The 55,719-nt window shown below is 68.9% G+C and carries 50 protein-coding genes (1 of these 50 only partly in view); 29 read left to right on the top strand and 21 right to left on the bottom strand.

Going from position 1 to position 55,719, the window contains the following annotated elements:
• A protein-coding gene (locus I4Q42_RS23515; RefSeq protein WP_198578532.1) for a DUF2171 domain-containing protein crosses the window boundary here: on the bottom strand, positions 1-178 show its 5' portion. Its footprint begins 59 nt before the window's first position; the window shows 178 of its 237 coding nt (coding positions 1-178); it begins with the start codon at positions 176-178; its stop codon lies off the left edge, out of view.
• A 164-nt stretch (positions 179-342) separates the two neighbouring features.
• On the opposite strand from I4Q42_RS23515, the gene I4Q42_RS23510 reads away from it, so the two are divergent.
• Genes I4Q42_RS23510 through I4Q42_RS23490 form a run of 5 tightly spaced genes read left to right on the top strand, consistent with a single transcriptional unit; the run spans position 343 to position 3,244 of the window.
• Positions 343-930 (top strand): glutathione S-transferase family protein, encoded by a 588-nt coding sequence (locus I4Q42_RS23510; RefSeq protein ID WP_198578531.1) that lies wholly within the window; start codon positions 343-345, stop codon positions 928-930.
• Entirely contained in the window at positions 930-1,856 is a 927-nt protein-coding gene (locus I4Q42_RS23505) for a DUF6807 family protein (RefSeq protein WP_198578530.1), read from the top strand. Before I4Q42_RS23510 ends, I4Q42_RS23505 begins: the two co-directional genes overlap by 1 nt.
• A 13-nt stretch (positions 1,857-1,869) precedes the next feature.
• Positions 1,870-2,046 (top strand): DUF4169 family protein, encoded by a 177-nt coding sequence (locus I4Q42_RS23500; protein ID WP_198578529.1) that lies wholly within the window; start codon positions 1,870-1,872, stop codon positions 2,044-2,046.
• Positions 2,043-2,684, top strand: a complete 642-nt coding sequence (locus I4Q42_RS23495) for a hypothetical protein (RefSeq protein ID WP_198578528.1) — start codon at positions 2,043-2,045, stop codon at positions 2,682-2,684. The genes I4Q42_RS23500 and I4Q42_RS23495 overlap by 4 nt, the downstream gene beginning before the upstream one ends.
• Positions 2,681-3,244: a hypothetical protein gene (locus I4Q42_RS23490; protein ID WP_198578527.1), complete on the top strand. Its 564-nt coding sequence runs from the start codon at positions 2,681-2,683 to the stop codon at positions 3,242-3,244. Before I4Q42_RS23495 ends, I4Q42_RS23490 begins: the two co-directional genes overlap by 4 nt.
• Here the strand turns inward: I4Q42_RS23490 and I4Q42_RS23485 are convergent.
• Complete coding sequence (locus I4Q42_RS23485) at positions 3,226-3,390, bottom strand: hypothetical protein (RefSeq protein WP_198578526.1); 165 nt, start codon at positions 3,388-3,390, stop codon at positions 3,226-3,228. The genes I4Q42_RS23490 and I4Q42_RS23485 overlap by 19 nt on opposite strands.
• Before the next feature lie 95 nt (positions 3,391-3,485).
• On the opposite strand from I4Q42_RS23485, the gene I4Q42_RS23480 reads away from it, so the two are divergent.
• The gene (locus I4Q42_RS23480) at positions 3,486-4,418 is read left to right on the top strand and encodes a LysR substrate-binding domain-containing protein (protein ID WP_198578525.1); all 933 of its coding nucleotides are present in this window, start codon (positions 3,486-3,488) and stop codon (positions 4,416-4,418) included.
• Positions 4,419-4,422: 4 nt separating this feature from the next.
• On the opposite strand, the gene I4Q42_RS23475 is transcribed toward I4Q42_RS23480, so the two are convergent.
• Both I4Q42_RS23475 and I4Q42_RS23470 read right to left on the bottom strand, forming a co-directional pair.
• Positions 4,423-6,231 (bottom strand): vWA domain-containing protein, encoded by a 1,809-nt coding sequence (locus I4Q42_RS23475; protein ID WP_198578524.1) that lies wholly within the window; start codon positions 6,229-6,231, stop codon positions 4,423-4,425.
• Positions 6,232-6,303: 72 nt separating this feature from the next.
• Positions 6,304-7,086 carry a Coq4 family protein gene (locus I4Q42_RS23470; protein WP_198578523.1) on the bottom strand — a complete coding sequence of 261 codons (783 nt, stop codon included), beginning with the start codon at positions 7,084-7,086 and terminating at the stop codon, positions 6,304-6,306.
• Positions 7,087-7,175: 89 nt separating this feature from the next.
• Here I4Q42_RS23470 and I4Q42_RS23465 point away from each other — a divergent pair, with 89 nt between their 5' ends.
• A complete protein-coding gene (locus I4Q42_RS23465; RefSeq protein ID WP_198578522.1) occupies positions 7,176-7,385 on the top strand; it encodes a ribbon-helix-helix domain-containing protein in 210 nt (69 codons plus the stop codon).
• Between the two features lie 152 nt (positions 7,386-7,537).
• On the opposite strand, the gene I4Q42_RS23460 is transcribed toward I4Q42_RS23465, so the two are convergent.
• Positions 7,538-7,762 carry a hypothetical protein gene (locus I4Q42_RS23460; protein ID WP_198578521.1) on the bottom strand — a complete coding sequence of 75 codons (225 nt, stop codon included), beginning with the start codon at positions 7,760-7,762 and terminating at the stop codon, positions 7,538-7,540.
• A gap of 31 nt (positions 7,763-7,793) precedes the next feature.
• Positions 7,794-8,000 carry a hypothetical protein gene (locus tag I4Q42_RS23455; protein WP_198578520.1) on the bottom strand — a complete coding sequence of 69 codons (207 nt, stop codon included), beginning with the start codon at positions 7,998-8,000 and terminating at the stop codon, positions 7,794-7,796.
• Between the two features lie 110 nt (positions 8,001-8,110).
• On the opposite strand from I4Q42_RS23455, the gene I4Q42_RS23450 reads away from it, so the two are divergent.
• Both I4Q42_RS23450 and I4Q42_RS23445 read left to right on the top strand, forming a co-directional pair.
• The gene (locus I4Q42_RS23450; RefSeq protein ID WP_198578519.1) at positions 8,111-10,534 is read left to right on the top strand and encodes a DUF3553 domain-containing protein; all 2,424 of its coding nucleotides are present in this window, start codon (positions 8,111-8,113) and stop codon (positions 10,532-10,534) included.
• Positions 10,534-11,067 (top strand): MOSC domain-containing protein, encoded by a 534-nt coding sequence (locus tag I4Q42_RS23445; protein WP_198578518.1) that lies wholly within the window; start codon positions 10,534-10,536, stop codon positions 11,065-11,067. Before I4Q42_RS23450 ends, I4Q42_RS23445 begins: the two co-directional genes overlap by 1 nt.
• A gap of 18 nt (positions 11,068-11,085) precedes the next feature.
• On the opposite strand, the gene I4Q42_RS23440 is transcribed toward I4Q42_RS23445, so the two are convergent.
• Together I4Q42_RS23440 and I4Q42_RS23435 are read right to left on the bottom strand one after the other, a co-directional pair.
• A complete protein-coding gene (locus tag I4Q42_RS23440; RefSeq protein WP_198578517.1) occupies positions 11,086-12,399 on the bottom strand; it encodes an MFS transporter in 1,314 nt (437 codons plus the stop codon).
• An 86-nt stretch (positions 12,400-12,485) separates the two neighbouring features.
• Positions 12,486-15,002, bottom strand: a complete 2,517-nt coding sequence (locus I4Q42_RS23435; RefSeq protein ID WP_198578516.1) for a TonB-dependent receptor — start codon at positions 15,000-15,002, stop codon at positions 12,486-12,488.
• Between the two features lie 270 nt (positions 15,003-15,272).
• On the opposite strand from I4Q42_RS23435, the gene I4Q42_RS23430 reads away from it, so the two are divergent.
• The 5 genes from I4Q42_RS23430 (at position 15,273) to I4Q42_RS23410 (ending at position 19,723) form a co-directional block, all read left to right on the top strand.
• Positions 15,273-15,947: a TetR/AcrR family transcriptional regulator gene (locus tag I4Q42_RS23430; RefSeq protein WP_198578515.1), complete on the top strand. Its 675-nt coding sequence runs from the start codon at positions 15,273-15,275 to the stop codon at positions 15,945-15,947.
• Between the two features lie 78 nt (positions 15,948-16,025).
• Positions 16,026-16,919 carry an SMP-30/gluconolactonase/LRE family protein gene (locus I4Q42_RS23425; protein ID WP_198578514.1) on the top strand — a complete coding sequence of 298 codons (894 nt, stop codon included), beginning with the start codon at positions 16,026-16,028 and terminating at the stop codon, positions 16,917-16,919.
• Between the two features lie 2 nt (positions 16,920-16,921).
• A complete protein-coding gene (locus I4Q42_RS23420; RefSeq protein ID WP_198578513.1) occupies positions 16,922-18,127 on the top strand; it encodes a serine hydrolase domain-containing protein in 1,206 nt (401 codons plus the stop codon).
• Positions 18,124-19,296, top strand: a complete 1,173-nt coding sequence (locus I4Q42_RS23415) for an aromatic ring-hydroxylating dioxygenase subunit alpha (RefSeq protein ID WP_198578512.1) — start codon at positions 18,124-18,126, stop codon at positions 19,294-19,296. The genes I4Q42_RS23420 and I4Q42_RS23415 overlap by 4 nt, the downstream gene beginning before the upstream one ends.
• 4 nt (positions 19,297-19,300) lie before the next feature.
• Positions 19,301-19,723: a DUF2141 domain-containing protein gene (locus I4Q42_RS23410; protein ID WP_198578511.1), complete on the top strand. Its 423-nt coding sequence runs from the start codon at positions 19,301-19,303 to the stop codon at positions 19,721-19,723.
• Positions 19,724-19,888: 165 nt separating this feature from the next.
• On the opposite strand, the gene I4Q42_RS23405 is transcribed toward I4Q42_RS23410, so the two are convergent.
• Positions 19,889-20,806: a hydroxymethylglutaryl-CoA lyase gene (locus tag I4Q42_RS23405; RefSeq protein WP_198578510.1), complete on the bottom strand. Its 918-nt coding sequence runs from the start codon at positions 20,804-20,806 to the stop codon at positions 19,889-19,891.
• Between the two features lie 221 nt (positions 20,807-21,027).
• On the opposite strand from I4Q42_RS23405, the gene I4Q42_RS23400 reads away from it, so the two are divergent.
• The 5 genes from I4Q42_RS23400 to I4Q42_RS23380 all read left to right on the top strand — a co-directional run bounded on the left by I4Q42_RS23400 (position 21,028) and on the right by I4Q42_RS23380 (position 29,639).
• Positions 21,028-23,472, top strand: a complete 2,445-nt coding sequence (locus I4Q42_RS23400; RefSeq protein WP_198578509.1) for a TonB-dependent receptor — start codon at positions 21,028-21,030, stop codon at positions 23,470-23,472.
• 142 nt (positions 23,473-23,614) lie between these two features.
• Positions 23,615-25,684: a hydantoinase/oxoprolinase family protein gene (locus I4Q42_RS23395; protein ID WP_198578508.1), complete on the top strand. Its 2,070-nt coding sequence runs from the start codon at positions 23,615-23,617 to the stop codon at positions 25,682-25,684.
• A 3-nt stretch (positions 25,685-25,687) separates the two neighbouring features.
• Positions 25,688-27,571 carry a hydantoinase B/oxoprolinase family protein gene (locus tag I4Q42_RS23390; protein ID WP_198578507.1) on the top strand — a complete coding sequence of 628 codons (1,884 nt, stop codon included), beginning with the start codon at positions 25,688-25,690 and terminating at the stop codon, positions 27,569-27,571.
• Between the two features lie 12 nt (positions 27,572-27,583).
• Positions 27,584-28,777, top strand: coding sequence for a CaiB/BaiF CoA transferase family protein (locus I4Q42_RS23385; RefSeq protein ID WP_198578506.1), 1,194 nt, complete (start codon positions 27,584-27,586; stop codon positions 28,775-28,777).
• Between the two features lie 223 nt (positions 28,778-29,000).
• Positions 29,001-29,639 (top strand): isochorismatase family protein, encoded by a 639-nt coding sequence (locus tag I4Q42_RS23380; RefSeq protein WP_198578505.1) that lies wholly within the window; start codon positions 29,001-29,003, stop codon positions 29,637-29,639.
• On the opposite strand, the gene I4Q42_RS23375 is transcribed toward I4Q42_RS23380, so the two are convergent.
• Both I4Q42_RS23375 and I4Q42_RS23370 read right to left on the bottom strand, forming a co-directional pair.
• Positions 29,636-30,076: a hypothetical protein gene (locus I4Q42_RS23375; protein ID WP_198578504.1), complete on the bottom strand. Its 441-nt coding sequence runs from the start codon at positions 30,074-30,076 to the stop codon at positions 29,636-29,638. The genes I4Q42_RS23380 and I4Q42_RS23375 overlap by 4 nt on opposite strands.
• 116 nt (positions 30,077-30,192) lie before the next feature.
• Positions 30,193-30,807, bottom strand: a complete 615-nt coding sequence (locus tag I4Q42_RS23370) for a TetR/AcrR family transcriptional regulator (protein WP_198578503.1) — start codon at positions 30,805-30,807, stop codon at positions 30,193-30,195.
• Positions 30,808-30,943: 136 nt separating this feature from the next.
• Between I4Q42_RS23370 and I4Q42_RS23365 the strand changes: the two genes are divergently transcribed.
• Genes I4Q42_RS23365 through I4Q42_RS23355 form a run of 3 tightly spaced genes read left to right on the top strand, consistent with a single transcriptional unit; the run spans position 30,944 to position 35,121 of the window.
• Complete coding sequence (locus tag I4Q42_RS23365) at positions 30,944-32,374, top strand: efflux transporter outer membrane subunit (RefSeq protein WP_198578502.1); 1,431 nt, start codon at positions 30,944-30,946, stop codon at positions 32,372-32,374.
• A 23-nt stretch (positions 32,375-32,397) separates the two neighbouring features.
• Positions 32,398-33,543: an HlyD family secretion protein gene (locus I4Q42_RS23360; protein ID WP_198578501.1), complete on the top strand. Its 1,146-nt coding sequence runs from the start codon at positions 32,398-32,400 to the stop codon at positions 33,541-33,543.
• Between the two features lie 30 nt (positions 33,544-33,573).
• Positions 33,574-35,121: a DHA2 family efflux MFS transporter permease subunit gene (locus tag I4Q42_RS23355; RefSeq protein WP_198578500.1), complete on the top strand. Its 1,548-nt coding sequence runs from the start codon at positions 33,574-33,576 to the stop codon at positions 35,119-35,121.
• 244 nt (positions 35,122-35,365) lie between these two features.
• Here I4Q42_RS23355 and I4Q42_RS23350 read toward each other — a convergent pair whose 3' ends face one another.
• The 4 genes from I4Q42_RS23350 to I4Q42_RS23335 all read right to left on the bottom strand — a co-directional run bounded on the left by I4Q42_RS23350 (position 35,366) and on the right by I4Q42_RS23335 (position 41,370).
• A complete protein-coding gene (locus tag I4Q42_RS23350; protein ID WP_198578499.1) occupies positions 35,366-36,625 on the bottom strand; it encodes a histidine-type phosphatase in 1,260 nt (419 codons plus the stop codon).
• Positions 36,626-36,921: 296 nt separating this feature from the next.
• Positions 36,922-39,819: a TonB-dependent receptor gene (locus I4Q42_RS23345; protein WP_198578498.1), complete on the bottom strand. Its 2,898-nt coding sequence runs from the start codon at positions 39,817-39,819 to the stop codon at positions 36,922-36,924.
• 103 nt (positions 39,820-39,922) lie between these two features.
• Complete coding sequence (locus I4Q42_RS23340; RefSeq protein ID WP_198578497.1) at positions 39,923-40,867, bottom strand: FecR family protein; 945 nt, start codon at positions 40,865-40,867, stop codon at positions 39,923-39,925.
• Positions 40,864-41,370 (bottom strand): RNA polymerase sigma factor, encoded by a 507-nt coding sequence (locus I4Q42_RS23335; protein ID WP_198578496.1) that lies wholly within the window; start codon positions 41,368-41,370, stop codon positions 40,864-40,866. Before I4Q42_RS23335 ends, I4Q42_RS23340 begins: the two co-directional genes overlap by 4 nt.
• Positions 41,371-41,618: 248 nt before the next feature.
• Between I4Q42_RS23335 and I4Q42_RS23330 the strand changes: the two genes are divergently transcribed.
• The gene (locus I4Q42_RS23330; RefSeq protein WP_198578495.1) at positions 41,619-42,260 is read left to right on the top strand and encodes a GntR family transcriptional regulator; all 642 of its coding nucleotides are present in this window, start codon (positions 41,619-41,621) and stop codon (positions 42,258-42,260) included.
• Positions 42,261-42,469: 209 nt separating this feature from the next.
• On the opposite strand, the gene I4Q42_RS23325 is transcribed toward I4Q42_RS23330, so the two are convergent.
• From I4Q42_RS23325 to I4Q42_RS23305, 5 genes are all read right to left on the bottom strand, one after another.
• Entirely contained in the window at positions 42,470-43,255 is a 786-nt protein-coding gene (locus I4Q42_RS23325; protein WP_198578494.1) for an ABC transporter ATP-binding protein, read from the bottom strand.
• A gap of 14 nt (positions 43,256-43,269) precedes the next feature.
• On the bottom strand, positions 43,270-44,190 hold the full coding sequence (gene ntrB / locus I4Q42_RS23320) for a nitrate ABC transporter permease (RefSeq protein WP_198578493.1): 921 nt from the start codon (positions 44,188-44,190) through the stop codon (positions 43,270-43,272).
• A 14-nt stretch (positions 44,191-44,204) separates the two neighbouring features.
• Entirely contained in the window at positions 44,205-45,497 is a 1,293-nt protein-coding gene (locus tag I4Q42_RS23315; RefSeq protein WP_198578492.1) for a CmpA/NrtA family ABC transporter substrate-binding protein, read from the bottom strand.
• 8 nt (positions 45,498-45,505) lie between these two features.
• Positions 45,506-46,894 carry an alginate export family protein gene (locus I4Q42_RS23310; RefSeq protein ID WP_198578491.1) on the bottom strand — a complete coding sequence of 463 codons (1,389 nt, stop codon included), beginning with the start codon at positions 46,892-46,894 and terminating at the stop codon, positions 45,506-45,508.
• A gap of 604 nt (positions 46,895-47,498) precedes the next feature.
• Entirely contained in the window at positions 47,499-48,134 is a 636-nt protein-coding gene (locus I4Q42_RS23305) for a TetR/AcrR family transcriptional regulator (protein WP_198578490.1), read from the bottom strand.
• 164 nt (positions 48,135-48,298) lie between these two features.
• On the opposite strand from I4Q42_RS23305, the gene I4Q42_RS23300 reads away from it, so the two are divergent.
• The 5 genes from I4Q42_RS23300 (at position 48,299) to clpA (ending at position 54,445) form a co-directional block, all read left to right on the top strand.
• Positions 48,299-49,711: a glycosyltransferase gene (locus I4Q42_RS23300; protein WP_198578489.1), complete on the top strand. Its 1,413-nt coding sequence runs from the start codon at positions 48,299-48,301 to the stop codon at positions 49,709-49,711.
• Between the two features lie 17 nt (positions 49,712-49,728).
• A complete protein-coding gene (locus I4Q42_RS23295) occupies positions 49,729-50,640 on the top strand; it encodes a class I SAM-dependent methyltransferase (protein ID WP_198578488.1) in 912 nt (303 codons plus the stop codon).
• 8 nt (positions 50,641-50,648) lie between these two features.
• A complete protein-coding gene (locus I4Q42_RS23290) occupies positions 50,649-51,440 on the top strand; it encodes a TrmH family RNA methyltransferase (protein WP_198578487.1) in 792 nt (263 codons plus the stop codon).
• Positions 51,441-51,782: 342 nt separating this feature from the next.
• Positions 51,783-52,112, top strand: coding sequence for an ATP-dependent Clp protease adapter ClpS (clpS, locus tag I4Q42_RS23285; RefSeq protein ID WP_101715544.1), 330 nt, complete (start codon positions 51,783-51,785; stop codon positions 52,110-52,112).
• Positions 52,113-52,123: 11 nt separating this feature from the next.
• Positions 52,124-54,445: an ATP-dependent Clp protease ATP-binding subunit ClpA gene (gene clpA, locus I4Q42_RS23280; protein WP_198578486.1), complete on the top strand. Its 2,322-nt coding sequence runs from the start codon at positions 52,124-52,126 to the stop codon at positions 54,443-54,445.
• Positions 54,446-54,499: 54 nt separating this feature from the next.
• Here the strand turns inward: clpA and I4Q42_RS23275 are convergent, their stop codons facing one another.
• Positions 54,500-54,937, bottom strand: coding sequence for a BLUF domain-containing protein (locus I4Q42_RS23275; RefSeq protein WP_198578485.1), 438 nt, complete (start codon positions 54,935-54,937; stop codon positions 54,500-54,502).
• Between the two features lie 214 nt (positions 54,938-55,151).
• Here I4Q42_RS23275 and I4Q42_RS23270 point away from each other — a divergent pair, with 214 nt between their 5' ends.
• On the top strand, positions 55,152-55,493 hold the full coding sequence (locus I4Q42_RS23270) for an endonuclease domain-containing protein (protein WP_198578484.1): 342 nt from the start codon (positions 55,152-55,154) through the stop codon (positions 55,491-55,493).
• The last annotated feature ends 226 nt before the right edge of the window (positions 55,494-55,719 follow it).

Genomic DNA, 55,719 nt, shown 5'->3' with positions numbered 1-55,719 from the left:
CTTCCTCATCGACATATTCGACCCACGACAGCGGGATCATGTGGTGCTTGAGGCCGCCGCCGAGGTCGAACTTGGCCAGTTCGATCTCCGTGCCGACCACGTGGTCCACGCGGCCCACGTGCTTGCCGTCCGAACCGACGACTTCGAGATGTTCGCGGATTTGAGATGCATCCATCATGGACGTGTCCTCCCATAGGCCGCGCCGCGGCGACGCGGTCCTGACCGTCTAAACGACTTTTGGCGATCATTGGTTTCCGATTGCCCGCGCGTGACGTTCGCCATACGTTCACCGGCAAGGCCCGCGCGCCAGACGGGCTCCAAAAGAGTTCAAGGAGACGCCAGATGCTCACGCTCTTCCATGCGCCGCGCTCGCGCTCGACCCGGTTCCTTTGGCTGCTGGAGGAGCTGGGCGCGCCCTACCGGATCGAGAAGGTCGACATCTTCCGCAGCACCACCGGCACGGGGGCGCCCGATCCGCGCAACCCCCACCCGCACGGCCAGGTGCCGGCCCTGCTGAACGAAGGCGTGCTGATCACCGAAAGCGCCGCCATCGCCCTCTACCTGACCGACAAGTTCCCGGCCGCGGGCCTGGGCCCCATGATCAGCGACCCGCATCGCGGCCCCTACCTGACCTGGCTGGCCTACTATGCCGGCGTGCTGGAGCCGGCGGTCACCAACCTTTGGAAGCGCCGGCAGGACGACCAGGACAAGGCGCAGTACGAGGCCCTCGACGCGCGCCTGCGCACCACGCTGGAAAAGCAGCCCTGGCTGCTGGGCGAGCAGTTCTCGGCGGCCGACATCCTGTTCGTCAGCCTACTGCAGTTCGCCCGCCAGATGCTGCCGGCCCACGCCGTCTATGACGACTGGCTGGCCCGCGCCAATGCTCGCCCCGCCCTCGCCCGCGCCCTGGCCAAGGACGACCTCTCCTGATGATGAAGACCGCCGCCCTGCTCGCCCTCCTGCTGACGGCCGCCGCGACCACGGCCGCCGCCGGCCGCATCGACGCCGCGCTCAGCGACGACGCCATCACCGTGACCGAAGACGGCAAGACCGCCCTCGTCTACCGCACCAAGCCGCTGGACCCGGCCAAGGAGCCCGGCCGCTCCAACTACGTCCACCCGCTTTATGCGCCGGACGGAACGGTGCTGACCGAGGACCGGCCCGCCGACCACCTGCACCAGCGCGGGGCGTTCTGGAGCTGGCATCAGGTGCTGGTGAACGGCAAGAGTATCGGCGACGGCTGGTTCATGCAGGGGCTGAGCTTCCATGTGCACGACCGCGCCTTCGAGGGCGACGCGGCCGGGCGCGGGATCGTGACCATCAAGGCCGACTGGCTGGTCAATTCGGGGCCGGAGGTGGTCTACGCCGCCGCCGAGACCACCAAGGTCACCGTCCATCCGCTGAAGGGCGGCGTGCGGCGGATCGACTTCGACACCGTCATCACCGCCCGCACCGACACCCTTGCCCTGGGCGGCAGCAACGACGTCAAGGGCTATGGCGGCTTCTCGATTCGCCTGATCCGGCCCGACGCCCTGGTGTTCGGCGCGGGCGGCAAGCCGGTGAAGCCGCAGAACGAACCGGTCGAGGCCGGCAAGGCCATGGGCTTCGCCTGGCCCGCCGCGCCGGGCGTGCCGGCCTGGACCGTCGGCCTCAGCTGCAAGGCGGGCGACAAGCCGATCACCCGCTGGATCCTGCGCAACGAGCTGTCGATGCAGAACTGCGTCTTCCCCGGACGCGCGCCCTATGTGATCAAGAAGGGTGAAAGCCTGCACCTGCAGGAGACCTTGATCATCCGCCCGGCCAGCAAGCGCGCTCCCAAGCCCGCCGCGACACCGGCCCAACCGCCGAAGCCCTGAGACGCCAAGACCGATGGCCGAGATCCTGAACCTCAACAAGGCCCGCAAGGCCAAGGCCAAGACCGACGCCAAGCAGACGGCGGTCGAGAACCGCGCCCGCTTCGGCCGCACCAAGGCCGACAAGACCCTCGACGCCGCCCGCGCCGAGAAGCTGTCGCGCACCCTCGACGGCGCCAAGCGCGAGGAATGACGGAGCCGTTCCACCGCACGCGCCAGGCGGAATCGTTTTCCAGCACGCAGCGAAAGGTCGCCGAGCTGGTCGCCTATCTCGCCGTGATGGTCGTGGTGATCGTCGGCGGCCATCAGTTCTGGAACTGGGTGATCCCGCTCGACCCGGCCTGGACCCCGCCGCCGCGCAACCAGACCTTCGTCGCCGGCGGCGCCTTCGCCAGCAGCACCGACGCCCTCCAGCCCCGCGGCTATGACTTCTTCAATCTGAGCGGCGGCCATCTGCGCCTGCGCTGCACGCCCTATGCCGACGCCTCGCCGATGACCAAGGACAACTGCCTGGCCGCACGCGGACGCCTGGGCGACTACGCCGGTCAGCGCGTCGATGTGCGCTATTACGAACTGCCCGGCGTCGGCGACGGCGAGCCGCAGCGGATCCTGCTGAGCGCCAATGCCGGCCGACGCTGGATCCTGCATCCACAAGACCAGGCCGCCCGCCTGGCCGCAGATGCGGCGAGCGAGAAGAGCCGGGAAGTCTTCGCGCGGACTCAGTACACGATCACGGGCGCGGCGTTCGTTGCGATCATCGGCGTGATCGTCTTCGGCTCGTTTCGCCGCAAGACCCCGGCCACCGCCTCCACCTCGCTCCGGACCGAATGACCAAGCCTCCCCGCAATCCCTGGCCGTTCCAGGATCTGGCCTTCCGACTCGCCCCGGTTTTGGTGGCCTTCATGGGCTGGCACCTGGTGTGGAACGCGGCGGTCCCGCTCGACCCGGCCTGGACGCCGCCGCCGCGCGACAAGACCGTCCGCACCATCGGGGTCATCTCCAGCCGCACCGACGCCCCGCAACCGAACGGGTTCGACTACGAGACCGTCGATGGCCGCCGCCTGAAGCTGCTGTGCGAGCCGCGCAACGAGGCGCCGGCGACGCCCTGCCTGAACGGCCGGGGACGGATGGGCGACCATGCCGGCCGCTACGTCGCCATCCGCTACTACGAAACGACCGGACCCGCGCCGCAGCGAATCCTGCTCGGCGCCAAGTCCGGCCAGGACTGGCTGCTGCGCCCGGAAGACCAGAAGGCGCATCTGGCGGCCCGAGCCGAGGGCGACCGGACCCGCAAGGTTCATTGGCGGACGGCGATCTCGGCCGCCGCAACCCTGGCGGCCGGGTTCATCGTGCTGCTGTTGGTTCGGCGACGTCAGCGCGGCGCCAGATAGCGCGCGCCCTTGGGCAGGCCCTGGCAGACGCCGACCACCGGCGCCGGCGGGACCTCGGCCTGGCGTTTCCAGGCGGCGATCAGGCGCTCGATCGCCCACACCCAGCCGAACGTGGTTTCCTTATGGGTCTTGTGGATCTCTTCCATGGCGGCGTCTCCTCCTTCCATGTGGTGCAAGGAGGATCGACGTATTCAGCGGCCGCGACAAACGCGGTTCGTTGCGCTATGGATAAGTTATCCTTATGCCTGACATCCTCGCCTCCATCCCGCTCAGCGCCATCCGCCCCTTCGAGGCCGCCGCCCGGCTGAAGAGCTTCACGCGCGCCGCCGACGAGCTGGGCGTGACCCAGGCCGCCGTCAGCTGGCAGATCAAGGCGCTGGAACAGCGGCTGGGCCAGGCCCTGTTCGTGCGCAAGGTGCGCGAGGTGGCCCTGACCCCGGCCGGCGAGCGGCTGGCGCGGGCGGCCACCGACTCCATGGCCCTGTTGCGCGCGGCCCTGTCCGACCTGGTCGAGACCGACGAGAGCGTGCTGGCCCTGACCACGATGCAGAGCCTGGCCAGTCATTGGCTGGCCGCGCGCCTGGGCGGCTTCCAGCTGGCCCACCCGAAGATCGCCGTGCGGCTCGACACCACCGCGGCCATGCGCGACCTGGCGCGCGGCGAGGCGGACCTGGCCCTGCGCGCCGGCGACGGAAACTGGCCAGGCCTGACCGCCCACTACCTGATGCCGTTCGTGCAGACGCCGCTGTGCTCGCCGGAGCTCCTGGCCCGGACCGGTCCGTTCAACGCCCCCGCCAACCTGCTGAACGCGCCGCGCATCGGCTCGCCCAGCGAATGGGCGGTCTGGTTCGCCGCCGCCGGGGTCGCGCCGCCGCAGGGCGGCGAGGCCCCTCGCCTGGCCGCCGACGCCCAGTCGGTGGAGGTGGCCACGGCCATGGCCGGCCAGGGCCTGGCCCTGGGCTCGCCGATCTTCTTCGCCGCCGACATCGCCGCCGGCCGCCTGGTCCAGCCCTTCGACATCGCGCCCCGCTACGGCGGCGGCTATTGGCTGGCCTATCCGGAGGAGCGGCGCCGCGTGCGCAAGATCGCCGCCTTCCGCGACTGGATCCTGGAAGCGGTCGCCGCCGACCCGGCCGTCGCCCGCCACGCGCGGGACGACGACCGGACCGGCTGAGCCGTCAGCCGACCGAAGCGGTGGCCACCGGCTGGGGCGTGCGCCTCAGCACCAGCCGCAGGTTCAGCCTCTTGTGGGTCAGCACCAGGGAGTCGCTGCCGGCAAGGCGGTAGTCGAAGACCAGCTCGGAATCCTCGAGGGACAGCTGGCTATCGTTGACCGCATAGATCTCGGACGGGTCCTCCTCGAAAGCCCCGCCCTTGCGGCGCTCGACGGTCATTTCCTCGTCGTCGAACGTCAGGCGATCGCCGCGCTTGAGGTCGATCTGGCCGTCGCCCTCGACCCTGGCGACCGTCCAGGCGCCGACCAGGCCGGCGGGCCCCACGGCCGGCACTTCGCCGGCATGGCCCGACAGCAGCGCGGTGCGGGTCAGCAACTGGCCGACCAGCTTGCGTTCCGGGGCGAGCTTGGGGTCGGTCTCGGCCCGCAGACGCTCATCGAAGCGCTTCAGCGTCTGGTATGCGCCCTCTTCGTCGCTGTTCTCGTGATAGAGGGTCGCGACCCTGTGCAGCGACTGGAACTCGTCGATCAGCAGATGGCCGAGGCGAAGCCCCGCCGAAGGCGCCTGCGACGGCGCGGCCACGGCCAATTGCTGCACATGGCTCGCCCCGCCGCGTTCGACATAGCGCAGATCCACGTCCAGCAGCCTTTCGCCCGGCGCCAGAGCCGGCTCGGGCAGGTAGGTCGCCCCCTCGGCCTTGGCCAGGCCGATCATCAGCCCGCCTCCCTCGGTGGACAGGAACGCGGTCGGCACCGAGATCGACACCGCACCGTCCTCGCCACGCTTGAGGCCGTCCTCCGGCGCGCCGTAGACGCCGGTGATCCGATAGCCCGGACGCGCCTTTACGCTGAGGCTCAGGTCGTAGGCCAGCTCGGAGACCATGGTGTCGAGCTTGCCGGTGAACACCGCCTTGATGTCGCTTTCGTCGCGCAGGAAGAACAGGTTGCCGCCACGCACGCTGGCGATCTCGGTGGCCAGGGGCGCATCGAACTGTTCGCCGACGCCGATGGTCGTCAGGCCGATCCCTCGCTGGGAAGCCGCCCTGGCCATGCCCATGAAGCTTTGCGCGTCGGTCGCGCCGACGTTCGGCTGCTCGTCGGTGAACAGCATCACCCGCGTGACGCCCTTGAATCCGCGCTGGCTCGCGAAGGCTGTCTCGTAGCCAACCTGCAGCCCCTCCTCCATGTTGGTAGAGCCCTCGCTCACGATGGCGTCGATGGCCTTGCGGATAGCGGCCTTGCCGCCGGCCACCCGCGTCGGCTCCAGATGACGATGCGAGCGGTCGCCATAGAGCACGATGCTGAACTGGTCGCCCGGCCGCAGCTGATCGACGATCTGCCGCAGGCTCTCGCGCACCTGGTCCAGCGGCTCGCCGTCCATGGAGCCCGACTTGTCGACCACGGCGACCAGGTTCAGCGGCTCGCGCTTCCAGGTGGCGGCGTCGATGCTGGAGTTGAAGCCTACGCCGACCAGGATCTTGTCGGCCGGCGACAGCGGCAGGTTGGCGCGCATGGCCTCGCCGGTGGCGCACAGCACCCGCACGCAGGCTTCGCCGGGGATCTGAAGGTCGTAGCCGCCCATCAGCCCCTCCGGCGTCAGGGTGTCGGGCATCGGGATCTGGCCGGCCTCGGACTGCCCCCGGAAATGATTGATGTCCTGGGCGCCGCCCTGGCGCGCGCGCATGCTGCCGGTGACGACGACTTCGTCGATGTCGACCTGCTCGTCCTGCGGCGGCGGGGTCTGCGCCCAGGCCGGAGCGGAAACGAGCGCCAGCGCCAGGATCGAGGCGGCGGACCAAAGACGACGCGACATCTGAACCTCCCGTTTTGATTGCAGGAAGGCTAACGCCGCGCGCTTAAGCGGTACAAGCGAAATTGCGCAGGTTCAGGCCGCGCGCCGGTAGTGATCGCGCAGGGTCTGCGGGATCGCGTCATAGGCGCTCGGCGGGGTGATCCGCAGGGTCCGCCGCGCCTCGTCCAGCGGCATGGCCAACAGGGCCGGATAGTCGACCTCGGGCAGCCAGGCGGCCCTGCGCCCGGCCCGCCAGGCCTGGCGCACCGCCTTGCCGTAGGGCTGGCCGTCCTTCAGGCGGCGGAACTCCTGGGCGCCGGCGAAGGCGATTAGGGCAAAGCCCAGGCTGCGGGTCTGGGCGTAGGAGAAGGCCACCACGCAGACCTCGCCCAGCGCATCCGTGCCGTAACCGGTCAGCACGTGCCAGACGTCGTGCACGTCGCGCAGGCGGCGGGCGTACCAGAGCAGCGGATGGGCCGCGTCCATGTCGGCGTCGGCGACCTTGCGGCTCTCCTCGGCCAGTCCCTCTGCGGTCAGGCCGCGCGGGGCGATGAAGTCGCGATAGGCGGCGCCCACGGTGCCCGGCTGAAACCGCGCCAGCCAGGCCTCGTCCGACAGCCGGTCGGCGAATTCCTCGCGGCGATAGGCGATCGCCCCGCCCTGCGGAGTCTTCAGCAGGCGGGCATAGCCGCGGGGGATCGCGCGGCCCGAAAGGGCCCGCATGATCTCGAACACCTGGGCCGTGTCTTCCTTGTCGGCGATCAACCTGCGGACGGCGCGAAACGCCCGCAAAGGCTGCAGGCGAAAGCTCGCATCGCGGGCGCCGAGCGGCGGACGCGCCGAACCGGCGTCAAGGGCTTGCGCGGTGGCGCTCATCAGGCATGCTCCCGGCGTGACGCCTGTAAAGATGACACGTCGTCATTTTTATTCAAGGGCCGACCAGGCGATCTCCGGGGACTCCGCTCATGGGCAGTCTGAAGAAGCGATCGGTGAACCTCGCCGGCCACGCCACCTCGCTGGCGCTGGAGCCCGAGTTCTGGGCGGCGCTCGACGGCATCGCCAAGCAGGACGCCATCAGCATCGCCGCCCTGATCCAGCGCATCGACGTCGGCCGCGGCGAACGCCCGCTGGCCTCGGCCTGCCGGGTCTATGCGCTGGAGCGGGCGGGGGCCTGAAGCCATAGGAACCTCCCCCTGTGGGGGAGGTGATCGCGAAGCGATCGGTGGGGGGAGTTAGCCTGAGATCGGCCAAGGCGGCGGAAGCTGAAACCGTCCCCCCACCGGCCTTCGGCCGCCTCCCCCACAGGGGGAGGTTCCCTTTCGCTCCCCTACCCCGGCCTCGGCACAGGCGCCGGCAGCGGCTGGGGATTGGGAACCGGCTGGGTCGGCGGGGCCAGGTTCGGCAGCCGCAGCTCGGCGATGTCGGGCCGCACGGCCAGCAGCCCCGAGCGCCAGACCGCGTAGATCAGCAGCGCGACGAACAGCAGGACGCCCAGCAGCGCCGCGCTGCTCCAGGCGCCCTCGTGATGATGATGTTCATGATGGCGAGCCATGCCCGCCTCCTCTTGTTCAGCCCGGCCTGGCTCAGCCAGGGGCCTTGGGCGCTTCGGGAACCTTCGGGGCGTCGGGCAGCTTGGGCGCCGAGGCCGAGATGTTGACGTCCACCGACTTCTTCTGGGTGAGGCCGCCCGAGAACATCAGGAAGCCCAGCACCGCCACGACCACCACCAGCGCGCCGACGATGAAGGCCAGGCCGCCGTTGCCGCCGCCCGATTTGGTTTCTTCCGCCATTTTCCTGCTCCTGCTTCGTCCCTGCCCAACAACGGGAGGGTCGCAAGAGAGGTTCCGGATCGGCGAGGCCGGGGCTTAAGCCGGAGGAAGTTTGTGCTACATATGTTCCCATGTCTTCCGGCTTCGACTCGTCCGACCGCTTCGGCGACCTCCCCGCTCCGCGCATCTCCGACCTGGCCCGACCGCAGGCTCCCGGCGGCGGCGGACCCGCGCCCGACTACCTGAACGGTCTCAACACCGAGCAGCACGAAGCCGTGGTCACCACCGAGGGCCCGGTCCTGGTGCTGGCCGGGGCCGGCACCGGCAAGACCCGGGTGCTGACCACGCGCCTGGCCCACATCCTCACCACCGGCCGCGCCAAGCCGTGGGAGATCCTGGCGGTCACCTTCACCAACAAGGCCGCGCGCGAGATGCGCGAGCGGATCACCCACATCATCGGCCCGGAGGCCGAGGGCCTGCGCTGGCTGGGCACCTTCCACTCGGTGGCCGCCCAGATCCTGCGCCGCCACGCCGAGCTGGTGGGGCTGAAGTCGAACTATACGATCATCGACACCGACGATAACGAGCGGCTGCTCAAGCAGCTGATCGAGGCGGCCAATATCGACGCCAAGCGCTGGACGCCGCGCATCCTGTCGGGCCTGATCGACGCCTGGAAGAACCGCGGCTGGACGCCCGACAAGGTGCCGCCGTCCGAGGCCGGCGAGTTCGCCAACGGCAAGGGCATCACCCTCTATCGCCAGTACCAGGAGCGCCTGCGCATCCTGAACGCCTGCGACTTCGGCGACCTGCTGCTGCACAACATCACGATCTTCACGAGCAACCCCGACGTGCTGGCCGACTTCCAGCGCCGCTTCCAGTACGTGATGGTCGACGAGTACCAGGACACCAACGTCGCCCAGTACCTGTGGCTGCGCCTGCTGGCCCAGGGCCGCCAGAACGTCTGTTGCGTGGGTGACGACGACCAGTCGATCTATGGCTGGCGCGGGGCCGAGGTCGACAACATCCTGCGCTTCGAGCGCGACTTCCCCGGCGCCAAGGTGGTGCGGCTGGAGCGCAACTACCGCTCGACCGAGCACATCCTGGCGGCCGCCTCGACGCTGATCACCGCCAACAAGGGCCGCCTGGGCAAGACCCTGTGGACCGAGGAGACCGGCGGCGAGAAGGTCAAGGTCAGCGGCGTCTGGGACGGCGAGGCCGAGAGCCGGATGGTCGCCGACGAGATCGAGCGGGCCAAGAAGGCCGGCCGCCGCTACAACCAGATGGCCATTCTCGTCCGGGCGTCCTTCCAGATGCGCGCCTTCGAAGAGCGTTTCGTGATGCTGCAGATTCCCTACAAGGTGGTCGGTGGCCCGCGGTTCTTCGAACGGGCCGAGATCCGCGACGCCCACGCTTATCTGCGGCTGATCCAGTCGCCCGACGACGACCTGGCCTTCGAGCGCATCGTCAACACGCCCAAGCGCGGCATCGGCGACACTTCGGTGCAAAAGCTGCTGCAGATCGCCCGCCTGGAGGGGATCTCCACCGTCGAGGCGGCGCGGGTGATCATCGGCAGCGACGACCTGCCGGCCCGCACGCGCACGGCGCTGAGCAACTTCATCCGCGACCTCGACCGCTGGCGCGCCCAGATCGGCAACCTGCATCACCAGCGCGTGCTGGAGATGGTGCTGGAGGAGAGCGGCTACACCGACGCCCTGCGCCTCGACAAGGGCCCGACCAGCCAGACCCGGCTGGAGAACCTGAAGGAACTGGTCCAGTCGATGGGCCAGTTCGACAGCCTGGAAGCCTATCTGGAGCACGTGTCGCTGGTCATGGACCTCGACCGCGAGGCCACCGGCGACGCCGTCTGGATCATGACCCTGCACTCGGCCAAGGGGCTGGAGTTCCCGCTGGTCTTCCTGCCCGGCTGGGAAGAAGGCGTGTTCCCCAGCCAGCGCAGCATGGACGACAAGGGCGAGAAGGGTCTCGAGGAAGAGCGGCGGCTGGCCTATGTCGGCATCACCCGCGCCCGCGAGGAGGCCCGCATCAGCTTCGTGGCCAACCGTCAGGTCTATGGCCGCTGGACCTCGCAGCTGCCGTCCCGCTTCGTCGACGAACTGCCGCTGGAGCACGTCGATGCGGGTTCGGAGACGGGCTATTACGGCGGCGGTCCCGGCATGCAGCAGACGGTCTCGTCGCGCTGGGACGATCCGGGCACCAGCGCCTTCCAGAGCGGCAGCTACGACAGCCCCGGCTGGAAGCGGGCCCAGGACCGGGTGCAGCAGTCGCGCGGCGGCTTCGCCGATCGCGGCGGAAGCGGCGGCAACGCGGCCTGGCGCGGCGGCGGCTCGGCGGCGCGGTCCAAGCCGATCGAGGGCGAAGGCCGGCTGGTGGCCGTCTCGGCCCCGACCAACAGCGCCTACAGCCGCGGCGACCGGGTGTTCCACGTCAAGTTCGGCTACGGCCAGGTGGCCTCGATCGAGGGCAACAAGCTGACCGTCAATTTCGACAAGGCCGGCGAGAAGAAGGTCATCGACAGCTTCGTCGAGAAGGCCTGATGGCGGCGGGGGCCAAGCGGGGCGTCAATCCCGAGAGCCCCCTGGGCCGGCTGATCGCCGGGCCGATGCGCCCCGGCCGCCTGGCCTGGATCGGCCTGAGGCCCGCCCGCCACGCGCCGCTGGTCGCCGCCGAACGAGCCCGGATCACGATAGAGGCGGGCCTGGTGGGCGACCACTATGCCGGTCGGCCCGGCGGCTCGCGCCAGGTGACCCTGATCCAGGCCGAGGACCTGGCCGCCATCGCCGGCTTCCTGGGCCGGGCCGAGCCCGCCTCCCCGTTCGAACTGCGCCGCAACCTGGTGGTCGAGGGGATCAACCTGCTCGGCCTGGCCGACAAGCGCTTCCGCGTCGGAGGCGTGCTGCTGGAGGCCACCGGCGGCTGCCACCCGTGCAGCCGCATGAACGAGATCCTCGGCGACGGCGGCTATAACGCCGTGCGCGGCCGCGGCGGCCTGACCGCCCGGGTCGTCGAAGGCGGCGAGATCGCGGTCGGCGACGCGGTGACGGTCGAGACCGCCGTCACCGCGCGCTGAACACTCGCAGGAGCAGGCTCAGGCCGCTTCGGCCGCCGGCGCCCTCGCCTCCTTCACCCGCAGGACCACGCAGCCGATCCCGACCAGGGCGTTGAGGATGCCGACCAGCACGAAGGGCGAGGCCGGGCCGACGACGTCGAACAGCACGCCGCCCAGGGTGCCGAGCACCAGGATGCCGAAGGCGCCGCACAGGTTGAAGAAGCCGATGACGGCGCCGCGGCCCTCTTCCGGCGCTTCCTTGCCGATCAGGGCCTGGGAGCCGATGAAGGCGCTGATCTGGCCCACGCCCAGCAGCACGAACAGCGGCATGGCCGCCTTGCTCAGCGGGTCGTCGATGAACATCGTCGCCAGATAGCCGACGCCGCCCAGCAGCATGCAGGCGGCCAGGGCCGTGAGGCGGTGGGCCTTGTCAATCATCAGAGCGATGACCACCGGCCACAGCAGCGCCGCCGACTGGGCGACGATGAACGGAATGCGCCCCTGGTCGAGAGCTTCGGCCAGCGAAGCGCCGTTCTCCAGCGCCGCCTTCTTGCCCCAGGCGATGGCGTAGGCGCCGACGATGGCCAGGTCGCCGCGCGCCACGAAGGCCGAGGCATAGGCCAGGACGATGCGCGGATTGGCCTTGGCCGCCGCGACGCCGACGCCCAGCTGGGCCGACAGCTTGGGCCGCTCGACCGTACGCGTGGCGACGCCGGGCTTGAGGCCCAGCCACATCACCGCCGCCGAGATCACGCACATCACCGCCGCGACGCCGAGGGCGGCCTGGCCGGCGGCCTTCTCGCTCATGCCGTCGGCGACGAAGATGGAGGGCAGCTTGCCGATGGCCAGGGCCAGCATCACCACGCCCAGGCCGTTGAGGATCCCCGACAGGGCGACGATCTTGCCGCGATCGCGCGCCTTCACATAGTCGGCCAGGATCGTCGACAGCATACCCGTCGTCGCCCCGATGCCGACGGCGTAGACCACCTTGAAGAGGGACAGCTCCCAGAGATTGGTCGCCAGCGGATAGAGCACGTAGCCGAGCGCCGTAGCCAGAAAGCCGATCGCATAGACCGCCCTGCGGCCGAACCGGTCGGCGAAGGCCCCGGCGAGCCCGAACACGAACAGCAGCGCGATCTCGTTGACGAGGTTCAGCACGCCCAGGGCCGAGCCCTGGCGATCGAGCGGCACGCCCAGATTGGCGCTCAGCACGTAGGGCGTCATGATCGCCACCGTGGTCGCCAGGCCGATATTGACGAAAGAGGCGTAGAGCGCGGTCCACATGTTGCCGGCCCGCACGCCAGGCTCGATCGCCACTATGCCGAAGCGCTCGGGGTCTTTGGCCTTCGCCATCGGGGGAACTCCAGGAAAGCTTGGGGGCAAGGAAAAGGCCCGGCGCGCAGGCGCGCCGGGCCTTGGTAGTCACGCGATCAGCGAGATCAGAAGGTCTTGCTGATACGGATCGAGGCGGCGCGCTTCTCGGGCAGAGAAACCACGTAGGCCCGAACCGGCATGTTGTTGACGAGGTCGAAGAAGCCGAAGTCGGTCGCCGCGATGGCGTTCTTCGGCGTGTCGTCGTCAAGCAGGTTGGTCACGGCCAGATCGAGGCTCCACGACCCGTCGGTCACCCCGGCCCGCAGATCCGAGACGAAGTAGCTCGGCAGCCAGGTCAGGTTGTTCTGGGTCATGTAGCGCTTGGACTGGTAACGGCCGCTCAGTTCGGTCGTCCAGGTCCAGCCGGCGCCCACCGGCAGGTCGCCGGTCAGCAGGGCCGACAGGTTCAGGCTGTGCTTGGGCGTCAGCGGCACGGCCTTGCCGGTGTAGTTGCCGGCGGTGGACTCGATGCGGTCGAAATAGCCCGGCGTCGGCACCTTGTAGTCGGTGAACTCGGCGTCGGTGTAAGTGTAGTTGCCGCTCAGCGTCAGCCAGTTCGTCGCCCGCCAGTCGCTGCTCAGGTCGAAACCCTTGCTTTCGCTTTCACCGGCGTTCTCGACCGACGGCACCGAGGTGCCGCCGAGCACCTTGGTGGTGCCGATCTGCTGGTTCTTGTAGCGGTTGAAGAAGATGGCGCCGTTCAGCACCAGATCACCGTCGAGCAGGACGTTCTTCGAACCGATTTCGAAGCTTTGCAGCTTCTCCGGCTTGAAGGTCGAGTCGACGCTGCCGCTGGTGCCGGTGGTGTCGACGCCGCCCGGCTTGAAGCCTTCGCCGTACGACGCATAGACCGAGTTGCGCGACGAGAGCTTGTAGTTGGCCACGAAGTTCGGCGTGAAGGCGTGGTCTTGGACCGTCTTCTTGTCGATCTGGGTGGTCTTGGCGAGCTGAGCAGCGCGCGCAGCCGCGGTGCCGGCGGGACCGGCCGCGCAGCCCAGCTGGGCCAGACAGACCAGCTGAACGCCGAACAGGCGGTAGTACATCGGCTGGTACGGGCTGCCGTGATAGGCGATCCGTTCCTCGATGTAGCGGCCGTCGAAACGCACCGTCAGAGCATCGGTGACGTCGTATTCGACGCTACCGGCCCAGGACAGCGAGTCCGTTTCACGCGAGATCTTCAGCGGATAGTCCGCCGTCGCCTTAGCCGTGGTCGTCGGGGCCTGGAAGGTGCCCGTCGCCGTGGCGCCGCCGCCCATGAACAGAGCCGTCAGGATGGTCAGGCGCGGGTCGGAACCGGCCCGCATCCAGAACTGGTCCTTGTTGATCTGGCTGGCCTGCTCGTGGAAGTACAGGCCTTCCAGCGAGGTCCGCAGCTTGCCGAAGTCCTTGCTCCAACGCAGCGTCTGGCTCTGCTGCTTGGTGTCGAAGTCGTCGTCCAGCATGACCGAGAAGCCGATGGCCGGCAGGCCGCCCGTCGGAGCCACGGTCGAGTAGTTCAGGCCGTAGGCGCGCAGGAAGCCCAGGTACTGGTAGAGCGAGCCGTAGAACGGCGCGACGCTGGCGTAGGACGACAGGATGTTGCTGGTGAGGCTGTAGTCGCTGCTGTCGAAGTCCTGCACCTGGGTGGTTTCGCCGCGGGTGATGCCCGTCAGCGAGGTGAAGGTGCCCCAGTCGCTCTCGTAGTTGATCTCGAACGAGGCGCGGGTCGCGTCGGTGACGGTCCCCGTGAAGTCCTTGCCCGTACGCGGATCCAGCGAGTAGGCCACCTTCTGGTTACGCACGACCGCGGCGTTGGCGAGGTTGCCCTTCACCGTATAGCCGGCCTTGGTCCCGTCGAGGGCCGAAACGCCTAGATCGGCGGTGTTGGCCGTGCCGGTCGCCGGGTTCACCGAAGTGATGAAGGCCCGGGCCATCTGGTCGTATTCCTCGTGCGAGTGCTGCACGCGGGCAAAGACCGTCAGGTTTTCGGTCGGCTTGATCAGCAGGCCGAGGGCCGCGCCCTTGGCCTCGCCGCCACCGACGCGGGCGCCGCTGACGCTGTTCAGGTATTGGCCGTCGGTTTCCCAGGCGCCGGCGTTCAGGCTGAGCGCCAGCTTGTCCTTCACCAGCGGACCGGTGAGCGAGACCTTGCCTTCCTTGAGACCGAAGTCGCCGGCCTCGAGGCTGATCTTGGCCTCGAACTCGTCGAGGTTCGGACGCTTGGAGATGTAGTTGATCGCACCCGAGAAGGCCGAGCGGCCGTAGAGCACGCTTTGCGGGCCCTTCACCACTTCGATCCGTTCGGCGTCGACGAAACGCAGGGAGGCCAAAGCGCCGCCACCGGCGGTCGCGAAGGCTTCCGAAGACGTATCGACGCCATCGACCAGGATGGCGACGTTCGGACGGCCCCGAACGGCTTGCACGCCACGGATGGCAGGACGCGTATCGCTAGGCGTCAGGCCCTGGTCGAACGTCAGGCCCGAGGTCGATTGGGCCACTCGAGAGATGTCGGAAATATTACGACGCTCGATCGTCTCGGCCGACACCGCATTGATGGTGATCGGCACGTCCTGCAGAGACTCTGACTTATTACGAGCCGTCACGGTGATTTCACCAATCACCGTGGACTCGTCTGAAGTTGTCATTTGCGCGAAGGCTTGCCCCGCGCAGACCAAAAGCGTAAGAGCGCTCGCGCTCGCACAATAGATATTCATCGCCGACTTGGTCATGACTCCCCTCTTCAAATCTTGACCACACCCCGCCGCGTTCCCCGCGACTGTTCCCCGCCGGTCAAGATGATGGAGCCGGACCAATACAGGTCTTGCGATAAAGCGTTTGTCCGTCCATCGGATAGGAGTTCAGGAAAGTACGCCATGCTGTCAGAGATCGCCGCCGCGCCCAAGCCTCGACAATCACGTCGGATCGCCACCGAAGCGGCCATCGTGGAGGCTTTTGGGCGTCTTATGGAGCGTGGAAGCGTCCACGACGCGGGTGTCAACGCCCTAATCAAGGAAGCCGGCGTAGGCAAGAAACAAATCTATGACTATTTCGGCGGCCTCGGCGGCGTGGCCGACGCCTGGGTGCGGCGGACCGGTATCTGGCCGCGCCTGACCGACATGCTCGATGAGTCGCTCGACGCCTTCCACCAGCGGCCGGCCATGGAGCGCCTGCGCATGCTGGTGCGGGCCTACGCCTCGACCCTGCGCGCCCATCCGGCCGTCGCCACCATCATGGCGGGCGAATTCGCCGGCCCGCCGGAACTGCGCGACGCGGTCACCGCGGTCCGCATCCGCATATGGGAAGAGTACGAGCGGCTGTTCATCGGCCAGCGCAGCGAGGACAAGGAACTGCTCGCCGTGGCCATGACCATGCTGTCGGCCGTCTCCTACATAGGCATGCGCGCGAAGTTCGAACCGAACTTCTTCGGATTCGACTTGCAGGACGACGCGGCCTGGGACCAAGTTTCCGGCATGCTCGACCACGTTATGGGTCGCTATCAGACCGGCGTTGAGGTGGCGGCTGATCGCCAGGCGAACAACGCCGAATAGAAAATTGACCGATCGGTCCCTTTTGGAAAATCTCCGAGCCTCCCGCCATCCGCGGGACTGACCGATGCGGAGAGCTTCATGTTCGGCGACCCCCTGTCCCTTCCCGTCAAACCCCAGGCGGGAGACCTTTGGGTGGCCGCGACGGTGGTCACCGACCACCAGCTGAAGCTGGGGCTTTCGCGCATCCTGCTGCTGGGCCCCGACCTGCAGCAGAAAGCCGCCCTGCACACGGGCGACTTCGGCATGGTCTCGGGCATCGCGGTGAATCCCCGCACCGGCGAACTCAACGCCCTGGACCCCTTCGCCCGCAACGTCACCCGCATCGACGCCGAGGGCCGCCGCGTCCCCGGCCAGGCCTCGCTTCTCCCCGGTCGGGGCCTGGGCTCGATGGTGTTCCTGCCCGACGGCGGCGCGCTGGCCGGCGAGCACCTCTCCGGCCTCGCCCCGCCCTTCACCGGCGAGGGCCGCCTGGTGCGCTTCGACGCCGACGGCCGCGTGGTGCGCTTCTATCGCCCCGAGTATCATGGCGGCGTCATGGGCTTCCTCGGCATCACCCACCTGGCCCTGCTGTCGGACGGCAAGACCGTGGCCTACGTCTCCGAGACCGGCCACACCGTGTTCCGCTACGACATCGAGGCCGACGCCCAGCTGCCGCCGCTCTATGTCCGCACCGATCCGCCGGGCATGGTGTTCGGCCTGGCGACCGCGCCCAACGACGACGTGCTGGTCAGCTGCGGCAACGAAGTGCGCCGCGTGGCTCAGGACGGTTCGGTGGTCCGCACCTACGCCGTGCCGGAAGGCCGCGGCTGGTCGTTCCTGCGCGCCACCGACGACGGCGCCCACTTCTGGGCCGGCGACTTCTTCTCGGGCCAACTGGCCAAGATCGCGCTGGACAGCGGCGAGACCGTCGCCAGCGTCAAGCTCGACATCCCGTTCGGCGTCACGTCCATCGCCGAAGTAAAGGCGGCCTGACCGTGAAGAAGCGCAAGATCCTGCTGGCGGGTCTGGGCGTCGTGGTCCTGGCGGGCGCGGCGACCTACGCCTCCGCGCCGCTGTACTGGAGCCGCTACTTCCGCGCCCTGACGGTCAATCCGTTGGAGCCGCCGATCGACTGGTACAAGCCGGTCGCCGTGGTCAAGGGCGCGCCCGGCGCGGCCCTGCCGAAGACGACCCCGCAGGCGGCCGGGATCGACCCCGCCGCCCTGACCGCCGCCGCCGACTATGCCGGCGTCCGCAAGACCGACGCCCTGATCGTCGTCAAGGACGGGGCGGTCGTCTACGAGCGCTACTGGAACGGCGTCGGCCCCAGTTCGCGGATGAAGGCCCACTCCTTCACCAAGACCATGACCGGCATGCTGGTCGGGGCCGCGATCGCCGACGGCAAGATCAAGTCGGTCGACCAGCCGGCCGCCGACTTCATCACCGAATGGCGCGGCGACGAGCGTTCGAAGATCACCATCCGCGACCTCCTGCAGATGTCGTCGGGCCTGGCGGCGCCGGACTATTCCTACGCGCCGTGGTCCAGCACCATCCGCACCTTCCTATCGCCGGATCTGGCCAAGGACAATCTGGGCCTCAAGGCGACCCACCCGCCGGGCACGGTGTTCGGCCACCACAACCCCGACCCGGTGGCGCTGAGCGTCATCGTCGAGCGGGCCACCGGCAAGACCTTCGCCGCCTACATGTCGGAAAAGCTGTTCGCGCCGCTCGGCATGCATGACGGCCAGCTGTGGCTGGCCAAGGAAGGGGGCCTCGCCCACGGCGACTGCTGCCTGGTCTCGCAGGTGCAGGACTGGATGCGCGTCGGGATCATGCTGGCCAATGGCGGTTCGTTCGAGGGCAAGCAGGTGCTGCCGGCCTCGTACGTCGAAGCCATGAGCGCACCAGGCAAGGCCAATCCGGGCTATGGCTTCCAGATCTGGCGCGGCCGCCCCTACGCGGCCGACCGCATCTATACGCCCGAGCGCCCCGACAAGAGCAGCAAGTCGGCCGAACCGATCGCCGCGGAAGACGCCATCTTCCTCGACGGCTGGGGCAAGCGCCGCCTCTGGATCGTGCCTTCCCAGAAACTGGTGATCCTGCGCGACGGCGTTGACCTCGACGACTGGGACGACACCAAGATACCCAATCTCATCCTCCGCGGACTCACCCCCGCCCCGCAGCCGGAGAAGACGCCATGATCAAGAACCAGTGGTACGTGGCAGACTACAGCGACGAGATCCCCAACGGCGGCCACAAGCGGGTGAAGATGCTGGGCCTGGAGTTCGTGGTGTTCCGCGACTCCAAGGGCAAGGTCAGCTGCCTGTCGGACGTCTGCATCCACCGCGGCGCGTCGCTGGGCAGCGGCATGGTCGTCGATGACGCCATCGAGTGCCCCTATCACGGCTGGCGCTTCAACGGCGGCGGCAAGTGCGTGAAGATCCCGTCGCAGGATCCCGAGACCAAGATCCCGCCGCGCGCCAAGATCGACTCCTATCCCGTGCAGGAGAAGTACGGGATGATCTGGGTGTTCATGGGCGACCTGCCCGAGGCCGAGCGCCCGCCCCTGCCGCCCTTCCCCGAGTTCGAGGATCCGGCCTGGCGCTGCATCCGCGGCACCTATGAGTGGAAGGCCAACTACGCCCGCATCACCGAGAACGGCATCGACCCCTCGCACGCGGCCTTCGTCCACCCGAGCTTCGGCGACAAGGACGCCCCGCAGGTGCACGAGTTCACCCTCGAGCAGGACGAGTACTCGGCCTATGCCGAGCTGAAGTTCATCCCGCCCGAGTACAAGGGCATGTGGAAGTTCTTCCGCAAGGCCAAGCGCAGCATGGTCACGGTGCGCAACGGCTTCCACGTCTCGGGCGCCCACGTGCGGATCCAGATCCGCCCGACCCCGACCTGGTCGACGGTGATCTTCGACGTCAACACGCCGATCGACGAGACCACCACGATCACCCGCTGGATCATGGCCCGCAACTTCCTGACCCAGAAGATCTGGGACGGCGACAGCCGCCGCCGCACCCTGCGCATCTTCGAGCAGGACCGCGTGATCATGGAGAAGATCTGCCCCGAGCTGCTGCCCGTCTATCTGCACGAGGAAGTCAGCGTGAAGTCGGACGGCATCATGGTGGCCTGGCGCAACAAGCGCCGCGAGCTGATCGAGAAGGGCTGGGCGCTGGACGTCGACGCCATGGAGCGTGACATCCAGGGCAAGCGGGCGATGGTCATCCCCTCGCCCGACCGCGCCGATCCCAAGCTGGCCAAGGACTTCCTGCTGAAGACCGTGCCGCTGGTCGATGGCGACCGGGTGCGCTCGGAGGCCCTGAAGCAGCGCCACGGCGCCGCTCCGGCGGCCGCGGAGTAGATCGGTGAAGAGCGTGAGAACGAGCATCCTCGCCTTCTTCGCCGCGCTGGCCGCCACGGGAGTCGCGAATGCGGCTTCCGTGGAGGTTCGCGTCTCGGGCGTCGCCAACGCCAAGGGCCAGATCGTCGTGTCGGCCTGCGACAAGGCCACCTTCCTGAAGACCTGCCCCTACAACGTGAAGGTCCCGGCCGCTCTGGGCGCGGTGACGGCCAAGATCGCCAACCTGCCGCCCGGCAGCTGGTCGTTCCTGGCCTTCCACGACCAGGACGGCGACGGCGTGATGAAGAAGACCGCCCTGGGCCTGCCCGCCGACGGCGTGGGACTGTCCCGCGATCCGAAAGCCCGCTTCGGCCCGCCGAAGTTCGACGACTCGGCGGTGGAGGTCGGCGCGGGCGGAGCGAGCGTCAGCATCGGTCTGAAATACTGATCCTTCTCCCCTTGCGGGAGAAGGTGTCGGCGTCAGCCGACGGATGAGGGGTCGCACAGACCTGAAACGCCGCGACAGCCGAAAGGCCCGTCGCGGCGTTTGCTTTTGAGAGACCCCTCATCCGACATCCTTCGGATGCCACCTTCTCCCGCAAGGGGAGAAGGATCAGGGCTGAGGAAATCCCCCCGCCTTCGACACCATGCCCGGCAGCGCCGGCGCGCCCAGCACGCCCTTGAGCCAGCCGGCCGTCTCGATCAGGGCCGGCAGGTCCAGCCCCGTGGCCACGCCCATCCGCGCGAACATGTAGGCCAGGTCTTCGGTCGGCACGTTTCCGGTCGCCGCCGGGGCGAAGGGGCAGCCGCCGATGCCGCCGATCGAGGCGTCCAGGCTGGCCACGCCCGATCGCCAGGCGGCGAAGGCGTTGGCCAGGCCCGTGTTGCGGGTGTTGTGGAAGTGGGCGCGCAGCACCGCGCCGGGCGCCACGGCGCGGACCGCGCCGAAGCGGGTCTCGACCGACAGCGGGTCGCCCACGCCGATGGTGTCGGCCAGGGTGATCTCGGTGACGCCGTAGCCGGCCAGCTCGGCGGCGATGCGCGCCACCTGCTCGACCGCCACCTCGCCCTCGAACGGACAGCCGAAGGCCGCCGCGATGGTGACGCCGAGCTTCAGCCCGGCCTGGCGCGCGACCTGCGGCGCCTCGGAAATCTGCCGCAGGGTCTCATACACCGGGACACCCTGGTTGCGGACGTTGAAGGTCTCGCTGGCCACCACGACGAAATTGACCTCGTCGACATCGGCGGCGATGGCGCGGTCGAGGCCCCGGCGGTTCAGCACCAGGCCGATCAGCGACACGCCTCGGGCCCGCAAGTCCTGCTGGCCGCGCAGCCGGGCCATCACCTCGTCGGCGTCGGCCATCTGCGGCACGGCGCGTGGATTGACGAAGCTGACCGCCTCGACGCGGCGGGCGCCGGCTTCGACGGCCTTCAGCACCAGGGCGGCCTTGTCGGCGGACGAGACCATCGCCTTCTCGTTCTGCAGCCCGTCGCGGGGCGACACCTCGACGATCTCGATGCGGGTGGTCATGACGCGTGTTCCTCGACGCCCGCGAGGCGGGCAGGCATGGCGCGCGAGCATGCGCGGCGGCGCCTCCGAAACCAGCGCCCCGCCCCCGGCGCCCGACAGGCGGGGAGCCCGCGCGGCCGCGCAGCGAACGCCGGTACGCGGCGCAAGCTCGCCGGATCAACGAGGGGAGCTGATCAATGATAACTGCCGGAAAAACACGCGCCGTCTTCGCGGGCGCATCCATGCTGGCCATGCTGTGGGCCGGCGCCGCGTCCGCCCAGGACCAGTCGACCGCCGTCGACGAACTGATCGTTACCGCCCGCCAGCGCTCCGAAAGCCTGCGCGACGTGCCCGCCGCCGTCTCGGCCCTGGGCCAGGCGACGCTGGAGGCCGCCGGGGTCGCCCGCGCCGCCGACTTCGTGGCCCTGACGCCCGGCGTCAGCCTGGTGCAGGCCGCCGAACAGGGCGACGCCCAGGTCAATATCCGCGGCGTCAACAGCGCCCGCGACGCCCAGGCCTCGTTCGCCTTCGTCATCGACGGCGTGCAGATGGCCAATCCCGCCGCCTTCAACCGCGAATTCTCGGACCTGCGCCAGATCGAGGTGGTCAAGGGCCCGCAGGGCGCGGTCTACGGCCGCAACGCCGCCGCCGGCGCGATCATCGTCTCCACCGTCGAGCCGGGCGAGGAGTTCGAGGGCTCGGCCAAGCTCAGCGTCGGCAACCGCGAAAGCTTCGCCGGCGACGTGCGCGTGGCCGGTCCCCTCACCGACAAGCTGTCGGGCAGCCTGTCGGCCGACTGGCGCAAGACCGACGGCTTCTACGACAGCGAATCCGGTACGGGCGCCGTCGACCGCTTCAAGGGCTACAACTTCAACGGCCGCCTCGTGGCGCGGCTGGACGAGAAGACCAAGCTCGACTTCAAGGCCCGCTACGGCGAGCTGACGGCCGGCTCGATCGCCTACAACGCCGTCTTCGCCCTGCCCTCGTTCGCCTCGGTGCTGGCCACGCCGTCCTACTACGAGGACGTCAAAGACCACGACTTCGCCTTCCAGAACAACGTGCCGCACACCAACCGGCAGCAGGCCTTCGAGGCCTCGGCCAAGCTGGAGCGCGACCTCGGCTTCGCCACCCTGACGGCCTGGACGCTCTATTCCGACATCGACAACGACCTGATCGCCGACGGCACCTCGGCTTCGTTCGGCTTCTTCAACGCCAGCGCCTCGTGCGCGGCCTCGATCGCGGCGCTGAACGCCCGGGGCGTCACCCTGCCCGCGCCGCAGTATCTGGGCAGCACGGCCGCCGGCTCGTTCTTCGGCCCCTACACGCCCACGACCTGCGACGGCTACCAGTACCAGAAGCGCGACCAGAGCGACCTGTCGGGCGAGCTGCGCCTGACCTCGCGCTCGGACCAGCCCCTACGCTGGATGGTCGGGACCTACGCCCTGCACATCGACCGCGAGGTCGGCGTGGCCACGGGCCTGGACGGCGGCGGCGAGGTTCCCCGCGCCCTCTACGTGCCCTCGTCCTCGGCCTATTCGACCGAGCAGCTCTATTGGGACGACTTCAAGAGCGATGTGGCCGCCGTGTTCGGCCAGCTGGCCTATGACGTCACGCCCACCCTCGAAGGCTCGCTGGCCCTGCGCTACGACCGCGAAGAGCGCAAGGTCCACAACCTGGTGCCCACCGCCGCGCGCACCAAATATATCGACTTCAACGGCCCGCCCTATACCGGCGGCGCGGCCCTGAACCCGGGCCTCGACACCACGATCAATCCGGGCGGCATCAAGGACCAAAAAAAGACCTACGACCAGGTCCAGCCCAAGGTCGCCGTGCGCTGGAAGGCCAGCCCCGACTGGACGCTGTATGGCGACTGGGGCGTGGGCTTCAAGTCGGGCGGCTTCAACAGCCAGGGCAGCGCCGCGACCGTGAACCTGTTCATCAACCCGGTGCGCACGGCGGCCGGCTACAAGCCGGTGACCATCCGCGACGACTTCGACAAGGAAGTCTCCAGCAGCTTCGAGATCGGGGCCAAGGGCCGGATGTTCGACGGCCACCTGACCATCGACGCCGCCGCCTATCACACCGACGTCGACGACATGCAGTTCTTCGAGTTCTTCGTCGGCCCGTTCGGCCTGCTGCGCGTGGTGTCCAACATCGACGAGGTGCGGATCCAGGGCGCCGAGCTTGGCCTGCGCTACAAGGCGACCTCCAACCTGATCCTCGAAGCCTCGGGCGCCTATACCGACAGCAAGATCCAGAAGAACAGCGTGCGGCCCGACACCGTCGGCAACGAGTCGCCCTACACGCCGCGCTACACTTGGAACCTGGCGGCCGACTACACCCACCCGCTGCCCGACAATCTGTCGCTGCACCTGCGGGCCGACGTGCGCGGCACGGGACCGACCTGGTTCCACGTCGTGCAGGGCCAGGACAACCCAACCGTCTTCGAGCTGAGCTACGGGGCGCTGGGCCGGGCCAACTACGCCAAGAGCCGCCGCGACGCCTACACCACGCTCGACCTGCGGGCCGGCCTGGAGACCGATACCTGGAGCGTCACGGCCTTCGGCAAGAACATCACCGACGAGCAATACCTGACCGAGGTGATCCCGGCGCCTGAGTTCGGCGGCTCGTTCGCCTCGCCGGCGGCGGGCGCGACCTGGGGCGTCGAGCTCGCCGTGAAGTTCTGAGGACTTCGAAGGGCGGCGCCCGCACAGCGGTGAAACCCCGCCCCCGATCCGGCGCGCGTCGCCCGATCGGGGGAATGTCGTCTCAATAGGCGTCGCGTCGCCGTTCCTGGGGGACGGCGACGCGCCAGCAAAGAGGCTGACGATGGGTTACCGATTGGGCGTGGACGTAGGCGGGACCTTTACCGACCTGCTGTTGCTGAACGAGGCGACGGGGGACTTCTGGCGACACAAGACGCCGTCGACCCCGCATGACAGCTCGGTCGGCGTGATGACCGGCGTCAACGCGGTCTGCGAGAAGGCCGGGGTCAAGCCGTCGGACGTTGACGTCTTCCTGCACGGCACCACCGTGGCCACCAACGCCGTGCTCGAGGGCAAGGGCGCCCGGGTCGGCCTGGTGACCACCGAAGGCTACCACCAGGTGATGCAGATCGCCCGCTCGCTGGTGCCCGGCGGTCTGGCCGCCTGGATCATCTGGCCCAAGCCCGAGCCGCTGGCGAAGCTGGAAGACACGGTCGAGATCAAGGGCCGCATCGATGCGGCGGGCAAGGAAATCCGCCCGCTCGACGAGGCCGACGCCCGCGCCCAGCTGACCAAGCTGAAGGAACAGGGCGTCGAGGCGGTGACCATCGCCCTGATGAACGCCTACCTGAACGGCTCGCACGAGCGCCGCGTGGCCGAGCTGGCTGCCGAAATCCTGCCGGGCGTGCTGGTGTCGCTGTCGCACGAGGTCCTGCCGGAGATGCAGGAATACGAGCGCACCCTGACCACCGTCGCCAACGCTTCCGTGCGCCCCGTCGTTTCCAAGTACGTCAAGAACCTGCGCGACAAGCTGCGCGGCCTCGACATGCAGGGCCGCATCGCCCTGCTGCGCTCAGACGGCGGCCTGATGTCGTCGGAGAAGTCCGAAGAGCATCCCGTCAGCCTGCTGATGTCGGGTCCCGCCGGCGGCGTCACCGGCGCCCTGTGGGTGGCCCGCAATTCGGGCCTGAAGAACATCCTCACGCTGGACGTCGGCGGCACCTCGACCGACGTGGCCCTGATCGAGAACGGCGAGCCGCGCCGCGTGCGCACCACCGACGTCGGCCACCTCACGGTCCGCGCCTCGTCGCTGGACGTGAAGACGGTCGGCGCCGGCGGCGGCTCGATCGCCAAGGTTCCGGAACTGACCCGCGCCCTGCGCGTCGGCCCCGAGTCGGCCGGAGCCGCGCCGGGTCCGGCCGCCTACGGCAAGGGCGGAACCGCCCCCACCGTCACCGACGCCAACGTCGTGCTCGGCTACCTGCCGGAAGACCTGCTGGGCGGCGCCTTCAAGCTGGACCGCGAAGCCGCCCGCACGGCGGTGCAGACCATCGCCGACGCCCTGGGCATCGACCTCTATGAGGCCGCCCGCGGCATAATCGACATCGTCAACGAGAACATGTTCGGCGCGCTGCGCATGATCTCGGTGCAGCAGGGCTACGACCCGCGCGACTTCGCCCTGATGGGCTTCGGCGGCGCCGGCCCCTTGCACGTCAACGCCGTGGCCAAGCTGATGGGCTCCTGGCCGGCCGTGTCGCCGGTCTCGCCCGGCGTGCTCTGCGCCCTGGGCGACGCCACGACCCGCATGCGCACCGAAACCGCCCGCTCCTATTCCAAGCGGATTTCGGCGGCGACCGAGACCGAGGTGCTGTCGTTCTTCAACGAGATGGACGCGCAGATCCGCGCCACCCTGAAGGCCGACGGCGTCGCCGACGCCGAGATCGAGACCAGCTTCGAGATCGACATCCGCTATCACGGCCAGGCCTTCGAGGTGCCGATGGTCGTGACCCTGGACATGCTGAACGCCGGCGGCCTGGCCCGTCTGGCGGCCGCCTTCGACGAAGAGCACCGTCGCCTGTTCACGTTCAACATGGACGCCGAGCATGAGTTCGTGAACCTGCGCGCCGTGGCCGTGGGCAAGGTCCAGGAAATCCCGACGCTCGAGATCGAGAAGGGCGACGGCGATCCGTCGCGCGCCAAGATCCGCGACCACGAGGTCTGGGCCGACGGCGGCATGAAGCCGGCCGCCATCTACGACCGCTCCAAGCTCCGCGCCGGCGACCGCATCCCGGGTCCGGCGATCATCACCGAGATGGATTCGACCACCCTGGTGCTGCCCGACTGCGAAGCCGTCGTCGACGTCTACGGCGTCATCCTGATCAACCCGACTTCAAACGTCCTTGGGGAGGCCTGAGCCATGCCCGCGCGCATCCTGGAAACCAATTCCACGCCCTTCGGCAAGGTCGCCGTCGATCCGGTGACGCTCGACATCATCGAGAACGCCCTGCGCAACGCCCGCGTCGAGATGGACGCCACCCTGTTCCGCACCGCGCTGTCGCCCGGCATCCGCGAGCAGGGCGACGCCTTTCCGCTGATCGCCGACCGCGACGGCCGCATGGTGGTGGGCCAGTTCGGCTCGTTCATCGACGGCTTCCTCAAGGGCTATGACGGCGAGATCGAGGAAGGCGACATCATCCTCGTCAACGACCCCTATTCGGTCGAAGGCGCCATCAGCCACACCTCGGACCAGCTGTGCATCGCGCCGATCTTCCGCGACGGCCGGCTGATCGCCTGGTCGGCGATGTTCGGCCACATGACCGATGTCGGCGGCAAGGTGCCCGGCTCGCTGCCCACCGACGCCAACTCGATCTTCGAGGAAGGCTTCCGCCTGCCGCCGGTGAAGCTGTACCGCAAGGGCGAGCTGCAGAGCGACATCGTCCGCATCGCCGCCCACCAGTCGCGCATGCCCGAGTGGTTCAAGGCCGACCTGCACGCCATCGTCGCCTCGTGCCGCGTGGCCGGCCGCCGGGTGGTCGAGATCTGCGAACGCTTCGGCGACGACGTCTTCAACTCGGCCCTGACCGAGCTTCTGGCCCGCAACCATCGCGCCATGGCCCACCTGATCTCGACCGCGATCGGCGAACAGCCGGTGTCGTTCGAGGACTACATCTGCGACGACGGCAAGGGCGCTGGCCCGTTCAAGATCAAGTGCACCATGTGGCGCGAGGGCGGCAAGGTGGTGCTCGACTTCGACGGCACCGATCCGCAGTCGGAAAGCTCGATCAACTTCCTGCTGAACGAGAACATGTTCAAGATGTTCTTCGGCATCTACATGATCATGGTCTTCGACCCGCAGATCCTGTTCAACGACGGCTTCTACGACCTCGTCGACGTGCGGATCCCGGAAGGCAGCCTGCTGAAGCCGAAGTTCCCGGCCGCCCTGTCCTGCCGCACCCACGCCCTGGGCCGCATCTTCGACGTGCTGGGCGCGCTGCTCGGCCAAAAGACCCCGGAATTCCTGTGCGCCGCCGGCTTCTCGAGCTCGCCGCACCTGATGTTCTCGGGCTTCGACGGCAAGGGCGAGTGGTTCCAGCTGTTCCAGATCGGCTTCGGCGGCATTCCGGGCCGTCCGTTCGGCGACGGCGCCGACGGCCACTCGCTGTGGCCGGGCTTCACTAACGTGCCGAACGAGTTCCTGGAACGCTACTTCCCGATGATCATCGAGCGCTACGAGAGCGTGGCCGACAGCGGCGGCGCCGGGCGCTTCCGGGGCGGCAACGGCATCCACATGACCTACAAGTTCACGGAAGCCGGCACGATCGCCATCCACGACGACCGCTGGTTCGTGCCGCCGTGGGGCGTCAACGGCGGCGCCCCGGGCGCCCGCTCGTGGAAGCGCCTCGACAAGGCCAATGGCGAGAGCCTCGCCCTGCCCTCCAAGTGCGACGGCGTCCAGGTCGACAAGGGCGACCTGCTGCACTTCGTCACCTGGGGCGGCGGCGGCTGGGGCGACCCGCTGGAGCGCGAGGTCGAGCTGGTCGAGCTGGAGGTCGCGCGCGGCCTGGTCAGCGCCGAGGGCGCCAAGCGCTACGGCGTGGTGCTGGACGCCGCCGGCAAGGTCGATGCGGCCGCCACCGAGGCCCTCCGGGCCAAGATCCGCGCCGAACGCGGCCCGCTGGAAGTGTTCGATCGCGGTCCGTCGCTCGACGAGCTGCGCGCCTCGTGCCTGGCCGACACCGGCCTGCCCGCGCCGCGTCCGCCCGTGTGGCGCAACGCGCCGCTGGCCCTGGCGGCGGAGTAGGTCGTAAGCGTCATGACGGTTGAAAACACCGGTCCCCTCAAGGGCCTGCGCGTCGTCGAGATGGGCCAGCTGATCGCTGGTCCCTTCTGCGGCCAGTTGCTGGGCGACATGGGCGCGGACGTCATCAAGATCGAGCCGCCCGGCAAGGGCGACCCGATGCGCGACTGGGGCCGCGGCGACTATCCGCTGTGGTGGGAGGTCGTGGCCCGCAACAAGCGCACGGTCTCGGCCAATCTGCGCGTGCCCGAAGGCCAGGCCCTGGCCCGCAAGCTGATCGCCACGGCCGACATCCTCATCGAGAACTTCCGGCCGGGCACGCTGGAGGGCTGGGGCCTGTCGCCCGAGACCCTGCACGCCGAGAACCCGGGCCTGATCATCGTGCGGGTGTCGGGCTACGGCCAGACCGGTCCCTATGCCGACCGGGCGGGCTTTGGCGGCATCGGCGAGGCCATGGGCGGCTGGCGCCACATCGTCGGCGATCCCGACCGCGCGCCCTCGCGCATGGGCATCTCGATCGGCGACGCCCTGGCGGCGACCTACGGGTGCCTGGGCGCCCTCGCCGCCCTGCGCCACCGCGACGCCACCGGCCAGGGCCAGGTGGTCGACAGCTCGCTCTACGAGGCGGTGCTGCAGGTGATGGAGAGCCTGGTCCCCGACTACAAGGTCATGGGCTACATCCGCGAGCGCTCGGGCTCGGTGCTGCCCGGCATCGCGCCGTCGAACGTCTATCACTGCAAGGACGGCGACTACCTGATCGCCGCCAACCAGGACACGGTGTTCGGTCGCCTGTGCAAGGCCATGGGCCAGCCCGAGCTCGCCCAGCACCCCGACTACGTCAACCACGTCAACCGCGGCCGCAACATGAAGGCGCTGGACGCCCTCATCGAGGCCTGGACCAAGACCCTGACGGTCGACGAGGTCGAGGCCAAGATGATCGAGGCCGGCGTGCCGGCCGGAAAGATCTATCGCGCGCCCGAGATGCTGGCCGATCCGCACTTCGCGGCCCGGGAGTCGATCGTCACGCTCGACCACCCGCGCTGGGGCGAGCTGCCGATGCAGAACGTCATGCCCAAGCTGTCCAAGACCCCCGGCGTCGTCCGCGCCATCGCCTCGCAGGCGGTGGGCCAGGACAACGGCGCGGTCTGGGGCGAGCTGGGAATCTCGGAGAGCGAGCTGAAGGCCTTCGCCGAGCAGGGGGTGGTCTAGCGACCACGCGAAAACCTCGTCCCCTAGGGCCGTGCCTGCACGGCCCGCCCAAGGGCATGCTTCGACAAGCTCAGGATGAGGTTTTCTACTGCAATCGCCTACGATCCTGCGGCCTGCAAATTGGTCCTCATCCTGAGCCTGTCGAAGGACGAGGACCACGCACCGCGCGCTCAACAATGGTCAGCTTGGATCCCCGCCCTGCGCGGGGATGCACGGAGTAGAAATGGCTGAAGACCTGGACGCGGACTACCACAAGGCCGGCTTCGGCGGTCGCCTGGCCTTCGGCAAGAGCCCGGCCCTGCTGATCATCGACGTGGTCGACGCCTATCTGCTGCCGGACTCGCCGCTCTATGCCGGCGTCGAGGCGGCCCTGGCCAGCAACGCCCGCCTGCTGCAGGCGGCGCGCAAGGCGGGCATCCCGGTGATCCTGACCAACGTCGTCTACCAGGCCGGCGTCGGCGGCCGCGACGGCGGGGTGTTCTATCGCAAGGTGCCGGCCCTGAAGGCCTTCCAGGAAGGCTCGCCGCTGGGCGCCTTCCCGAAAGAGATAACCCCGATCGAGGGCGAGATCGTACTGTCCAAGCAGTACGCCTCGGCCTTCTTCGGCACGCCGCTGGCCTCGACCCTGCGGGCCATGGGCGTCGACACCGTGGTCATGGGCGGCTTTTCGACCAGCGGCTGCGTGCGGGCCAGCGCGCTGGACGCCCTGCAGCACGGCTTCATCCCGTTCGTGGTGCGCGAAGCCTCCGGCGACCGCGACGAGCGCGTGCAGGAAGCCAACCTCTTCGACCTGCAAGCCAAGTACGCCGAGGTGGTGTCAGAAGCCGACGCCCTGGAGCTGATCGCCGGCGCGGCCGGTTAGCGCCGCCAGACGGCCGCCAACTGGTCGTAGCCGACTTCGCCGCCGCACGCCTCCAGCGCGACCGGCGAGCGATCACCCGTGGCCAGGGCCTTGCCGCAGGCCAGGTTCACCAGCGCCTGGCTCGGCGTGATGTCGTAGCGCGGCACGAAGATCATCGAGACCCGGCCCGGCTTGCCGTTCAGGCCGGCGATATAGGTCGTGATCGGCGTGGAGCCGCGCGTTCTGGTCGCCGCGCTGCGCAGGCGAAAGGACTCCATCGGGTCACGCTCTACGCCGCCCTGGCCGTATTCGTAGAGCAAGGCCAGGCTCAGCTGGGCGGCGCCGTCGTTGCGGTCGGCGCGCTCGCGCAGCAGCTCCGGAGAGGTGGTCAGCGCGGTCCGCAGGGGCCCGAGACTGGCGCGCCGCGCTTCCGGCGTGGACGCGCACGCCGTCAGCACGCCTATCGCCATGCAAAGCGCGACCGTTCGCTCGACCCGGTTCGACATCGCGAGCCTCCACCCGGAACGACTTCCGAGTGCAAGATTAGCCCGGAACGACCGGCGTGCAAACGGACTCAGGCCGCCTCAGACTCCACGCCATAGGCGCGCATGAAGACGTCGACCGCGGCGTCGACCGTCTCGTCGATCAGCTCCGGCGTCAGCTCCTTCAGCACGCCCTCCAGCAGGCGGTAGAACGGTCCGGACTCGCACAGGGCCTGGAAGTGCATGGCCGCGCGCCACGGATCGACCCGCCGCATCTTGCCCGCCGCCATGAAGTATTCGAACCGCGCGGTCATCCGGGTCCACCCGCGCTTGGGGCCGTTCTCGAAGAACAGCTGGCCGAGATTGGAGCGCGCGCCCTCGGCGATGATCATCCGCCGGAAGGCCAGCACCTCGTCGCTGGCGATGAACGGCAGGAAGGCGCGACCGAACCGGTTCAGCGCCGGGCGCAGCTCTTCTTCGGTGTCGAAGGTGGCGAACACCGGATCGATGATCTGGGTCCCCTTCTCCAGCATGGTGGCGACGAACAGGTCGTCCTTCGACGCGAAGTAGCTGTACAGCGTCTGCTTGGAGCCGCCGGCCCGGGCCGAGACCTCGGCCATGCTGGCGCCCAGGAATCCGCGCTCCAGGAACACCGCCTTGGCGGCCTCCAGGATGCATTTCCGCTTCTCCTCGGTCTTGACGCGCACGCGCTCTCCTCGCTCCCCCGCAGCCGGGTTTTCATGGCCCAGTCGTTTTCTGGACCGGACTGTACACTTTTCGCTTGACGCCGTCACGTCAAGTTATATTTAGACCGTCCTGTACGGTTTGATATCGAGCAATTCGATGGCGCACTTGTCCCTCCCCCTGAAAACATCCCTCGCGGCCCTGCTCGCGACCTCGGCCCTGGCAGGCTGCGCGGCCGTGCCGACCCTGCCGCCGGCCCAGGCGATCAAGGCGCCCGACGCCTATGCGTCGCAGCAAAGCCTGGCCGCTCCCGCCGCCGACTGGCCGACCGACCGCTGGTGGGCCGCCTATGGCGACGCCCAGCTCGACGCCCTGATCGAGGAAGCCCTGGCCGGTTCGCCCGACCTGGCCGTCGCCCAGGCCCGTGTCGCCAAGGCGCAAGCGCTCGCCGGCCAGGCCCGCGCGGCGACCCTGCCCAGCCTGTCGGCCAACGCATCTTACGCTTCGGTCAAGCAGAGCTATCACAACGGCTTCCCGGCGGCCTACGTGCCCAAGGGCTATAACGACAGCGGCCGCGCCACGCTGGACTTCGCCTGGGAGCTCGACTTCTTCGGCAAGAACCGCGCGGCCCTGGCCGCCGCCACCTCGCAGGCCGAGGCGTCCAAGGCCGAAGCGGCCGAGACGCGCCTGGTGCTGTCGACTAATGTCGCCGCCGCCTATGCCGATCTGGCCCAACTTTTCGCCGACCGCGACGCCGCGCAGGACGCGGTCAACACGCGCGAACAGACCGCCAGGCTGACCGCCGACCGGGCCGCCAACGGCCTGGAGAACCAGGGCGCGGCCGAGCAGTCGAAGGCCGCCCTCTCCTCGGCGCGGGCTCAACTGGCCGCCGCCGACGAGTCCCTGGGCCTGACCCGCAACCGCCTGGCCGCCCTGCTGGGCGCCGGTCCCGATCGCGGCCTGGCCCTGGCCCGTCCGCAGGTCGGCACGCTGAAGGCCTTCGGCCTGCCGCGGAACCTGTCGGCCGACCTGATCGGCCGCCGCCCCGACGTGGTCGCCGCCCGCCTTCGGGCCGAGGCCGCCGCCCAGAGCGTCAAGAAGGCCAAGGCCGAGTTCTACCCCAACGTCGACCTCTCGGCCTATTTCGGCCAGCAGTCGCTGGGCCTGGACATGTTGACCAACAGCGGTTCGCGCATCGGCTCGTTCGGCCCGGCTATCCGCCTGCCGATCTTCCAGGGCGGCGCGCTGCGGGCCGGCTATCGCGGCGCCGCGGCCGACTACGACGCCGCCGTCGCCAGCTACAACGGCGCGGTCTCGCAGGCCCTGATGGACGTCGCAGACGCCGCCGTCAGCGCCCGCGCCCTCGACGCCCGCCTGGGCGAAAGCCGCAAGGCCGTCGCCGCCTCCTCGGCCGCCCACGACATCGCCCTGCAGCGCTATCGCGGGGGCCTGGCCACCTATCTCGACGTCCTCACCGCCGAGGACGCCCTGATCGCCAACCAGCGGACCCTCGCCGACCTCGAGACCCGCGCCTTCACCCTCGACGTGGCGCTCGTGCGCGCCCTCGGCGGCGGCTACCGCGCCGCCTGACACGTTTCCCGGAGCATCCCCCCATGTTCGATTCCGAAGCCTCCGCCGACGCCCAAGCCCAGGCCGCCTCGCAAAAGGCCGCCGGCGCCAAGCGCAAGAAGCTGTTCGCCGGCCTCGCCGCCGTCATCGTCGTCGCCGGCGCCGGCTATGGCGCCTACTACGCCCTGGTCGGCTCGCACCATGTCGAGACCGACAACGCCTATGTCGGCGCCGACGTCGCCCAGGTGACGCCGCTGGTCGGCGGCCCGGTGCGCAGCGTTGCCGTCCACGACACCCAGGTCGTCAAGCAGGGCGACGTGCTGGTCGTGCTCGACGACAGCGACGCCCGCATCACCCTCGCTTCCGCCCAGGCCGACCTTTCCCGCGCCGAGCGCCGGGTGCGCGGCTATCTCGCCACCGACCAGAGCCTGGCCGCCCAGATCACCGCCCGCGACGCCGACCAGGCCCGCGCCGCCGCCAGCCTGACCTCGGCCCAGGCCGACCTCGACCGCGCCCGCGTCGATCTCGACCGCCGCAAGGCCCTGGCCGCCACCGGCGCCGTCTCGGGCGACGAGCTGACCCGCGCCCAGAACGCCTTCGCCAACGCCCAGGCCGCCTTCGCCTCGGCCAAGGCCTCGCAGGCCCAGGCGCAGGCCAACCGCCTCGCCGCCGCCGGCTCGCTGGCCGCCAACGCCGTGCTGACCGACGGCGCCAGCGTCGAAACCAATCCGGAAGTCGCCGCCGCCCGCGCCAAGGTCGAGCAGGCAAGGCTCGACCTGTCGCGCACCGTGATCCGCGCGCCGATCGACGGCGTCGTGGCCAAGCGCAGCGTGCAGATCGGCCAGAAGGTCGCCGCCGGCGCGCCGGTGATGCAGGTCGTTCCGGTCGGCGCGGCCTATGTCGACGCCAACTTCAAGGAAGGCCAGCTGCGCAAGGTCAAGATCGGCCAGCCGGTCGAGCTGGAAGCCGACCTCTACGGCGGCTCGGTGACCTATCACGGCAAGGTCGCCGGCCTGTCGGGCGGCACCGGGGCGGCCTTCGCCCTGATCCCGGCCCAGAACGCCACCGGCAACTGGATCAAGGTCGTGCAGCGCCTGCCCGTCCGCGTCGCCATCGACCCGGCCGACCTCAAGGCTCACCCGCTGCGGATCGGCCTGTCGATGAAGGCCACGATCGACACCCGCGACTAAGCCACTTCCTTCCGAGTAAGGACCGCCGTCATGGCAACCGCTCAGGCCGCTCGCGCGGCGTCCGAACCCGCGCCGCTCAGCGGCGCGGCGATGATCTTCGCCGGCCTGGTGCTGGCGGCGGCCAACTTCCTGGTGGTGCTCGACACCACCATCGCCAACGTCTCGGTGTCGAACATCGCCGGCGCCCTGGGCGTCTCGCCCAGCCAGGGCACGTGGGTGATCACCTCCTACGCCGTGGCCGAGGCCGTGGTCGTGCCGCTGACCGGCTGGCTGTCGGCCCGTTTCGGCGCGGTGAAGGTGTTCGTCGCCGGCATGATCGGCTTCGGGATCTTCTCGTTCCTCTGCGGCCTGGCGCCGTCCCTGGGCCTGCTGGTGCTGTTCCGCATCCTGCAAGGCGCCTGCGGCGGCCCGCTGATGCCGCTGTCCCAGACCCTGCTGCTGCGCGTCTTCCCCAAGAAGTACGCCGCCGCCGCCACGGGCCTGTGGGCCATGACCACCCTGATCGCCCCGATCCTCGGACCGATCCTGGGCGGCGCGCTCTGCGACAACGTCGGCTGGGCCTTCATCTTCTGGATCAACGTGCCGATCGCCATCGCCTGCTCGTGGTTCGCGTGGCGGCTGCTCAAGCAGCACGAGACGCCTTTGGCCAAGGCCAAGGTCGACCTGGTGGGCCTCGGTTTGCTGATCGTCTGGGTCGGCGCGCTGCAGATCATGCTGGACCTGGGCAAGGAGCACGACTGGTTCTCCTCGCCGCTGATCATCGGCCTGGCCCTCGTCGCGGCCGTCGGCTTCGTGGCCTTCCTGATCTGGGAGCTGACCGAGGAAAGCCCGATCGTCGACCTGCGGGTCTTCCGTCACCGGGGCTACACGGCGGCGGTCATAACCCTCAGCGTCGCCTTCGGAGCCTTCTTCGGCATCAATGTGCTGAACCCGCTCTGGCTGCAGCAGAACATGGGCTACACCGCCACCTGGGCCGGCTACGTCTCGGCCCTGCTCGGCGTCACCGCCGTCCTGGTCGCGCCGCTGGCGGCCGGCATGTCGGCCAAGTTCGACGCCCGACGCCTGGTCTTCCTGGGCCTGATGTGGATGGCCCTGATGACCTTCTTCCGGGCCCAGGCCAATTCGCAGATGGGCTATTTCGACATCGCCCACTGGCTGCTGTTCCAGGGCTTCGGCATGCCGTTCTTCTTCGTCCCCGTGACCGCCCTGGCCCTGGCCAGCGTCCGGGTCGAGGAGACCGCCAGCGCCGCCGGTCTGATGAACTTCTGCCGCACGCTGTCGGGGGCCTTCGCCACCTCGATGGTCACCACGGTGTGGGCCGACAGCGCCAGCCGCAACCACAGCGAACTGTCGGGGGTGCTGAACGGCGCCGACCAGACCATGGACCAGCTCAAGGGCCTGGGCATGAACGCCGACCAGGCGCGCGGCACGCTGGACAACCTGGTCCAGGGCCAGGGCGTGATGCTGGCCACCAACCAGGTGTTCATGGCCATGGCCGCCCTGTTCGTGGTCGCCGCCGTGATCGTCTGGCTGGCCCCGAAGCCGACGCGGGTCGCCGATACCTCGGCCGTGCACTAGAGCCAATGGGGAGCGGCTAAGGTCGCTCCCCTTTTCTCTTTAAGTCCCTCTCTCTTAGAGAGAGGGAGGGGCCCATGCGAAGCATGGGAGGGTGAGTGGTTACACCCTCAGCCGGCGTGCCGGCACATCGCCCGCAACAGAGCCAAGATCGTCCAGGGGCTTCGCCTACCCTCTCACCCTCCCACGCCTACGGCGCGGGCCCCTCCCTCTCTCCATGAGAGAGGGGTTCGGTGTCAGCTTCCCCCTAACGCGCCACCGCCCCCTTCACCACCGCAGCGAACCTCTCCGCCGGGCAGTCATACCCCGCCCCAGCCTGGCTGCAGCCCGGCACGAAGATCGGCGAGGCCTCCGGCGGCGCCGCCAGGGTCAGCGGCGTCTTCTCCCGCAGTTGCGACAGGCTCTGTACCGCGTAGCGCACGCGGATCACGCGGACGCCGTCGGCCCGCTTCCAGCGTTCGAACACCAGGTTGCCGCCCGGCGCGATCTGGTTGGGCTGATAGCCCGGCGCGGCCCATTCCAGGCCCAGCAGCCCGCCCAGCATGGCCAGGGTGCCGTCGTGGCCGACGATCACAACCATCTTGGCCTTCGGATCGCCCATGGCGTCCTTGCCGGGCTTGGTCTCCAGCGTGGCGAGGATGCGCGACGCCAGATGGCCGGCGCCGGTGCGGGCCACCTCGTGCGCGCGCAGGCGCAGGTCGAACTCGGCCTGGTGCAGCGGGAAGACCCGCAGCAGCGAGGCCTCATCCAGGTCCTTCCAGCCGAGGCTGGCGAAGTCCTGGCCGTCGGCCCAGGCCATCAGCAGGCTTTCGGTGACGCCCGACGCGAACGCCTCGGGACCGGCGATGCCCACCGTCTCGTCGGCGTCGTCGAGGAAGGCCGGGGCCTCGTCATAGACGCGGCGCTTGCCCTGCGCCTTCGGGCACGGGGCGGCGTCGCACTGCATCAGCAGTTCGTCGAGGCTGGCGATGGCGTCGGCGTGGCTGGCGCTCCAGGCGGCCAGGCTGCCGCCCACCCGGCCGGCGACCGAAGCGCGAGCCAAGGCCAGGTCGGGCTTGGCGACGCCGGCCTTCACCGGCTCGAACAGCGGGTCGATCTTGCCCTCGCCCACCGTGTGGACGTCGACGGCGCAGCCGGGCGACAGCCCCTCGCCCAGGGCCTTGGCCGTGGCGATCGTGCGCTGGGTGACATTGGCCCAGTAATAGACCGCGCCGCAGTCGGCGCCGGCCAGCAGGCCCTGCTTGGCGTAGAGGTCGCGGTAGTAGCTCCCGAACAGGGTCGAGAGCGCGCCGCCATTGGCCGTCAGGTGGCCCGGCGGCACGCCGAAGCGCGGCCAGGGCTTCGCGGTGGCCGTCTCCAGCCGCTCGGGGCTCGACATCGCCGCGCGCACGCCGTGGCGGCTGAGGATCACCACCTTCTCCAGGGTGTCGCCGGGCTGCTGGGCGGCGGCCGGCGCGGCGACCGACAGGGCCAGCGCGAAGGCGGAAAGGCGGGCAATCAGGCGCATCGAAACTCCCGGAAAACAAAAAACGGCCCGCACAACGGAATCGCGCGGGCCAGTGAGGGGATCGGGTTGGAGGAGGTCAAGCGGAGGCTTCGCGCCCACGGCCAGAACCCGACCCCGGCCGCCCTATCGGGCGCCAGGCCGAGCAGGAATGATCCGTAGACAGAAGATGACTACTCCCCTTCTCCAAAGTCATCGCCCGGCTTGTCCGGGCGACCCAAGCGGCCTGCCAAATTCGGCAAGCTCTGCTTGGGTCGCCCGCATGAAGCGGGCGATGACATCAGTTGGGGAAAGGGCGCCTAGAACTTCGCCCGCAGGCCGAAGCTCACCGTGCGGCCGTACTTGGTGTAGCCGCCGAACCAGCCGCCCTTGACGAACTGCCACTGGGCCGCGTCGGTCAGGTTCTGGCCTTCCAGCGCCGCGGTGATCTGCGGGGTGATCTTGTAGCTGATGCTGGCGTCCAGCGAGCCGAAGGCCGCGTCGTTGAGGGCCGACAGGCCCGCCCCGCCGACGTCCTGCAGCACGTCGTCCACCCAGCTGTAGCTGGCCCGGGCCGCGATGCGGTCCTTTTCGTAGAAGCCGGTCAGGTTGAAGCTGTTCTTGGCGACGTTGACCATCTGGTCCTTCAGCGTCGCCGAGTAGGTCGCCTCGGTGTCGGTGTAGGTGTAGTTGGCCAGGAAGCCGAGCCCGTCGAACGGCGCGGGCAGGTTCTTGAACAGGTGCTGGTAGGCCAGCTCCACGCCCTGGATGCTGGCCTTGCCGCCATTGGTCGGCGAGGTCAGCTGGTAGGTCTGGCCGTCGACCACGATGTTGGTCTTCTGGCTGTAAACGAAGGTGGTGATGTCCTTGTAGAAGGCGCCGGCGATCAGGGCGCTGCCGGGGGCGAAGTACCATTCCAGCGTGGCGTCGTACTGCCAGGCCTCGAAGGGCTTCAGCTCCGGATTGCCGCCCACCGCCGTCAGCACCGTGCCCGACGAGTTCAGCGTCAGGCGCGGGGCCAGATCGGCCAGCGACGGACGGGTGATCACCTTGGCCACCGCGACGCGGGCCTGCAGGGTGTCGGTGATGTCGAGGGCGAAGTTGGCCGTCGGCAGCACGTCGGTATAGCTCTTCTCGTAGCGCACCGGGATGGCGGCGCTGCCGTTGTCGGCATGGCCGGCCGAGACCTGCTTGGTGTTGGCCACGCGCACGCCGACCTCGCCGCGCAGCGGCAGCTCGGCGATCTTGGTGTCGATGTCGGTCAGGGCGTAGCCGGCCAGGATCTCTTCCGACACGAAGTAGGAGTTGCGCTTGTCGGCGCGAGCGGTGCCCAGCTGGCTCTTGTCGGCCAGGGCCCAGAACTTCTCGGGATTGGGCATGACCCAGGTGCGCGGCAGGTTGCCGCCCACGTCGCCGAGGAAGTCGCTGACCGGGAAGGCCTCGAAATAGCTGGCGTCGAAGTACTTGCCGGCCAGGTTGGTCGTGTAGTTGATGTCGGCGCGGTTATAGGTGCGCTCGCGCTCGCGGAACTTCACGCCGAAGGCGATGCGGTTGAACGGGCCCCATTCGACCGGACGCTCGGCGTCGGCCTGCAGGGCCTTTTCCAGGTCCAGCGAGTCGTTGACGCGGTACTCGATGCGGCGGAACGGCAGCAGCGAGGGGTTCGACAGGTTGGTGGTCGCCAGGGTGACGCTGGGCAGGTCCTCGTCGTCGGCCTTGGTCATGTTGAAGGTCGTCTGGCCGATCGTGCCCAGCAGGCGCGTGCGGGTGATCGGCTTGGAGGTCTCCGAATAGGCGCGGGCATAGGCCGCGTCGCCCGAGAAGGTCCATTCGCCGATCCGCTGCTTGGCGTTGACGGCCAGCATCAGGTTGTCGTGCGCCAGGTCGCTGACCTCGCGGCCGATCTGGCTGGTCGAGGTGACCGTGCCGCCGACCAGGGTGCCGTCGCGGACCACCGCCGTGCCGGGCACCAGGGTCGAGACCGTCTGGTCGACCGAATAGGTCAGCTCGTCATAGTGGTCGTCCAGGTGGGTGTAGCTGGCGTCGAAGGTGATCTCGGTGGCGTCGGTCGGGCGATACTGGGCCGAGAACACCAGGCCCTTGCGCTCGCGGTCCTCGCGCTCGAGGGTCGGGCGGATGGCGGTCGGATAGAGGTTGATCCCCTGCGCCGCCAGGCTCTTGCCCAGGGTCGTGGAGGTGTCGACATAGCTCCAGCCCACGCCGGTGACGCGGTCCTGGCGCAGGGTGCGCTGGTCGTAGACCAGGGCCAGCAGGGCGCCGAAGCTCTTGTCGTCATTGACCCAGCTGATCAGGCCCGAGGCGCGCGGGTCGGTCTTGCCGGCCAGTTCCGGATGGCTGGCCGTCACCGAGGCGGCCATGGTGTTCTTGCCCAGGGTCAGGGGGCGAAAGGTCTTGATGTCGACCACGCCGCCGATCGCGCCTTCGTCCAGCGAGGCCAGCGGGGTCTTGCCGACCTCGACGCCGGCCACCAGCTCGGACGGCAGGGTGTCGAAGCGGAACTGGCGGCCGCTCTGGCCGCTGTCGCGCATGTTCTCGTTCACCGCGGCGCTGCGGCCGTTCAGGGTGACGATCTGGAAGTTGGGACCCAGGCCGCGCACGCGGACGAACAGGCCCTCGCCGCGATCGCGGGTGATGGCCACGCCCGGCACCCGTTGCAGGGCCTCGGCGATGTTGTTGGACGGGAACTTGCCGATGTCCTCGGCCGAGATGGCGTCGACGACGTTGGCGGCCTTGCGCTTGTCGGCCAGGGCCCGGGCCAGCGAGCTGGCGAAGCCGCCGGTGACGACGATCTCCTCGACGGTGGCCGGCTCTTCGGCGACCGGCTCGGCGGCGGCCGGAGCCGACGCGGCCTCGGCGCGGGCGACCGGGGTCGCGGCGGTCGAGATCTTCTGGGCGGCCGGGCGCAGCACCGCCGCGCCGCCGTTGCGGACGTAGGTCAGGCCGGTGCCGCGCAGCAGTTGGACGAGGCCGCTCTCGGCGTCGACCTCGCCGCGCACGCCGCCGGTGCGCTTGCCGGCCAGCAGGGCCGGATCGGCCAGCACCTGCAGGCCCGTGGCGCGCGAGAAGGCCGGCAGGGCCGTCGACAGGTCGCCGGCCGGAATGGCCAGGGCGGGCTTCTGGGCGGGCGCGGCCAGGGCCGGGCTCGCCGTCAGCAGGGCGGCGGCGGAGGCCGTGCCGAGCCAGATCTTGAAGGTCATGGTCTATCCCCGAGTTCGCGCGGCGTGAGGCCGGCTTCGGCGGGAAAGACGCTGGCGGCCCCTCCGACAGGACAGGGATTTTTGTGAAGTTTCCGCGACGAGCTCAACGGGAGAGGACGAGACCGCCCTCGCCTTCCCTGACCTTGAAGCCGTGCACCAGGGCCAGGTTGCGCACCAGCACGTCCGGCTCGTCGAGGCGGAAGCGGCCGGCCACCCGCTGGCGCGACAGGTCCTCGCCCTCGACGACGATCGGCGTCGGCGAGGCGCGGTTCAGCCGCTCGACCAGCCGCGCCAGGGTGACGCCGTCGGTCTCCAGCCAGCCCGAGCGCCAGTCGTCGGCGGCCGGGTCGAAGGTCTTGACCCGCGACAGCCGCCCCTCGGCCGCGAAGGCCCGCTGGCCGGCGGTCAGCACGGCGGTGCGATGGATCAGGCCGCTGGGCGCCAGGCGCACGCGGCCGCGATGCACCGACAGCTCCACCCGCCCCGGCCCGCGCTCGTGGCTGAGCTCCAGGTCGAAGGCCGTGCCCAGCACCCGGGCCGAGCCCTCGGCGGTCTTCACCGTGAACGGCCGCGCCTCGTCGTGGGCGACGTCGAAATAGGCCTCGCCCTGGGTCAGGGCGACCTCGCGGCGATGGTCGCCCAGCCGCACCTCCAGCCGGGTGTCGCCGTCCAACGTCACGCGCGTGCCGTCGGCCAGGGTCACCGTGTGGTGCTGTCCCCGCCCCGTCTCGAAGGCCGCCGGCTTGACGGTCATCAGTTGCAACTGCGGCCAGGCCAGGGTCGCGGCCACGGCCAGGCCGCAGGCGACCAGACCGCCGGCCAGGGCGGCGATCGGTCCCGGCCGCCGGGCGCGAACCGCACGGCGCTGGACGTTCAGGGCCATGGCCTCGACCAGGGCCGGATCCTGGCCGACGCCCCAGATCTGGTCGAAGGCCTCGGCGTTGGCCGGGTCGGCCAACTTCCAGGCCTCCAGGCCCGCCTCGTCGCGGAAGGCCGGATCGAAGCGGCGGGCGGCCCAGTGCGCGGCGTTCAGGCGGGCGCGGCTCATCGGCGGCCTCCCGCGGCGCGCCGCTCGGCCTTGGCCACTTCGCGATGCAGCTGCTCCAGCGCCCGCACCACGTGCTTTTCGACCGCGGCCTCGTTCATGGCCAGGGCGGCGGCGATCTCGCGCGTCGTCTGGCCGTGCAGGCGCCGGCGGATGAAGACGTCGCGGCGCAGCGGCGGCATGGCGTCCAGCACCTTGCCGAACACCTCGACCTTCTGGCGATGCATGAGGATCTGCTCCGGCGCCGGGGCTTGGCAGGGGATGTCGTCGTCCAGGGCCTCGACCGGCCGCCGCTTGCGGCTGCGGAAGTGGTCGCGGACCAGGTTGAGGGCGATGCGGTAGCCCAGCGCCGCGCGGTCGGCGACGGTGCGGGCCTGCTCATAGGTCAGCAGCCGCGCGAAGGTTTCCTGCACCAAGTCGTCGGCCGCCGCCGGGTCGCGCGTGCGCCGGACGATGAAGTGATAGAGCTCGTCGCGCTGGGCGCGCAGGCTGGCCAGGTCGGTCATGACGCGCGACGCGCCGAAGGACGCAACGGCGTGGAAGGGGCGAGCTCCGGAGGCATCAGCGGGCGCTATCACGGCTTCATGACAGTTCTTCCTCGCGGCCGGCCCGATTTTCACCGCCAGGCGATCCCACGAATTGACGGGCTTTCGTACATTTTGAAATGACCCAGCTTTAATCCGAGGCCCCCTATAATCTGCTATACGAAGCGCCTCGGCGCGGGGGCGCCGTTCCAGGGTTGAGTTTGCCGCCTATGAGCATCGTCGTTCGCACCCTGTCGGACCAGACCTACGAGATCGTGCGTGGGCGGATCCTCACCGGCGCCATGGCGCCCGGCGCGGCCGTGCGGCAGGACACCATCGCCGGCGAACTGGGCGTCTCCAAGATCCCCCTGCGCGAAGCCCTCAGCCGCCTGGAGCAGGACGGCCTGCTCAGCTCCTATCCCAACCGCGGCTACGTGGTGCGGCCGGCCTCGACGGAAGAGGCCGCCGAGGTCTTCGCCCTGCGCCTGAAGCTGGAACCGGGCGCCGCCGCCGACGCGGCCCGCAAGGCCGGTCCCGTCGACCACGCCCGCGCCGAAGCCGCCCTCGCCGCCCTGGAAGCCGAGCTCAGCAAGCCCGGCGGCGACCACGTGACCTTCAACCACGCCTTCCACATGAGCCTGGTGCAGCCAGGCGGCCACATCACCGTCCAGTTGGTCGAGCGGCTGCAGATCCTGTCGGAGCGCTACGTCCGCATCCACCTGGAGCCCCTGGGCCGCGACGAGCGCGCCAGCCGCGAGCACCGCCAGATCCTCGACGCCTGGAAGGCCGGCGACGGCGCCACGGTCGAGGCCCTGGTCGCCGAGCACATCCAGGGCACCCTCGACGACCTTCGCCAGCAACTGGCGGGGTAAGGACCTTCTCCACCTAAAATCAGCGTCATCCCGGAAGCCGCGCAGCGGCTATCCGGGACCCAGGGGACTGGGCGCAGCCTCCTGATCATCCGCCACAGCGGCCGCCGGCGCACTGCGGCGACCCCTGGGTCCCGGCTCTGCGCGCTACGCGCTCCGGCCGGGATGACGAACCAGGGAAGCGGCGGACCAATACCGCCGCTCCCGCCTCCCTAAGCCGCGCGCCGCGTGTAGAGGAACTCGATCACCGCCGCCCGGGCGTGGACGTACGACCCGTTCTCGGCCACGGCCAGGCGGTCGCGCGGCCGGGCCAGGTCCACCGGACGCACCTGCCCGATCGTGGCGCGCGGACCGTTGGTCATCATCACGATCCGGTCCGACAGCAGCACCGCCTCGTCGACGTCGTGGGTGACCATCAGCACGGTGTTGTTGAGGGTCGCCTGGATCTCCATGACGCTGTCCTGAAGATGGGCGCGGGTCAGGGCGTCCAGCGCCCCGAACGGCTCGTCCAGCAGCAGCACCTTGGGCTGCATCGCCAGCGCCCGGGCGATGCCGACCCGCTGCTTCATGCCGCCGGAGATCTCCGAAGGCCGCTTGTCCTTGGCGTGGGTCATCTTGACCAGTTCGAGATTGTGCAGCGTCCACTCACGGCGTTCGGCCGCCGATTTCTTGCCGCCGAACACCTTGTCGACCGCCAGCTGCACGTTCTCGCGCACCGACAACCACGGCAGCAGCGAGTGGTTCTGGAACACCACCGCCCGCTCCGGCCCCGGCGCGCTGACGGCCTCGCGGTCGAGGATCACCGCCCCCGTGGAGGCCGGCACGAGACCCGCCACCACGTTCAGCAGGGTGGACTTGCCGCAGCCCGAATGGCCGATGATCGAGACGAACTCGCCCTTGTCGACCTGAAGCTCGACGCCGCGCAGCACTTCGGAAGCGCCCGCGCCGTGCCCGAAGGTGACGCCGAGGTTCTCGATGGAGAGATAGGCCTTGCCCATGATGCTTGTCCTTCTCAGCTGGCCGCGTTGCCGCGGGAGACGATGCGGCCCAGGAGGGCGACGATGCGGTCGAGGGCGAAGCCCGTCAGGCCCACCCAGGCCAGGGCCACGACGATGTCGGAGATGCGCGAGGCGTTGTACTGGTCCCAGATGAAGAAGCCGACGCCGACGCCGCCCAGCAGCATTTCCGAGGCGACGATGGCCAGCCAGCTCATCCCCACCCCGATGCGCAGGCCCGTGAAGATGTAGGGCGTGGTCGCCGGCAGCAGGATCTTGAAGAAGTATTCGATCGGCGACAGCCGCAGCACCCGGGCGACGTTGCGATAGTCCTCGGGGATGTTGCGCACGCCGACGGCGGTGTTGATGATGATCGGCCAGATCGAGGTGACGAAGATCACGAACAGGGCCGACGGATTGGCCTCGTGGAAGGCCGCCAGCGAGATCGGCAGCCAGGCCAGCGGCGGCACGGTCCGCAGCACCTGGAAGATCGGATCCAGGCCTCGGTGCGCCCAGCGGTTGGCGCCGATCAGCACGCCGAGGCCAATGCCGCACACCGCCGAGATCGAGAAGCCCAGGGCCACGCGCTTGAGGCTAGTCAGCACGTGCCAGAACAGGCCCTTGTCCACCCCGCCCCGGTCGTAGAACGGATCGACGATCAGCTCCTTGGACTCCAGCCAGATGCGCGAGGGCGACGGCAGGCCGTCATAGGAGTCGCCGCACACGCCCTGCCACACGGCCAGTATGACCAGCACGGTCAGGGCCGGCGGCAGGACGGCGGCCGCGACCGCCTTGGCCTGTCGGGCGAGGCCGGCCGCCCCTGGGCCCTTCGGGGCGGCCGGCGCAGCCTGCGCCGCCGACGCCGTTGCCGGTGGCGAGGCCCCCGCCGGAACCGCGACAGGCGCGGCCTCGGCGAAGTCGGGCTTGGGATAGGTCATGGCGTTTCCCTTCCTCAGGCGAGCTTCTTGATGGGCTGGCTGGCCAGGTAGGCGCCCGGATTGGCCGGGTCGAACACCTTGCCGTCGAAGAACTTCTCGGGGCCGCGGCTGTCGCCGGCCGGACCGGTCTGGCCGATGACCTTGGCGGCGGCGCGCCAGATGTCCGAGCGGTTGACCTTGTTGACCAGCGCCTGCTTGTTCGTGCCCTGCGGGATCACGCCCCAGCGGATGTTCTCGGTGACGAACCACAGATCGTGCGACTTGAAGGGGAAGCTGGCGTTGTCGGCCCAGAACTTCATGACGTGCGGCGAGCCGGTGACCTTGCGGCCGTCGCCATAGTCGATGACGCCCTGCTGGCGGGGCAGGATGTCGCCCATCGGCACGTTGATGTACTGCCGGCCCGAGACGATCGAGCACATGGCCGCCTTGTTGGCCGGCTTGTCGCACCACATCTGGGCTTCCAGCACGGCGGCGGTCAGGGCCTGGGCGGCGCGCGGATACTTGTCCACCCAGTCGGCCCGCATCCCCAGAGCCTTCTCCGGATGGTTCATCCAGATCTCGCTGGTGGTCGTGGCCGTGTAGCCGATCTTCTGGTTGACGGTCTGGCCGTTCCACGGCTCGCCCACGCAGAAGGCGTCCTGGGTGCCGGCCTTGAGGTTGGCCACCATCTGCGGCGGCGGGATGACGATGGTCGAGACGTCGATGTCGGGGTTGATGCCCGCCGCGGCCAGCCAGTAGCGAACCCACAGGTCGTGGGTGCCGCCCCGGAAGGTCATGGCGATCTTGGCGATGTTCCCGGCCGCCTTCAGCTGGGCGAACTTGGCCTTGGCCCCGCCCGCCTGCAGCCCGACCTTCACGGCCTTCAGGTCGTTGCCGACCGAGATCGCCTGGCCGTTGGTGTTGAGCCTGGCCAGCACGTACATCGGCAGCGGCTTGCCGCCGGTCTGGACGCCCAGGCTGAATTGCAGCGGCATGGGCGACAGGATGTGCGCCCCGTCGATGCCGCCGCCGCCCGAGCCCAGCACCAGGTTGTCGCGGGTCGCCGCCCACGAGGCCTGCTTGACCACCTCGATGTCGGGCAGGCCGTGCTTGGCGAAGAAGCCGCGCTCCTTGGCGATGATCAGCGGCGAGCTGTCGGTCAGAGCGATGAAACCCAGCCGCGCCTTGGCGACTTCCGGCCCCGCGCCGGCGGCGTGCGCCCCGGCCGGGAAGGCGGCCTTGACGGCGGCCAGGGTCGCGGCGGCCCCGATCAGGGCCGTGCGGCGGGAAACGCCCTGCTGCGGGGCGGTCGTGTCGGTCTTGGTCATGATCGGCCTCAGAGCTTGTATTCGAGGGTGAACCAGGCCTTCGACCGCGAGGCCGGCGGGGCCAGGGTCCCGGCCGGCACGGTCGTTTCGCGCTGGAAGTCGGCGTACTTCAGCTGCACCGAAAGCTTGGGCGTGATCGCCGCGGTGACCTGCACGTTCCACTCGTGGCCCAGGTCGGCGCCGGTGCGCTGGTCGTTGAAGTCGTGGTAGCGGACCACGACGTCGCTGTTGAAGAAGTACGTCCGCTTGAAGCGCGGCTTGACGTTGAGGCTGAGGTTCAGGTCCTCCAGCCCGTCGGCGAAGCCCTTGTTGCCGCCGCCCGTGACGAAGGCGTCCGACCAGCCGTTGAAGGCGTGGGCGGTGGCCAGCGGCGTGGTGAAGCCCCGCGTCCCGTTGCCCTCCAGCGACTCGTAGGAAAGCTTCAGCGTGTAGATGTCGAACGTGCCGGCCACGTCCCCGCCGACATAGTCGAGGTCATAGGCCGCGGTGTTGCCGTGATAGTCGCTCTGGCGGGCGAAGGTGGCGTTGTAGGCCAGCTGATACAGCCCGACCCAGGTCTTGCCCGAGGCCTTGCCGCCCTTGGTGATCGACGAGTTCACCGCCGAATTGCCGAAGTCGAGCGCGTAGACGAAGCCTTGCAGGCGCAGCGCCTCGGCCGGCGACCAGGTGACATTCAGCAGGTGGCTGTCGCTGTCCCAGTCGCGCAGTTCGCCCAGCACGCGGTTGACGTGGTTGATGTAGGCGTAGGTTCCCTTCACCCGGCCCAGGGCGAAGTCGGTGCGCACGCCGTCGAAGGTCTGCTCGTCCTGCCGCCAGGCGACGGCGCCGACGAAGCGCTGGTCGTCGAGCAGGATGCGCTGGCGGCCGGCGGTGACCTGCAGCGCCGCACTCGGCGTCCAGGTCACCTGGGCGCGGTTCAGCTCGGTGACGTCGGGATCGTTGACGATCGGATAGCGGGCCTTGTCGGCGCCGTTCAGCGGCGGCGTGGTCGCGCCGGGCACGTTGACGGCGTAGTGCTCCTCGCCGATCTGGCGGACGTCCTCGAACTCGATCAGGCCCTTGAGGCCATGGAACTCGGCGGTCTCCCAGCCGAGACGAGTGCGCACCGTGAAGGCCGAGGCCTTTTCGGCCAGGTTGGCCTGGTCGACGCCTTCATAGCGGGCGCGGACCTCCAGGATCACCTTGCCGGCCGCGACCTGGTCGCTGAACGTCGGCGGCGGGGGCGCGGGCGGCGGCGGCTCGGCCGTCTCCGGCGCGGGGTCCGCGGCCGGTTCGGCAGCCGGTTCCGTGGCCGCCGGCTGCTCCGGAGCGGCTGTCGTTTGGGCGCAAGTTCCCGTCGCCCAGAGCAGCGCCGCGAGCCCAGCGCCGAGCGTGAGCCCGGCCCTCTTCGTGTTCATGCCTCTTCCCCTCAGGCCAAAAAAAAACGCCCGGCGAGGGCGTGAGCCCCCTCCGGACGTCGTTGTCCAAAACAGTCGCCGACCCCGTCGTCGGCGTAGGTCCTTTAAGGACCCGCGCAGGACGTCGTTGCCCCGCGTGTCGTCATCAGGGACGCACCGTGTCGGGGCGCCGACAATCTGAAAACCGGCGTTATCGGCTATTTCGCGGGTGCGGCGCCCGTTTCTGCGCAGCAGCATGGCGCCCAAAGCTTGGGCGGCGCCCGGAAAGCGGGCGCCAACCTCCCCTCACGGATGATGACCGGCAGGGACTCGCCTCCGCCAATCCCTGCGACGCAAGGCTTTGAAGGCATCTGGTTACCGGAAGGGAGAGATGGAGTCGTGCCGACGCTGGCGCGCTTCAGACCCCAATTCGCCCAGCCCCTCCCTCGTCATCCCGGGCGGAGGGCCGCGCAGCGGACCGTAGACCCGGGACCCAGGAGACTGGGCGCAGTGGTCAGGCTCTTGCCGATGGCTGTCGCCAACGCCATGCGGCGGCCCCTGGGTCTCGGCTCTCCGCTTCGCTGCGGCCGGGATGACGATCAGAGGGAGCGCAAAGAAGGAAGCCCTACTCCGCGATCAGCCCGTGCAGCACCCCGTCGAGCGTGACCTGCATCAGCTCCTCGGCCGGGGCCCAGTTGCGGCTGGGCTTGGTGATGACCAGCGAGACGATGCCGTGGCAGGCGGCCCACAGCACCTGGGCAGCGCTCTCGGCGGTGCCGGTCTTCAGCCGACCCGCGGCGGCGATCTCGCGGATCGGACCGCTGAACTCGTCGAAACAGGCGTCGCCGAGGTCGGACACCGCCTGTTGCTTCTCCACCGAGATCGCCTCGCTCGAGCCGCAGAACACCAGCTGGTAGGTGTTGGGATTGTCGAAGGCGAAGCGCATGTAGGCGTCGAGCATGCGCCGCACCTTGGCCACGGCGTCGATCGGCTCGTGCGACAGGGCGACGTTGATGGCCAGCAACTGCTCGATGGCCTCGCGGCCGATCTCCAGCAGGATCTGGTCCTTGTCGCGGAAGTGCATGTAGAGCGCGGTGGACGACACGCCCACGGCGTCGGCGATCTTGCGGATCGTCGCCCCGGCGTAGCCTTCGGCGATGAAGATCTTCTCGGCGGCGGCCAGGATCTCGCCCCGGCGCATGTGCCCGTCGCCCTTGGGCTTGCGCGCGGACCTCGGCGGCTTCTTCAACGCAACGGTCACGATACGGACGTCTCCCACTTCCCCGCCTCACACTAAACGGGAATCACCCAGGGCCGACAAGCGTAACGCCGGTTTTGCGTAGAACGCGTATTTTTCCATTTGACACTTTATAGTTGAGTTAATCGAGTCGTTCCCGCCGAAAGGGCCAAGGTTGGGGGAACGACATGGCGCGCGAAGAGCGGCGGCTGCATATCGAGGAGCAGGACCATCATGTCCTGCCACCTGCGCCCGACCTCCAGCCCTGGCCCGTCCTCGACGGCGCCCATCGCCGGCTGAGCCCGCCCCAGGGTGCTACGCTGGCCGCCTTGGCCCTCGGTCTGGCCGTGGGCTTGGTGCTGGCGCCGGCCGTCACGCTGGAGGCGCTGCGATGGACGGGCGTGCTGCTCTTCGCCCTGCTGGCGACCTTACGCCTGGCGGCCGCCTGCACGCCGCGCCGGCAAGGGTCCGCCCCGCCGCTGCCGGACGATGCCCTGCCCGCCTACACGGTCATCGCGCCGCTCTACAAGGAAGCCTCGATCGCCGCCGAGCTGGTGGCCAATCTCGGCCGCCTCGACTATCCGCGCGACCGCCTGCAGGTGCTGATCGTGCTGGAGGCCGACGACGCCGAGACCCTGGCGGCCTTCCACGCCCTGGACCTGCCGGCCTTCATCCAGGTGCTGGTCGTGCCGGCCGGCGGCCCCAAGACCAAGCCGCGCGCCTGCAACCACGCCCTGGAGCGGGCGCGCGGCGAGCTGCTGGTGATCTACGACGCCGAGGACGCGCCCGATTCGGGCCAGCTGCGCGAAGCCGCCGCCCGCTTCGCCGCGGGACCCGAGATCCTGGCCTGCCTGCAAGCGCCGCTGCGCATCGAGATCCCGGCCATCTCCGGCTTTCTCGCCCGCCAGTTCCAGCAGGAATACGCCGCCCATTTCGAGGTGCTGCTGCCGGCCCTGGCCCGCTGGCGGCTGACCTTTCCGCTGGGCGGCACCAGCAATCACTTCCGGGTGGCCCAACTGCGCGCCATTGGCGGGTGGGACGCCTACAATGTCACCGAGGACGCCGACGTCGGCTTCCGCCTCGCGGCCGCCGGCTGCGCGGTCGACGTCATCGAGCGGCCGACGCTGGAGACCGCCCCGACCCAGTGGAGCGTCTGGCGGCCGCAGCGGGCGCGCTGGATCAAGGGGCATTTGCAGACCCTGCTGGTCCATGCGCGCGGCCCGGCGATCCGACGACCACGCGTGGCCCTGGCCCTGTTCCTGACGCTGTTCCTGTCCCTGACCTCGGTCCACCTGCATGCGCCGATCTTCGCGGTCGTGGTGCTGATGCTCCTGCTGGACCTGCTGCCCGACGGCCAAGCGGCGATCGACGGTCTGGGGCTGTGCCTGCTGCTCTACGCCTGGGGCGGCTCGGCCATCGCCGCCGTCGTCGGACGCCGCCGCGCGGGCGGCTCGGCCAGGTGGCTGGACCTGCTGGCCATGCCGGGGATCTGGCTCGCCCAGGGCTGGGCCGGATGCCATGCGCTGTGGCAGTTCGTGCGCCGTCCGCACCACTGGGACAAGACCCCGCACGCGCCGCGGGCTGGACGACGCTTGGGCTGAGCGCGTATGGCGTGGCCATGCACCCGACCATCGCCGCCTCTCCCCTCGTCATGCGCACCACCGGCTGGGCCGACTACGCCCTGCTGGACAGCGGGCGCGGCAAGAAGCTGGAGCGCTACGGCCGCTACACCGTCGTCCGTCCCGAGCCGCAGTGCTTCTGGGAGCCGCGCCTGCCGGCCAGCGCCTGGGACGAGGCCGACGCCGTGTTCGACCCCGCCGACGAGGAAGAGGCCGGCCGCTGGCGCTTCCGCGGCAAGCCGATCGAGAAGTTCGACCTGGCCTGGGGCGAGGCCAAGTTCCACGGCCAGTTCACGCCCTTCCGCCACCTGGCCTTCTTCCCCGAACAAGCCGCCAACTGGGCCTGGCAGGACGAGCGCGTACGCGCCTTCGTGAAGGCCCGCGGCCGCCAGCCCCGCATCCTCAACCTGTTCGGCTACACGGGCGTCGCCAGCCTGGTCTGCGCGGCGGCCGGCGCCCACGTCACCCACGTCGACGCCTCCAAGAAGTCGGTCGGCTTCGCGCGCGAGAACGCCGCCTTCGCCGGCCTGGCCGACAAGCCGATCCGCTGGATCGTCGAGGACGCCCGCCGCTTCGTCGCCCGCGAGGTGCGCCGCGGCAACGTCTATGACGGCATCATCCTGGATCCGCCGAAATTCGGCCGCGGCCCCGACGGCGAGGTCTGGCGCCTGTTCGAGGACCTGCCGGCCCTGACCGCCGACTGCGCCCAGCTGCTGGCCGAGGACGCCGACTTCCTGCTGATGAACGCCTATGCCGCCCGCGTCTCGGGCGCGGCGATGTCGGGCCTGCTGGCCCAGGCGCTGACCGAACGGGCCGGCGTCATCGACTGGGGCGAGCTGTCCCTGGTGGAGGACAAGGGCGACCGCCAGATCGGCCTGTCGTTCTTCGCCCGCTGGTCGTCGGAGGCTTGAGAGAGAAGATGAGCGTCAAGACCGTCACCTCCCTGACCAACGCCACGGTCAAGGCCGTCCGCGCCCTGCACATGCGCAAGGAGCGCGAGGACAGCGGCCTGTTCCTGGCCGAGGGCCTGAAGATCGTCATCGAGGCGATCGACTGCGGCCACGCGCCCAAGATCCTGATGTACGGCCCCGACGCCGCCGACCACCCGATGCTGCAAAAGGCCGCCAAGGCCTGCGCCGGCGCCGGCGGCGAGGTCATCGAGGTCAATCGCGAGATCCTCGAAAAGGTCTCGCGCCGCGACAATCCCCAGGCCGTGGTCGGCGTCTTCCGTCAGGTCTACACGCCGCTGTCGGCCATCGTGCCGCAGAGCGCCGACTGCTGGGTGGCCCTGCAGGCCGTCCGCGATCCGGGCAACCTGGGCACCATCATCCGCACGGCCGACGCGGCCGGCGCCGGCGGGGTGATCCTGGTCGGCGACTGCGTCGATCCCTATTCGGTCGAGGGCGTGCGGGCGACCATGGGCTCGGTCTTTGCCGTCAAGATCGCCAAGGCCACCATCCAGGAGTTCCTGGCCTGGCGCGAGGAATGGCCCGGCAGCGTCGTCGGCACCCTGCTGACCGCCACGGTCGACCACAAGAGCGCCGACTACGTGAAGCCGTCGCTGATCCTGATGGGCAACGAGCAGCAGGGCCTGCCCCCCGAACTGGCCGCCGCCTGCGACGTCAACGTCAAGATCCCCATGCGCGGCCGCGCCGACAGCCTGAACCTGTCGGTGGCCACGGGGATCATGATCTACACGGTGACGGGCTAGCCGCTTCGCGGCCCCCTCCGGCCCTCTGGGCCACCTCCCCCAAAGGGGGAGGATCCATGCCGCGCAGATGCTCCCCCTCTGGGGGAGCTGTCGGCAAAGCCGACTGAGGGGGCCGCGAAGCGGACACTCCCCCTTGCGCGACACCACGCCGCACACCATTTCGCAGCCTCGCCGCGGGAACGCACTGGCCCCCTTCGCCGCTCTCCCAAACGTGAAGCCGATTTCGAGGGCGCCCCTGTGTTAAAGCGGCGCAGTCGGGCGGCGGCCTCTTCCCAAGCCGCCGCTTTGCCATATCTAATTCACAACAAGGCGGGTGATTTGCCCGCCGGGAGAAAGCGGTCGATGGCCGAGCGAAAGCAAGGCGGACAAAATAACGGCGCGGGCTCTTCGGTCGTCACGGAAGTGAAGCCGAAGACGCAGAAGCCCTCGTTGTATCGCGTACTGATCCTTAACGACGACTACACCCCCATGGAGTTCGTCGTTTACGTGCTCGAACGATTCTTCAACAAGTCGCGCGAAGACGCGACTAGGATCATGTTGCACGTTCACCAGAACGGTGTCGGGGTCTGCGGCGTTTTCACTTATGAAGTCGCCGAGACCAAGGTTGCCCAAGTGATCGACTCAGCTCGCAGACATCAGCACCCGCTGCAGTGCACCATGGAAAAGGATTGAGGAGCCTCCCCTTGCCCTCTTTTTCGCGTCCTCTCGAAGAATCCCTGCACCGCGCCGTCGCCTACGCGAACCAGCGAAAGCACGAATACGCGACCCTCGAACACCTGCTGTTGTCGCTCACCGACGATGACGACGCCGCCGGCGTCATGCGGGCCTGCGACGTCGACCTGACCGCGCTCAAGAAGAGCCTGGTCAACTATCTCGACGTCGAACTCTCCTCCCTGGTGGTCGACGACGAAGAGGACGCCAAGCCCACGGCCGGCTTCCAGCGCGTGATCCAGCGCGCCGTCATCCACGTCCAGTCCTCGGGCCGCGAGGAGGTCACCGGCGCCAACGTGCTGGTCGCCATCTTCTCCGAGCGCGAGAGCCACGCCGCCTACTTCCTGCAAGAGCAGGACATGACGCGGTACGACGCGGTGAACTTCATCGCCCACGGCATCGCCAAGAAGGCCGGGGCTTCCGAGCCCAAGGCCGCCAAGGGCGCGACCGCGGTCGAGGAAGACCAGGAAAAGCCCAACACCAAGACCGGCGGCGAGGCCCTTGAGGCCTATTGCGTCGACCTCAACGAAAAGGCCCGCCAGGGCAAGGTCGACCCCCTGATCGGCCGCGCGAACGAAGTCGAACGCGCGATCCAGATCCTGTGCCGTCGCACCAAGAACAACCCGCTGCTGGTGGGCGACCCCGGCGTCGGCAAGACCGCCATCGCCGAGGGCCTGGCGCGCAAGATCATCACCCACCAGGTCCCCGAAGTCCTGGCGGAAGCCACCATCTACTCGCTCGACATGGGCGCGCTGCTGGCCGGCACCCGCTATCGCGGCGACTTCGAGGAACGCGTCAAGCAGGTGGTCAAGGAACTCGAGAGCCACCCCAACGCGGTGCTGTTCATCGACGAGATCCACACCGTGATCGGCGCCGGCGCCACCAGCGGCGGGGCCATGGACGCCTCCAACCTGCTGAAGCCGGCCCTGGCCTCGGGCACCCTGCGCTGCATGGGCTCAACGACCTACAAGGAGTTCCGTCAGCACTTCGAGAAGGATCGGGCCCTGGTCCGTCGCTTCCAGAAGATCGACGTCAACGAGCCGACGGTGGAAGACACCATCAAGATCCTCAAGGGCCTGAAAACCTACTACGAGGACTTCCACAAGCTGAAGTACACCGCCGAGGCCCTGAAGGTCGCGGTGGAGCTGTCGGCCAAGTACATCACCGACCGCAAGCTGCCCGACAAGGCGATCGACGTGATCGACGAGGCGGGCGCGGGCCAGATGCTGCTGCCGGAAAGCCGTCGCAAGAAGACCATCGGCGTCAAGGAGATCGAGGCCGTCGTCGCCAAGATCGCCCGCATCCCGCCGAAATCGGTCAGCAAGTCGGACACCGAGGCCCTCAAGGAACTCGAGGCCGATCTGAAGCGCGCCGTGTTCGGGCAGGACGAGGCGCTGCTCCAGCTGTCCTCGGCCATGAAGCTGGCGCGGGCGGGCCTGCGCGATCCGAACAAGCCGATCGGCTCCTATCTGTTCAGCGGCCCCACCGGCGTCGGCAAGACCGAAGCCGCCAAGCAGCTGGCCCAGACGCTTGGCATCGAGATGATCCGCTTCGACATGTCGGAGTACATGGAGCGCCATACCGTGAGCCGCCTGATCGGCGCCCCTCCCGGCTATGTAGGCTACGACCAGGGCGGCCAGCTGACCGACGCCGTCGATCAGCATCCGCACGCGGTCGTCCTGCTCGACGAGATCGAGAAGGCCCACAGCGACATCTACAACATCCTGCTGCAGGTCATGGACCACGGCACCCTGACCGACTCCAACGGCAAGAAGGTCGACTTCCGCAACGTGGTCCTGATCATGACCACCAATGCGGGGGCCTCCGACGCCCAGCGGCAGTCGATCGGTTTCGGCCGGGCCAAGGTCGAAGGCGAGGAAGAGGCCGCCCTCAAGCGCCTGTTCACGCCGGAGTTCCGCAACCGCCTGGATGCAACCGTCGCCTTCAAGCCGCTGACGGCGGACATCATCCGCCAGGTCGTGCAGAAGTTCGTCATGCAGCTGGAGGCCCAACTGGCCGACCGCAACATCACGATCGAACTTTCCGACGACGCGGCCGACTGGCTGGCCAAGAACGGCTTCGACGAGCTCTACGGCGCCCGTCCGCTGGCCCGGGTCATCCAGGAGCACATCAAGAAGCCGCTGGCCGACGACATCCTGTTCGGCCGCCTGATCCGCGGGGGCCACGTCAAGGTGGTGCTCGAGAACGGCAAGATCGGCTTCGAGATCGAAAGCGCCTCGGAAGGCAAGTCCGCCAAGTCGGACGACGCCGAAGAGCCGGCCCTGGCCGAATGAGGCCAAGCGTCGCCTGAATAGGGAAAAGGCCCGGAGCGATCCGGGCCTTTTTCTTTAGCGCAGGTGCCGCGCGCCCAGGGTGATCAGCAGGCGCAAGGCCCGCTCCTCGTCCAGTCCCGCCGGCGTGAAGTGCTCCAGCCCGACCTCGGCAAGGGCCGAAGCGTCTTCGGCTTCCAGACGGCGCTGGCCCATGTTCCAGTCGCGAAAGAGCCGCCGCTCGGCCAGGCCGTCGGCGATCAGCACGATCTCGTCGTGGCGCGGATCGCGGCCGATGCGCTCATAGACCTCGGCCACCACTTGGCCCGGCCCCTCCAGCACCTGCAGGAACCGCCCCTCCCCCGCCGCCAGGAAGCCGGTGATGTCGTCGATGCGATTGTTCTGGATCGACTTGGCGACGATGGCCGGCAGATCCTCGTCCAGGCCGGCCGGATCGGTCGCGCGGCTGGCGTAGATCAGTCGATAGAGGCCGCGCCGGGCCAGCGGGTCGGTCATTCACGGTCCTCGGCCATTACTGAAGCTTGGGCCGGAGGGTAAAAGCGCTGAACCGTTAAAAGGTTCACTCGGAGCCACTAAGGAAAACCCTCTCTCTTAGAGAGAGGGAGGGGCCCGCCGCGAAGCGGTGGGAGGGTGAGTGGTTTCGCCGCCTAAAGAAAAATCCCAATTCCTATGATTGCGAGCGCTGGAAGGCCGTGCCCTGGCTTTGGTCATGGACCGGACAGCCTACGCCCGCCGCCTTCGTCAGCATCAGACCCTGGCGGAAAAGACGCTCTGGGCGCTCGTCCGCAACCGCTGCCTCGCCGGCTTCAAGTTCATGCGGCAGATTGCGATCGACCGTTATTTCGCTGACTTCGTCTGCGAGGCTGGCAAGCTGATCGTGGAACTCGACGGCGCCGCGCATGACGGCCGCGAAGACTACGACGACCGTCGCACCGATACGCTGGAGCGGCTGGGGTACGTGGTCTTGAGATTCCACAACGACCTGGTCCTGGCCGATCCCGGCGGGACAGCCAACGGCATTCTGGCCGCGCTCCGATCGGCCAGACCGTAACCACTCACCCTCCCACCGCCTGCGGCGGCGGGCCCCTCCCTCTCTCTAAGAGAGAGGGATCGGTTGGCGGCGAAGTACGACGAGGCGATGGCCGCCGAAGGGGATAGAGCGCTCTTCATCCCCGGTAAACCCGAGCTAAGATCACACAGTTTCAACCACTTATAACTTTTTCGCATCTCTGGATCAGACGCGTCCAAATCCCCCGCACAATAGACCCCGTCCCGTT

The sequence above is a fragment of the Caulobacter hibisci genome (genome assembly GCF_016135805.1).
GTDB lineage: Bacteria > Pseudomonadota > Alphaproteobacteria > Caulobacterales > Caulobacteraceae > Caulobacter > Caulobacter hibisci.
This window is presented reverse-complemented; position numbering and strand designations above follow the sequence as displayed.

What these genes read in the sequence shown, in the direction of transcription:
- I4Q42_RS23395 (WP_198578508.1), top strand. Translation starts at nt 23,615, where the DNA reads ATGGGTTACCGATTGGGCGTGGACGTAGGCGGGACCTTTACCGACCTG.
- I4Q42_RS23465 (WP_198578522.1), top strand. Translation starts at nt 7,176, where the DNA reads ATGGGCAGTCTGAAGAAGCGATCGGTGAACCTCGCCGGCCACGCCACC.
- I4Q42_RS23470 (WP_198578523.1), bottom strand. Translation starts at nt 7,086, where the DNA reads ATGAGCGCCACCGCGCAAGCCCTTGACGCCGGTTCGGCGCGTCCGCCG.
- ntrB (WP_198578493.1), bottom strand. Translation starts at nt 44,190, where the DNA reads ATGACCTATCCCAAGCCCGACTTCGCCGAGGCCGCGCCTGTCGCGGTT.
- I4Q42_RS23480 (WP_198578525.1), top strand. Translation starts at nt 3,486, where the DNA reads ATGCCTGACATCCTCGCCTCCATCCCGCTCAGCGCCATCCGCCCCTTC.
- I4Q42_RS23485 (WP_198578526.1), bottom strand. Translation starts at nt 3,390, where the DNA reads ATGGAAGAGATCCACAAGACCCATAAGGAAACCACGTTCGGCTGGGTG.
- I4Q42_RS23270 (WP_198578484.1), top strand. Translation starts at nt 55,152, where the DNA reads ATGGACCGGACAGCCTACGCCCGCCGCCTTCGTCAGCATCAGACCCTG.
- I4Q42_RS23325 (WP_198578494.1), bottom strand. Translation starts at nt 43,255, where the DNA reads ATGGGCAAGGCCTATCTCTCCATCGAGAACCTCGGCGTCACCTTCGGG.
- I4Q42_RS23360 (WP_198578501.1), top strand. Translation starts at nt 32,398, where the DNA reads ATGTTCGATTCCGAAGCCTCCGCCGACGCCCAAGCCCAGGCCGCCTCG.
- I4Q42_RS23440 (WP_198578517.1), bottom strand. Translation starts at nt 12,399, where the DNA reads ATGGCGAAGGCCAAAGACCCCGAGCGCTTCGGCATAGTGGCGATCGAG.
- I4Q42_RS23355 (WP_198578500.1), top strand. Translation starts at nt 33,574, where the DNA reads ATGGCAACCGCTCAGGCCGCTCGCGCGGCGTCCGAACCCGCGCCGCTC.
- I4Q42_RS23505 (WP_198578530.1), top strand. Translation starts at nt 930, where the DNA reads ATGATGAAGACCGCCGCCCTGCTCGCCCTCCTGCTGACGGCCGCCGCG.
- I4Q42_RS23315 (WP_198578492.1), bottom strand. Translation starts at nt 45,497, where the DNA reads ATGACCAAGACCGACACGACCGCCCCGCAGCAGGGCGTTTCCCGCCGC.
- I4Q42_RS23500 (WP_198578529.1), top strand. Translation starts at nt 1,870, where the DNA reads ATGGCCGAGATCCTGAACCTCAACAAGGCCCGCAAGGCCAAGGCCAAG.
- I4Q42_RS23340 (WP_198578497.1), bottom strand. Translation starts at nt 40,867, where the DNA reads ATGAGCCGCGCCCGCCTGAACGCCGCGCACTGGGCCGCCCGCCGCTTC.
- I4Q42_RS23430 (WP_198578515.1), top strand. Translation starts at nt 15,273, where the DNA reads ATGCTGTCAGAGATCGCCGCCGCGCCCAAGCCTCGACAATCACGTCGG.
- I4Q42_RS23415 (WP_198578512.1), top strand. Translation starts at nt 18,124, where the DNA reads ATGATCAAGAACCAGTGGTACGTGGCAGACTACAGCGACGAGATCCCC.
- I4Q42_RS23380 (WP_198578505.1), top strand. Translation starts at nt 29,001, where the DNA reads ATGGCTGAAGACCTGGACGCGGACTACCACAAGGCCGGCTTCGGCGGT.
- I4Q42_RS23400 (WP_198578509.1), top strand. Translation starts at nt 21,028, where the DNA reads ATGCTGGCCATGCTGTGGGCCGGCGCCGCGTCCGCCCAGGACCAGTCG.
- I4Q42_RS23365 (WP_198578502.1), top strand. Translation starts at nt 30,944, where the DNA reads ATGGCGCACTTGTCCCTCCCCCTGAAAACATCCCTCGCGGCCCTGCTC.
- I4Q42_RS23475 (WP_198578524.1), bottom strand. Translation starts at nt 6,231, where the DNA reads ATGTCGCGTCGTCTTTGGTCCGCCGCCTCGATCCTGGCGCTGGCGCTC.
- I4Q42_RS23310 (WP_198578491.1), bottom strand. Translation starts at nt 46,894, where the DNA reads ATGAACACGAAGAGGGCCGGGCTCACGCTCGGCGCTGGGCTCGCGGCG.
- I4Q42_RS23295 (WP_198578488.1), top strand. Translation starts at nt 49,729, where the DNA reads ATGCACCCGACCATCGCCGCCTCTCCCCTCGTCATGCGCACCACCGGC.
- I4Q42_RS23425 (WP_198578514.1), top strand. Translation starts at nt 16,026, where the DNA reads ATGTTCGGCGACCCCCTGTCCCTTCCCGTCAAACCCCAGGCGGGAGAC.
- I4Q42_RS23455 (WP_198578520.1), bottom strand. Translation starts at nt 8,000, where the DNA reads ATGGCGGAAGAAACCAAATCGGGCGGCGGCAACGGCGGCCTGGCCTTC.
- I4Q42_RS23345 (WP_198578498.1), bottom strand. Translation starts at nt 39,819, where the DNA reads ATGACCTTCAAGATCTGGCTCGGCACGGCCTCCGCCGCCGCCCTGCTG.
- I4Q42_RS23330 (WP_198578495.1), top strand. Translation starts at nt 41,619, where the DNA reads ATGAGCATCGTCGTTCGCACCCTGTCGGACCAGACCTACGAGATCGTG.
- I4Q42_RS23510 (WP_198578531.1), top strand. Translation starts at nt 343, where the DNA reads ATGCTCACGCTCTTCCATGCGCCGCGCTCGCGCTCGACCCGGTTCCTT.
- I4Q42_RS23405 (WP_198578510.1), bottom strand. Translation starts at nt 20,806, where the DNA reads ATGACCACCCGCATCGAGATCGTCGAGGTGTCGCCCCGCGACGGGCTG.
- I4Q42_RS23385 (WP_198578506.1), top strand. Translation starts at nt 27,584, where the DNA reads ATGACGGTTGAAAACACCGGTCCCCTCAAGGGCCTGCGCGTCGTCGAG.
- clpS (WP_101715544.1), top strand. Translation starts at nt 51,783, where the DNA reads ATGGCCGAGCGAAAGCAAGGCGGACAAAATAACGGCGCGGGCTCTTCG.
- I4Q42_RS23300 (WP_198578489.1), top strand. Translation starts at nt 48,299, where the DNA reads ATGGCGCGCGAAGAGCGGCGGCTGCATATCGAGGAGCAGGACCATCAT.
- I4Q42_RS23390 (WP_198578507.1), top strand. Translation starts at nt 25,688, where the DNA reads ATGCCCGCGCGCATCCTGGAAACCAATTCCACGCCCTTCGGCAAGGTC.
- I4Q42_RS23350 (WP_198578499.1), bottom strand. Translation starts at nt 36,625, where the DNA reads ATGCGCCTGATTGCCCGCCTTTCCGCCTTCGCGCTGGCCCTGTCGGTC.
- I4Q42_RS23445 (WP_198578518.1), top strand. Translation starts at nt 10,534, where the DNA reads ATGGCGGCGGGGGCCAAGCGGGGCGTCAATCCCGAGAGCCCCCTGGGC.
- I4Q42_RS23490 (WP_198578527.1), top strand. Translation starts at nt 2,681, where the DNA reads ATGACCAAGCCTCCCCGCAATCCCTGGCCGTTCCAGGATCTGGCCTTC.
- I4Q42_RS23495 (WP_198578528.1), top strand. Translation starts at nt 2,043, where the DNA reads ATGACGGAGCCGTTCCACCGCACGCGCCAGGCGGAATCGTTTTCCAGC.
- I4Q42_RS23335 (WP_198578496.1), bottom strand. Translation starts at nt 41,370, where the DNA reads ATGACCGACCTGGCCAGCCTGCGCGCCCAGCGCGACGAGCTCTATCAC.
- I4Q42_RS23460 (WP_198578521.1), bottom strand. Translation starts at nt 7,762, where the DNA reads ATGGCTCGCCATCATGAACATCATCATCACGAGGGCGCCTGGAGCAGC.
- I4Q42_RS23290 (WP_198578487.1), top strand. Translation starts at nt 50,649, where the DNA reads ATGAGCGTCAAGACCGTCACCTCCCTGACCAACGCCACGGTCAAGGCC.
- I4Q42_RS23275 (WP_198578485.1), bottom strand. Translation starts at nt 54,937, where the DNA reads ATGACCGACCCGCTGGCCCGGCGCGGCCTCTATCGACTGATCTACGCC.
- I4Q42_RS23450 (WP_198578519.1), top strand. Translation starts at nt 8,111, where the DNA reads ATGTCTTCCGGCTTCGACTCGTCCGACCGCTTCGGCGACCTCCCCGCT.